Here is a 57,671-nt window from a genome sequence, read left to right as displayed (position 1 = left end):
GGAATGCCGAGAAGTGAGAGAAAAACGCGAAGCAAAGGCAATCGGATCCATAAAAATAGAGAAGGATTGGCGCTCTGGTATGATCCGCGATATGCATTTTGTTTACTGTCGCTATGTACTCCATAGCGACAGTAAACCATTTGCACACCTTGCGCCATACGATCACGGAGTGATGTTTCAATTGATCTGGCAAGGTTTTTCCCAAGCCGTGTCTCCGATACGTTTGTTCCACTTATTAAGACAGCACGATTAGCCTACCTTTTTCTCGCGCAAGATATTTCTCATCGCCTTGATTTGCTCTTCTACTTTAGAAATATCCATACTTCCTTTTCTCTCTTTCATAGCTGTACGGTCTTGGATATAAGCGGAAATCGACGTACCGCCTGAAGTCGTAAGTTTGAACACTTCAACATCGTGAATTTCTTGTTCTTTTGTTTTCTTATTGAAAACCGGGTTACCTTTGGAATCCGTAATTTGAACTTTCTCGGACAATGTCGCAACAGATACAATGTCACGATAGAAGTACTCATCCGTCGTTTCGGAGAAGGTATCGCCATTCGTAAAATCTACAATGCGAGTATAGCAATATACTTGATGTTCGGTAATGTAGAAGACCGTGACTTGGCCTAGAGAAAACCGCAATTTCCCATCAGCCCCCCGTTTGTACATCAGTTTCGTGTCTTTGTTCACATACTTGTAGTAAGCGCCTGTAATCAGGATGGGCTCTTTCAATTCCATCTCGGCAACGATGCCAACCTTGTCCCGTCCGCGTTCAATCGCGGCTTGGCAATCTATTCTGATCGCTTCATCGACTTGCTGATCCGTCGCGGCTGTCTTTCCGAAGTACTGAAAGTACATACCTGCGCCAGCGATGGCCAGCAGAATAATGCCGAATACCGGGCTACCCATAAGAACAAGAATCCCGACAATAGCCAAGAGAATAGCCCATTTCGGAAAAACTCTCGTGAAATAATTTTTAACCAGCTTGCGATCAACCGTTGCCATTTGTCTTTTCCCCCAAATATTTAGTTTATACCCGAACAGACATGTACCGTTCGATGATGTCGATATCTTCATCACTAATGACCGTCTGGGCTGCCTGTTGAAACAATTCATTCGAACTTGGCGAAGTATTGATAAACTTCTTGTGATAGTAATCCTGTTTAATAACCGCGTGGGTGTAATAAATCTTTCCATCGGTAGGGTTTAGACTAGCCGCCGCCTCAAGCAGTTCCTCCGCCCTTCGAATGACTGGGAGCGTAGCAACGAATGGCCGTTTTCCCTTCAAGAGGCTAATCGCTCCATAAAAGTAAACGTCGCTAACGTCTACCATTTGTTCAATCGCCTTCCCAAAAAACTTTTGCGCATAATCATAGAGTCCCAGCTTTAGATAACACATGCCCAAGGCCGTCGTGACCTCATTATTGCCTGGATCCGCTAATACCGCCCTCTTATAAACTGCAATATACTTGTCAATGCCAGTCCTATCCATAGCGTTTAGACTTCCAAATGTCCTAACTATAAATTCGGCTTTGCAGTAAAGACAGATATTGCTCTCCAAGGAAGCTGGAGCGCCGCATTGCGGACATTCGTTGATAATAACTATGTTTGCGCTAATCCTTATCACCTCCCCGTTATTGCTTCGTTCCGCAATTTCCGCAGAATGCGCTCGCTGTGGGAACCTCGCTTCCGCACCCTGTGCACATCCTATTTCCTACAGCAGTTCCGCAGGATCCACAAAATTTCATTCCCGCGGCAACAAGATGATTACAGCTAGGACATGGGGTGCCGAGTTCGAATTTCTCCCCGCAGCTTCCACAGAAACGCGATCCTTTCGGGCTATGTTCTCCACACTTGCGGCAACGTTCTTGTTGTACGCCTTGTTGGACTGACGCAAAGCCTGGTTGTCCCATAGGAACGGGATGGGATGGCATGAGATTGGCCCCCAACTGCGCGAAGGCGTCGCCTGCAGCAGCTCCAGCGCTAAACCCCATTCCTATACCCATCGCAGCATTGGCCATTCCACCGCTGCCAGGGTTGTCTGCCAGCTTTTCCATCACATCGAAGGATCTTCTACGGTAATAATCTTCGCCCAAGATATTCAGCTCGGCCCGCTTCTCCTTCAAGTCCTTTAGCTTAACCGTATCTTCTTTCGGTACATTGACAGATTCTATGTAGAAATTCAGCAGTTCCACGCCAAATCGCTCAAACTCTTCATTGATGGCAAGCGTGCAAACCTCGGACAGCTCGCCGATATAGGTCGTGATCTCTAGGAAAGAAATCCGCTTTCTAATCATATAGTTCGAAACTATTTCTTTAATTCTCGTATTGATGATTCCTTCAAAATATCGAGCGATAATACCATAGTCGGTCATACTGCCGCCTTTGGCCGCGCCAATCATGCGCGTCACAAACATTCGCGGATCGGAAATTGTAACGCCATATTGACCGAAAGCCCTGACAGACAATAAAACTCCATATTTCGGATCCTCTACAGGGAATGGAGTCATAGTGCCCCAACGCAGGTCAAGACGTGCCGTCTTGTTGATAAAGTAAACTTCTGCCGAGAATGGTGTATCTCCGCCGAAAGGTAAATTAACGAGTTTATCCAACAACGGCAAGTTGCCAGTCTTAAGCGTAAATGTACCAGGTCCAAACAGATCGAGCGCCTCTCCCCCTTTGAAAAAGAGGGCTTCTTGACTTTGATTTACAATCAACTGGGAACCAAGAGCAAAATCTTCACCAGGATATTTATAGACCAGCCAAGGTTCTCCATGTTCGGGCCCATCGAACTTAATACGATCGATTAGCGACATTATTGATCACCTTCTTGTATGTTCTCCTCAGATCCGAAGCGAAAGAAGCTGTCTAATTCCCTTGTATAAACTTTTACTACGGGTAGAAGCACTTTCGTCGATTCATTTCGAAGGAATAGTAATGTTAATGCAACGAAGGTCCCCCACGACATGGCCCTTTTTCCCATTTCAATCGAAATGATCGTCTGTCTGCTAACGCCGACTCTTGCCGCAAGCTCCGCTTGAGTTACTCCTAACTTCGCCCTTAATACAGGAAGGTTCTCGGTCAGATTTTTAATCAAGGCCGCTTTCGTTTCCGTATCAAGTTCCTTTGGCATAGTTATATCGACCTACCCCTTCCTTTATTTATAGTAAATATAGCCTACCGCTATATCAATATAGTAAAAAATAAGGAGATTGTAAAGGCTAATTTTGACAAAATGATTTTTAATTTAACATTTTTCGAGCGTTGCATCCTGTTTAGGATAGTTCCTATGACATAGTAGTGGGATCTTCAACTATTATCCTCAGTTAAGGTTAACACTAAAAATCCATTGCCATGTACGCAGCAGAAAATGTTGACTATAGGACTACTTTGAGCCTACTTCCAATTTCATGCAAAGACAACGAAAAGGGGGTGTCCCAAACGTCATCAATAAGATGATGTTGGCACCCCCCCCGTATTTTCATACTTTTGGTTGCTTCATCCACTACGCGGTCGCATGTTCTTCAGATAATAGGTGATTGGTTTTCGCACTTGCAAATATCCAACCCGATCAAATGACGAACGCAACCTTTTTATTGTTCATTCCAATAAGTAACGATCTGGAGCCTCGCACAACTCCCTATACGACTTGCTCGCTAGTTACTTCTTCTCGTTCTTGCCCTCCAGGGCGGCCTTCAGGGCATCGGCCAGCCCGCCGGTCAGCGTAACCTTGTCGCTGTACTGCTCGACGAGCCGCTTCTGCTGATGCTTGTTGATCCGTCCGCCGCCGGCTTTGTCCTCCAGCATCTCAATGACATTACACGGTCGGCACTGCGCGTATTTGCCCGCTTTGCCGGTGTGGATCTCCATCTTCTTATGGCATTGCGGACAACGCTTGTTCGACAGAACGGGCTCCGCCGCGCGGCGGTAACCGCATTCGCGATCTTGACACACGAACGTCTTGCCTCGCTTGCCGTTGACTTCCATCATTCGCTTGCCGCACTCCGGGCAGTGCGCATGGGACAGGTTGTGCGGTTTATATTCCTTCGCATCCTGCTTCACCTCGTTCACCCAAGCCGCAGCCTTCTGGCGGATGCCGGCCATGAACTTCTTCGCATCGCCCTGCCCTTTCGCAATGCGCTCCAGCTCCCGCTCCCACTCCGCGGTCAGCTCCGGACTGCGAAGCTCCTTCGAGGCCAGCTCGATGAGCTGCTTGCCTTTGCCGGTCGGCACCATCCGGTTGCCTTGACGATCGATCGTCTGCGAGGACAGCAGCTTCTCGATAATATCCGCGCGCGTGGCCGGGGTGCCCAGCCCGTATTTCTCCATCTTGGACAGCAATCCCGCTTCCGTATAACGTGCCGGCGGCTGCGTCTTGCCTTCGCGAAACCGGCTTTGCTTCAAGGTTAGCGACTGCCCGGAGGCGAGCGACGGCAGAAGCTGTCCGCTGCCGCCTGCCTCTCGTGGCGCTCCTTTGCTTCCGTCCGCTGCTGCATCGTCGCTGCCATCGTCCTCGCCATCCGACCAATCGGCCTCCTGCACGCCGCCGTATGCTTCCTTCCAGCCAGCTTCCTTCAGAACGTTACCTTTGGCATAGAAGCGGTCTTCGCCGACCCTTATGACCACGCTGGTCTCGTCATATCGGCAAGACGGGCTGAACATCGCAAGGAACCGTCTGACGATCAATTCATGCAGCTTTCTCTCTTCCGGGCTGAGCGCAGACAGGTTCACATATTGCTCCGTCGGAATAATCGCATGATGATCGCTCACCTTGCTGTCGTCGACGATGCGCTTCGTGACCGAAAGCGGCGTCCGCAGCAGCTTGCGCGCCAGCGTCGCATAAGGTCCCACTGCAATGCTCTCCATTCGACCCTTCAGCGTCGGCACCATGTCGGATGACAAATAACGCGAGTCCGTCCGCGGATACGTCACCAGCTTATGCTGCTCATACAGCCGCTGCAATACGTTCGACGTCTGTTTCGCCGAGAAACCAAGCCGTTTGTTCGCATCCCGCTGCAGCTCGGTCAGATCGTACGCCTGCGGATGAGGCTCGCTCCGCTCTACGGTTCGCAGCCGTTCGACGACCGCCGGCTTCCCCTTCGTGCGGGCAACGACCGCTTCCGCCTCCGCCTGCGTCCACAGCCTTCCGTCATGTCCTTCCTCGCTGCGCCAAGGGGCCTGGAAGCCTTCGCCGGCGAACTCCGCGGACACCGTCCAGTAGGGCTTCGGCACGAAGCCGTTAATCTCGCGCTCCCGCTCCATCAGCATCCCGAGCGTCGGCGTCTGCACCCGGCCTGCCGACAGCTGCGCATTGTACTTGCTGGTCAAGGCCCGCGTTACATTCAGGCCTACCAGCCAGTCGGCTTCCGCCCGGCATACGGCAGAAGCGTACAGCCGATCGTATTCGCGGCCCGGCTTCAGCGACGCGAAGCCGTCCTTGATCGCCTTATCCGTCTGCGACGAAATCCAAAGCCGCTTGAACGGCTTCTTCCAATGCGCCAGTTCCATAATCCAGCGGGCAACTAGCTCCCCTTCCCGTCCTGCGTCCGTGGCGATGATCAGCTCGCCGATATCGGGCCGCTTGCATAATTGGAGGACGGCCCTGAACTGGCCGGAGGTCTCCTTCAGCGGCTTAAGCGTCATACGGTCGGGCATGATCGGCAGATCCTCAAGGTTCCAGGTCTTGTACTTCGGGTCATAATCCTCCGGCTCGGCAAGACCGACGAGGTGACCGAGCGCCCACGTTACCACATAAGATGGGCCTTCTATGTAGCTTTTATTTTTATTCGTACAACCGAGCACACGCGCGAGTTCCCGGGCGACGCTGGGCTTTTCCGCCAATACGAGCGATTTCATTTACTTGTTCCCCCTGCACTTGTCATACTCCCATTATCGAATATTGGCCGGAATAATGTCAAAAAGCCGCGTCTTACGCCAGTTGACGGGAACGCAGCGGACCTTCGAGCGTAGCCGGCGTACTCCTTCGAGCTTGCAAGCACCGCCTACTCCTTCACGGCGCCAAACATGGTACCGTTCGCAATACACAACCCATCATCATGCAGAAAGACCACCCGTGAAGGCGGCCTTTCCGATCCTGCTATGGAGATCTTAGATCTAGTAGGCCAGCTGCATGTAATACAGATTGGCTACGCTATCTTTGGTAATCGTATGCGCGCCTGCAGCAAGAGATACACGCACAATGCCGTTTGTCATGGGATAACTTGTTCCGTCAATTTTGACTTTGGTCCCGTCTGGCGAGTTGAACACCAAGGTTAACGTCGAGGCTGCGCTCGTCGTAAATGCAATGCTGGTCGAACTCTCGAGTTTCAAACATTGCGTGAGCGTTAACCCGTTGTAGGACACGGTACCTTTGGAAGTCGACAGCGCGCCCTGAATGTTGAAGAAGTCGCTTGCGGTTCCACTCGATGTGAAGTTATGAACAACCTGTTGCTCGGTACCCGGATTTGGCGTAGGGTCTGGGGTCGGATCTGGTGTAGGGTTCGGCGTCGGATCTGTCGGATTCGAATTCCCGCCGACGGATACCAGCTTAGTTGTGTAACTTTTAATTTTGGCCATCAGTGCCTCGTTGACGGCATACGATGCATCATCTGCCGCGTCGTCGAATGCCCATTGAAAATCCCCGTTGTTCATGCGTCCAGCTTCTGTGGTCACAATCGTTTCGACTGAACTTGCCGGATCTATATCGGCTGCGGTCACGCCTATATCGACGCTCGTATCGAAATTGTTATACGCCGTTCCGCCGACCAACGCTTTATACGAGCTAGGCACGGTTTCCGTTCTTGAAGAAGCCAGGTAGGCATCGAAGGAAGTTGCATGGGCCGCGGCCGTCCCGGCATTGGAGTTCGCATAGATCAAGCTTTGCGCTTCTGCAACGATGTTGTTGAATGCTTTAATCACGCCTCCATTTTCACCCGAGAACGTTCCTTCTCCTAGCGCATCGGTTCCTTGCAACGAACTCAGCATCGGATTTTTGGCATGTCTGAAATAATTGGATTCGACGAAAGCCGAAGCCCCCGTTGTTACGCCTACCCCATACTTGGCGTTACCGTCGTAGAAGTTATTATAAATATGAACGGATGCGACTCGAATGCGCGGATGACGCGAATCCGAATGATCGAACCAGTTATGGTGGAAGGTCACATAAAATTGGGCCGACTCGCTCAAGCCTACCAACGATGCTTTGCCGGAATCCCAGTAGTGGTTGTACGAGATCGTATTATAGGTCGAGCCTTTCTTCATATCGGTAGATCCGTCGCCTTTCGCCTGGTCCGCATCCCCTCCCGCCGTTCCATAGAACAGATCGTTGTGATGCAGCCATACGTTTATATTGCCGGTATCCAACGAAATGCCGTCGTCAGGGAATAGCATCCATCCCAGATTGCGTACTTCCACATTGCCCACATACCGGAGCAGCAATCCCCAGCCATAAGCGTAAGCATCGTCTCCGATCCCTTCGAGCGTCATATTCATTTCGGCATAATTGCTCTTGCCTTTGACCTCAAGATAACCGCTGCTGTTGAGCTGTCCGCTCAAGTCATTAGCCGTCACTTGGCCAATGAATCGAATGGCAAGCGGCGTTTTATCATACCCTTTCTGCCTCAAACTCAAAATTTCGCCAAGGCCTACAGCCTTTTGCAGCCCGCCTGAACTGTTAATTTTCACATCGAGCGTAACCGTTTTTGCCGTATTAGAGGTGATATAGACAACTTGAGCACCGTTCCTAAGCGTTCCATTATCATTGTAGGCACCTGAACCGGTTCCATAGGTCGAAGCCGCCGAAAAAGCGAATCCGGACCGGTCATGGGCGGCCACAGCGATTGCCCCCGTAACCGCGCTAGCCGTCGAGCCGCCAGACAGCTTGGCTTCGACTTTCAGCACATAATTCCCCGCTGCCAGCCCTACAGCATCCGCTCTCCAATGAGAAGGGTACTTACGAATAAGCTCGTTATCGAGTTGCTTATACTGGGTATCCGCTGCGCTGGCAGGCTTCGCATAGACATTGTACCCGTCTGCATTGCTTACAGGCGTCCATTCCACATAGGCCGTTTCATTCCATCCTCCACTGTCCGTTATCGTAACGCCGGCGGCATGGGCTACTCCCGCATTGCCCACTCCGCAAACCATTAGGGCGACGACTAGTGACATCATGAGTACCGTGTGGATGAAGTTAACTGCTTTTTTCTTCAATTGGATCCCTCCTACAATGTGAGTTAATCAGCTCGACTGAGAACGCTTACAAAAAATTCGGACTGCTCCCCTCCTTTATCGTGCAATGTATGGCAGGTGAAACATCCAAAGCTTAACAGCCCCGTAACCGGTTCCGAAACAATCATTACCTCATCATTATCTGCGGAACTCCGCCATTCTGGGCTTATCTGAGGTAGTGATTATGACTGGAATGAATCAACGATTAGGAGATGGTGTGCTACCTTGCTTTATGGTGAAAGTGAGCTTTCAGGATGCGAAAACACAACTTCATCCTATACGGCGAGGAATATACCTTTTCTCTAAAATAGGAGAATGCCGGACGGCTTCCCCGCTTCGTGTTGCATTCCATGCAAGCCGCGAGTAAGTTGTAGGGGCGGTCCGAGCCGCCATGGCTTGCGGGGATAATGTGATCGACCGTCGTCCCGGGACGCCCGCACCACAAACAAGTGTAACGATCCCGTTTTAACGCGGCTTTCCGATAGTCACGAAATAAGAAGGGATTGTACAGTAATTGGATGGTCTGCTCGTCCACCCATACGGCACGCGATCGGTTCACTTCCCTCCAAGCCCGGTCAAGCACGCAAGGGGTAAGTTCTTGACCATCCACATTGAGCACGGTTATCATCTTCATCGCCTCCCGAGGCTAGCGTTTATTAATAACCACTGGCAGCAAGTATAGGAGATACATCGTTATGTATATCGAAGTGTTGGAGGCGCAGCACGATCGGAACTTTTTTTATAAAGCCAAACCCTGTGCTTAGATTTCCTTAGATCCAGTGCCGCTACTCTTCTTATGGTTGAGAAAAAAGCAAAAACCCAACCTCATGCGGTCGGGTTGATGATGGTGGAGGCGAGCCGTGGCTGTATATATCCACAATTCGCCGCAGTGTTATGCTGAGGATGTTTCGAATGGATCATCAAATACTCTTCCATGGTTTAGGTTATTTCCCAAATCATCATCCGGATTGGTCTGCATATACCCGCCTCCGTCTTCCACCTGGAGATCGACCGATGTATCGCCGTCACCATCACGCCAATACCCTTCCACATGAGTTCCATCATCGCGATCATAGCCGTTTACATAATTAGGATTAACAAAATGTTGTTCAGGGTTAATTTCTTGATGTTCCATGTCTTCGTTGTCAGCGAAGTATTCGCCAAACGGATTTCTGCTTTGTTCCACATCAGCCTCTTGATGCGATTGAAGATTGTCAAACGGATCGTTCGTTTCGGAGCCTCGGTCCCTCAGTTTGTTGTAAAACATGAACATTCACCTCTTGTTGAAAGAATTGGATATGCTGTTCGGATAGATATACAGCTTTCTGCACTGTATCCATAAGTTCCTTCTTTCGAAGGACAACAGTAGCATCGATAGGCAATTGTTTATACGTATATAATTGAGTAATTTCCCTAAACATATTTTCGATCACAACAGGGCTTTTCCATGCGGCTCTATATTCACCAGCCAATCGTTCAAAACAATTAACCATGTGGCGATTCACTTCCGCAACATAATAAGGAAGCAGCGTCAACATTAAATGATCAAATGTATCCAGCGCTTTCGTCATGTAAAAATCCAATCGGTGATTTTCCATCTCTGTTTTCATTTGTTCCAAGCGTTTCGCTTCTTTAGACGTTTGGGCCGTATTGAAACCTAAGAATGCGCCTCCAAGTAAAAACGGAATCGCTAATCCTCCTGTACTCAGAGCAATGGCCAATCCTACACCAGTAGTTGCGGCAGCCTGAGTGTAGCCTCTTTTAGCGCGATCGGCGATGATTTCATCCATGTCCCCTTTTGGGATAATGGTGCTAGAAACGGCAGATAATGCTGACTCTACTTCATTTAAAGCAGACTTGATTTGTACGCTCACATTCATGAAGCCACGTTGAAGCTGGCGGAACAATTCTTCGTCGTGCTTATTGCCTGACGGTTCAAAAATGTCTTTGACGTTCCGATCAAGCATCGCGGGCAGATAGATCGATACTTGGTCTAACCTGCGTTTCTGATTCTGAATGGCATAATACATGAAATTAATGAGTCGGTGATTTCGCTGATCGCGATCACTAACATTGTCATGAATTTCTCGAATTCCGGCTTGGATAGCCAGCAGCTGTCCAAACAAATGAAACAAAGCAAAGTCATTCACCTGACGAGTCCAGCTTAAATAAATTTGCTTAGCCTCAGTACGCTCAATTAATGGTGCCTTTGCGTGATAATACGTCGCATAGATGATTTTGTGTACTTCTGCGGCAGGTAGCATGAAGCGGTTGGTTCCACTGCCGTTAGCTCCTTCCCTAGCTGATATATTGCATGGAACCAGGAAGGAATCACCCTCAGGCTCGGCAATCGAAATATCCGATATGGCATGGTATTCAAAATCGTGAAGAACGGTATCTGGTGATTGCCGTAATTGGATGCCGCGCATCGTTTGTTCAATGAAGAATGGATGCTCCATTGAAGTGATACCGAAGCTAACATCATCGAGATTGTTCGGTGTTTTCGGATTGACATAAGCTGCCCATTTTTTATCCGGCCATGTAATCATAGAAATGCTAGAATCCTCGAAAATGAACATTCTGTGCTGATAGCCAACAATATCGCAAGATTGCAAAAATAGCGGAGCCGAAAGCTGCAACTCCTTCCAATGCAGAAGACGAATTTGATTTGAAGATTGAACTAACATGCTTACTTCATCTTTCGTATAGCGATTTTGCTGATATACACCGTAAAGATAACCGGTTTGGGGAACACAAACGCCACAGGAACTTCCCCAAGTCGCTTTTGCAAACGCGATCGCATCAGGACGCTGCATATTCACCACGAAAGCCTTATTATTATGGACGATAATGGTTCGATTCTCTTTTTTATCGTAATACCATTCGTCATTCTGCAAAGAGAATTGATGCAGCACTTTCCAATTGTCCTCATCTAGGAAAGATACGACACCGTGATCATGATAAACAAGAGATGCTGTTTTATTGGACATAAAACTATTGACGACTCCCAAAATTATAGCTGCTGCAGTTGCAGCCTTATTAGAAAGCTCAACTTTACTGTCAGAGCCGCCAAAACGATAAGTGATCGGATAAATACTTTTGAACGGTCCTACCAGCTGTGAAAGCCTGGGTGCATCCTGCAGCAGCGTCTTTACGGATTGAAGCTTCTCCTTCTGTGGGATAAACAACTGGATCGAAGAAATTGATTCGTTCTGGATATCAAAATGTCCTTTTAAGGTTAGGCTATGTGCACCGGAAGCCTCCCACGTTTCAATCCGATGTAGCGGAACCGTGAAGGTATTCGTGACAAAATCATCTTGGTGTATGATTTCAATGAATTTCGCTGCTAATTTCAACGACATATGTGTCTTAGACTGGCCTTGATATGAAATAAGAGTCGAAATTAATTCTTTTGCATCCGATGGAAAATCGAAACATTCATAGGGTATATTCGGGAATAAATCGATAAAATCCCATGAATTCAACGTAAAATCCAGTTTAAATGGATATGTTGCTGAGCTCTTCACATATACAGTAGAACCAGAAAAGGATATGAGAAGCTTAGTGGACTTCGCATCGAAATGCATAACCCGTTCAGTTCCAAATATCCCGCCGGTGTCATAGGCAATGACTCGCCCATAATTCGTGATAACGAGCGTATGGGTGCCTAATTGAGACATTCCGGAATAATCGAAGCCCTTCTGGCGGTTGTAAACATCGGTTTCACCCGAGTTATAGCAGTCACGTATTTTTTGTGGAATCACGGATGAACCTTCTTTCAGAAATCATTATTTAGGGAACAAAAAAACCATCCCGCCAATAGCAGGATAGTACACTATCACAATTTAGCGGTTTGGCAGCCATAGCTTTTCGCTTTAGGCCCATAACTTTGCGTCCTTATCTTTCAATAAGTTTGCCTATGAAATTCGTAGTCCGAAAGAACTATCTGAATTTATTATAGTTTCGTTTACGAGCTGTTTCAACATAAGTTTCTGCCAGCACTCTGCGAAACTAAATCGTCATCGGTAACTATGTAGAGAAGGTGATCGTCTATAAGGAACATGTGGGGCTAAGAGTGGATGAAATGCAAAATCCACAACCTCATGCGGTTGTGGATTTACATGGTGGAGGCGAGGGGATTTGAACCCCTGTCCGAAGACATCGCCACATAGGCATCTACGGGTGTAGTCACAGTTTTGATGTCACCTAGGCCGTCGCCCCGTAACCGGCTACGATCTAGGTCAGCCTGATTGTCTTCTTCAGCACACCCCAGGCGGAGATGTGACAGCGTATCCCACTAAGAGTGAGCCCCTACATCCGGCACATGGGCGATGCAGGAGAGGAGCTTAGCATACAGTTTCTTAGGCTGCTGCTAAAGTTGTACGTTGGTTGCCATTTAATAGGCTTTAGCGTTGATGAAGCGGACGCGTCCCCACTACCCGCAACCCATGCTCGAACTATCCCCGTCGAATCCATAAACGCCCCCATATCGCATAAACGGCGTCGTCTGAACCGTGCGGCTCATGTTCCGTTTAGCAGAGCGCTCGGCGTTCTCACGCGGCGAGCATAAGCTGTTCTTGCTTGCTGCTTCTTGTTTGTCTTGCGTTCGCAATGCCGTACTGCTTGGCTTGCTTAGTTAGTATAGCACATCGTCTACACGAATGTACCCCTGTGTTTCTGGAAGAGCTGCCTTCTAGCTGGCACGGCTGCCAGAGCATCTGCCGCACACTCGTTACCGCGCGACCTTCTGCTTCTCGCGCAGCGCACGCTGGATATCGCGCTGGGCATCCTTCTTCGCCGCGCTCTCGCGCTTGTCGTATTGCTTCTTGCCTTTGCCGAGGCCGATAAGCAGCTTCGCGTAGCCGTTGCGGACGTAAATCTTCAGCGGCACGATCGCGTAGCCTTCCTGCTTCGACTGGCCGAGCAGCTTGTGGATCTGCACCTTATGGAGCAGCAGCTTGCGCGCCCGCGTCGGATCGGTCGGATTGTGGCGGTTGCCTTGCTCGAACGGACTGATGTGCATGTTATGGATGAACATCTCGCCATTGCGGATCGTCGCGAACGCATCGTTAATGTTCGCCTTGCCGGCCCGCACCGACTTGATCTCCGTACCCATGAGCACCATGCCCGCTTCGAACGTCTCCTCGATGAAATAGTCATGGGAAGCTTTCTTATTCTGAGCTAGCTGCTTATTCTCATTCGTCTTCTTCGCCACGCCATCCACCTCGCATTCGTTCGCTTCTTGTATCTTACCCTGCCCGTCCCCGCCATAAAACAACGGACTCCCGCGCAGGTGCATCAGGAGTCCATTGTAACAACTTTACAGTTCGAAATCAAGGCGGCCGATACCGCCAAGATTCCGATACCCGCTCCGCTTTACTTCTTTTCTTTGCGGATAAAAGCCGCCGTCGCGTTGCCGCCGGACTTCTTCCGCTTCTTGCGCGGCTTACCGGCTCCGGCTGGTGCGCCCTCTGGCGCCGGAGTCGTCTCGACCGTGCCGCCTTCCGGACGCGCCGCGTTCGGATTGAACACCTCGCTCACGCCGCCGGACTTCTTCTTGCGCCGCGAGCGGCTTCCGCCGCTAGCGTTGCCGCCCTGGCCTTGGCTCGCATCCGCCCCGCCGCCGGCATAGCCGCCGCGAGCTCCGCCTTGCACAGCGCCGCCGCTGCGCGAACCGCCCGACGCGCCGCCGCTTCTGCCGGCTCCGCCGCTTCTGCCAGCCCCGCCGCGACCGCCGCCGGAACGATTACCGCCCGAGCGATTGCCGCCGGAGCGGCCCCGGCGATCGTTACCGCCCGGTCCGTTGAAGTGCTCATACTCGCCGTCGTCGATAACGCCGCCGGTGCCGAGAATCGGGAGCCCCCACATGTCGGTCCGTACGCCGCCTTTGCGCTTGCCGCCCGAACGGGCGCCGCCGCTGCGGTCGCCACCGGTTGCCGACTCTTCGCCACGAGTGCCCCCGGAGCGATCGCCGCCGTCCTCGGAGACGCCCAGGATCTTATCCAAGTTGAAATCATCTTCCGGCTTCCAGCCCGGCCGTTCCGCTCCTCCGCTAGGCTGTCGGCGGCCCGGTGCGACGAACACGCCGCCTTGAGCCGGACGCAAGCCTGCGCCTGCAGCGCCCGCTTCTCCGCCGCGACCGCCTTTGCGACGTCCGCCGCGCCCTTGCTCCGCAGCCGCCGGTGCCGGACGGTTATCCCCGCCTCGGCGTCCGCCGCGCTGCCCGCGATCGTCGCGCCCGCTTGCGCTGCGATCATCGCCGCGCTCGCGTCCGCGTCCTTGGCCTTCGCGTCCGCCGCGTTCTCGGCCGCCGCCTTGACCGCCGCGTCCGCGTCCGGCGCGAAGCGCCTTCTCCAGCTCGCGGTCGGTATTGCGGGAGCTCGAGTCGAGCAAGGCGAAATCGATCGTATGCTCGTCCATGTTGACGTTCTCCACGCGAACGCGCACTTCGTCGCCGATCCGGAAGATGCGCGACGTACGCTCTCCGATGAGCACCATGTGCTGCTCATGGAAGTGATAGTAGTCGTCATTCAGATCGCTAAGCCGAATGAGTCCTTCCACGGTGTTCTCCAACTCGATGAAGATACCGAAGCTCGTCACGCTGCTAATGATGCCGTCGAACTCCTCGCCGATCTTATCCAGCATGAACTCCGCTTTCTTCAATTTCTCCGTATCCCGCTCCGCCTCGACCGCCACGCGTTCGCGTTCGGACGACTGCTGCGCGATCTCCGGCATCCGCTGCGCCAGCGTGTCCATCCGATCGTCTGGCAGCATGCCGCCGTTCTCGAACACCTCGCGCATGACGCGGTGGATGACCAAGTCCGGATAACGGCGAATCGGGGATGTGAAGTGGGAATAGAATTCCGCCGCCAGGCCGAAGTGACCGAGGCTCTGCGCTTCGTAGCGCGCCTGCTTCATGGAGCGCAGCATCATCGTCGAGATGACCGTCTGCTCCTTGGCACCGCGAATCTCATCCAGCAGCGTCTGCAGCGAGCGAGGGTGAATCGTATTCCCCTTGCCCTTGATCTGATAGCCGAAATTCGCCGCGAACTGCACGAACGTCATCAGCTTCTCGGAGTCCGGGTTCTCGTGAATGCGGTACAGGAACGGTACTTTCAGCCAGAAGAAATGCTCCGCGACCGTCTCGTTCGCCGCCAGCATGAACTCTTCGATGATCTGTTCGGCTACCGAGCGCTCGCGCTTGATGATGTCGGTCGGCTTGCCCTCGGAGTCGACGAGCACCTTCGCTTCCACGAAGTCGAAGTCGATCGCGCCGCGCTTGATCCGCATATCCCGCAGGCGCATCGCGAGCTCTTCCATCAGCTTGAACGTATCGACCAGTTCGGCGTAACGCTCCGTCACTTCCGGATCTTCATTCTGCAAAATCTTGCGCACATTCGTATACGTCATGCGCTCCTTCGTCTTAATGACGCTCGTGAACACATCGTGGCGCACCCGCTTCAGCGTCTTCGCGTCGAACTCCATCTCGCATGACATCGTCAGCCGATCCACTTGCGGATTAAGCGAGCAGATTCCGTTAGAGAGACGGTGCGGCAGCATTGGAATGACGCGATCGACCAAATACACCGAGCAACCACGACGGTAAGCTTCCTGATCCAGCGCGGACTTCTCCGTGACGTAGTAACCAACGTCCGCAATATGTACGCCGAGCACGTAGTTGCCGTTCTCGAGCCGCTCCACGTTGACCGCATCGTCGAGGTCCTTCGCGTCTTCGCCGTCGATCGTCACGATGACCTTGCTGCGCAGATCGCGGCGTCCCTGGCTGATGATCTCCTCTTCGGTGATCGTTTCAGGCGCCGCTTCCGCTTCGGCCATGACGTCGTCCGGGAAGCTTTCCGGCAGGCCATGCTTGCGGATAATCGAAAGAATATCGACGCCCGGGTCGTCCTTATGCCCGAGAATCTCGATAATCTCGCCTTCCGCCGCCGAACGGCCTTCCGGATAGGAGACGATGCGCACGACGACCTTCTGCCCGGATACCGCCCCTTTGAACTCGCCCTTCGGGATGAAAATGTCGCGGTTAATCCGCTTGTCGTCCGGCATCACGAACCCGTACGCCTCGTGATTCTCGAACGTGCCGACGACTTGGGTCACGGCGCGTTGGACGATTCGCACCACTTCGCCCTCCATACGGCCGCCGCCGGTCTTCGCCGTAACGCGCACGAGCACCGTGTCGCCGTTCATGGCGCTCTTCAAGTCGTTCGCGTGCAAATACACGTCCGGATGGTCCTTCTCCTCCGGCAGCAAGAACGCGAACCCTTTGGCATGGGCCTGGATGCGCCCGCGCAGCAAATTCATCCGCTCCGGCACCCCATAACGGTCGTTCGAGGTACGGAGGATTTTGCCTTCGTCCTCAAGCGTGTTCAGGAGGACGAGGAACGACTTGAAGCTCTGCGCGTCCTCGCTGCCGAGCTGTTCCGCCAGCTCCTGATATGTCATCGGCTTATACGCCGATTCTTTCATGAATTCAAGCAGTTGCTGCTCTGTGATCATAATGCCTCCACTTAGCGGATGATAGATTTACATATAGATTTAGTATACACGAAATCATGCAGCGCCATCCGCTTCACCGAAAATATTTACCACCGCGCAAATAGCGGCCGCACGCTACTTCCGCTACCTCATCCTTCACACCAACCATCGTCCTTATAAACAAAATTTCCGAATTCCGCGATTCTCATGCACGAACGTACAGCGCTATCCCGCGAAAAGGCGAAAAGCGCCCGGTCGGCAACCTCTGCCGACCGAACGCCTCTCGTTCCCCCAATATCCGCCTTACTTCACGCCCGTCTTGTTGTAGTTCCCGCAATTGCCCGTAATCGCTTCAGCCGTCTCATCCAGCGCCGCATGCCGCTCCTTCTGACCGGGGAACGCTTCTTCAGCCGTCGTCGTCTCCACCTGCTGACGAGCCTCCGGGAACACGCCCACGACCATGCCTTGCGTCGGGCACATCCGTTCTCGTCTGGTGCAGCTGGTCGACCACCATTTGGAACTGCGGATATGGGGCCATGTTGTCCTTCACGATCTGCTTGTCGTACGCCTTCGTCGTAATCGGAAAGTAGCCGGTCTGGATATGCCATTCCGCCTGCGTCTTCGGCTCGACGAGATATTTGATGAATTCCCACGCCGCCTTCTGCTCGGCTGCTGGCTTGTTGTTCAGCACCCATAGGCTCTCCGCGCCTAACACGGCCACGTCTTCCTTCGTGCCCGCTTGCACCGGCAAGAGCACCGTTCCGACCTCGAACTTGCCTCCGACGCCGTCGACGATGCCGCGCAGCGAAGCCGAAGAGTCCAGCGTCATCGCGAATTGGCCGGCGATGAACGCCTTTCTCGCATCATTCGTCTTGCGACCCAGGCCGCGCGCATGCTCGCCGTCGACAAGCGTTGTCCACCAAGCGAGCGCCGGCACGGCCGCTTCGTCATTCACGGACGGTTCCCATCCGGGCGCCGTGCGTCCATTGCACTTATGCGCGTATTCCGTTCTTGGGTTCGCGGAGAGCTGTTCCAGGGACCCGCTATCGGTTGCGAACGATGCACGCGTCACGCTGCCCATACTCAACTGCTTGACCGCTTCCGCCACCTCAGCGAGGGTCGCAGGCGGATGCTCCGGATCCAATCCCGCTTCCTTGAACAGCGTCTTATTGTAGTAGAGAATCGGGCTGGATATATGGAAAGGCATCGCATTCAGCTGGCCATCGAACGTAGCGTACTGACGAATGTTCGGTTCGAGCGCAGACACGTCATACCCTTCAGCGTCGATGAACTGCTGCACAGGCTTAACCGCCCCGGAGTCAATCAAATGCCGCGAGCTTGCCCCATCCATCTGGATGAGCGTCGGACCGGGATTGGCGTCCATAGCGGCCTGCATATCGTTCAGGCTTGCGCCGAAGGTACCTTGGTATACCGCTTCGACCCGGATCCCAGGGTGCCACGCGTTGAAATTCGCCGCCAGCTGCTTCGCAGCTTGGCCGGGCTCCCCATCCATCGAATGCCACCATACGACTTTGACCGGCTCATCCCCCGCCTTCGCTTCGACCGAATGCACGCTGGTCGGAGTCACTTCCGCCGTTTGCATCGCATCCATCGTCGCTTTATCGACGTTAATGCTATCGCCGTCATTAACATTCCCGGTGCTTCCACAAGCCGTCGTCGCCAGAGACAGCACGATCAGGGCGATTACCCAATCGTTTCTCCGATAACGCACAGTCATGGTTACGCCCCCTCTCCCGCAGCAGCTACCATCGATCCTGTCAGGCATCCTTTTGCCTTTCCTTTCGCCAATACCTTGCACTTCCGCCAGTATAAATTCCAACTGTTCGGCGCGTATCATCCCCGTGCTAAGGAATTGTATATCGGGGACTTGCCTTCGCAATCCGTTCATATTCATTCTGTAAATGACACCGCGTCCGCCCGCTTGTAGGCAGCAAAAAAGAGACCTCTGCCGAGGTCTCTTCGCGAACATGCCTGTAGAGGGGCATCCCCCGTTTGTTCAACGCTGTCAGGTTAAGGAAAAACGTCCGGTGAAGCCATCAATGACCCACAGTTGACGGGCTTATGTCACTTAGGACTGACTTCAAAACCGACTGAAGCTTTGTCCGCGAGGACAAAAGCGTGCCCCGCTCAAGTCAACCCGCCGACCGAGAACAATGGTGGCAGCACGAAGAAGGGAGTCCAGAGGTAAACGTTTCCGGATGGAAAACGACATCGGAAGCATATGCTCAGTCCTTTGGTTCCCCTCAGCGGAGGGGGCAATGCTGTCAGGTTAAGGGAAAACGCCGGTTGAAGCACCAACGGCCTATAGTCGACAGACGACTTAGGCTTTCGAACTGACATCAAAACCAACTGAAGCCTTGTCCGCGAGGACAAAAGCGTGCCACGTTCGAACCCACCCGCCATCCGCGAACAAACGTGTCAGCACGAAAAAGGGAGTCCAGAGGGCGAAGTCCTCTGGTTCCCCTCTGCGGAGGGGGAAGGGGCGAGGGGCAACAAAAGCGGGGTCAAAGGGGCGGAGCCCTTCTTAACCTGACAGCATTGGCGGAGGGGGAAGGGGGAGGAAGCAACAAAAGTTGGGTCAAAGGGGCGGAGGCGCTCTTAACCTGACAGCATCCCCCTCGTTTGTTACCGGACACAGCCCGCTTCCGGGCAATAAAAAAAGCGGCAGCTTCCGCCCCGCCTTGGTACGACTTATTTCACGAGATACGCAACGATCAGCGCACAGATGAAAAATCCTGCCGCCACACCGATTGTCAACCGCTGAAGGAACAGATCCAAGCCGCGTGCTTTATTCTTGCCGAACAGATGCTCTGCACCGCCGGAGATGGCACCCGAAAGACCCGCGCTCTTGCCTTTCTGCAGAAGTACGACCGCGATCAAGGCCAGCGAGAAAATAATCAGCAACACTTTGAAGAAAATATCCACAGTTCCACCTCCAACGCCAAAAGCATCAGCATTTTGCCGTAGCTCCCATCGCAATGGACAAGAGCCTATAGACAGCAGACTTATTGTATCATAGCACGCAGGCGACTTCAACTCAGCAATAGGAAACTTTCGCTAATTATTTACAGCATCCCGTTCGAGCGGAAGAAATCGAGCGCCGCCTCCGCGCACGCTAGCGATGATGCGTTCTCGAACTCCTCCTGCTCCACGAACAGGTATTCGATTCCCGCCTGCTCCGCGATCGGCAGCACGCTCTTCAAATCGACGATGCCTTGTCCGATGACGACGTCCTTGCGTCCCTTGTCGAAATCCTTGCAATGCGCGAGCGGCACGCGGCCTGCGTATTTCTTCACATAGTCCGATATCTTGAAACCCGCCAGGTGCATCCAACCGAGATCAAACTCGGCCACCAGCAGCTCCGCCGGCACCGTCGACAGCAGATGGTCGATGATCGGCTTGTCATCCACGAGCTTGAATTCGAAATCATGGTTATGATAGCCCAATTGAAGTCCCGCCTGCGCCGCCTGTTTGCCCGCCAGCTCCAGCATGCCTGCCAAATGCTTCACGTCATCCGCCGTCGGCGTCTCCGGCAGCGGCGCCCACGGCACGATCAAGTATGTGATGCCAAGCATCTGCGCCGTCTTGATCTGCTTCGCTAGATCGGCCGCCATATTGGCGGGTTCGCCGAAGTTGAGCCCGACATGCGCGGAAGGCGCCTTCAGCTGCAGCTCGTCAACCAGCGCCTTGATTTCCGAAGCCGGCGTATTATAATACCCCGCGAACTCGACCGCCTGATAGCCCATCTCCGCTACCTTGCGGATCGTGCCTAGGAAATCCTTCTCCGTCTGATCGCGTACGGTGTACAACTGCAAGCCGATCAATGGTTTGGCGATATGCTCCACCTCGCTTTCGTTCGTATGCGTCCCCATCCTCGAACTCGAATGTTCGGGGCTGCCGTTACCACCGGGATTGCCCGATCGGCGCGTGCGACCGTGTTTCCCAAGCCCGAGATCAAATCAGTCTAATTCTTCACCCCGCTCATTGTGCCCTACGAGGAAGAGGTCCAACCGTCCGGTCCCATTACGAGAACTATCCGCCCCCGGAACACATGCCCGCCCTCCTGCTCTTTTCCGCACCGCGCGCGCCTCCCGGCGCGCGTGCCATCGCGGTACACAGTGCTCCGCCACACGTCGGCGGTCAAATCTCGGTATGGTGCTAACGCGGTCCCGCTTGCAGACTAACAAGCCGTCCGCATACCTCGCTTCTCTAGCCAAGACGCTTTGCTTCCTGACCTCTCCGCACAAAAAAAACGCGGCGGCTATCCGTTAGGATAACCGCCGCGCGGCGCGCGATTACTTGAAGTTTTTCAGGTTGTAGAACGCGCTTTTGCCTGCGTATTGCGCCGTGGAGCCGAGTTGGTCCTCGATGCGGAGCAATTGGTTGTATTTCGCTACGCGGTCCGTACGGGACGGAGCGCCTGTTTTGATTTGGCCTGCGTTCGTCGCAACAGCGATGTCGGCGATCGTGTTGTCTTCGGATTCGCCGGAACGGTGGGAGATAACCGCTGTGTAACCAGCGCGTTTCGCCATTTCGATCGCGTCGAACGTTTCCGTCAGGGAACCGATTTGGTTCACTTTAACGAGGATCGAGTTGCCGATGCCTTTCTCGATACCTGTGGACAGGCGCTCAGTGTTCGTTACGAACAGATCATCGCCAACGAGTTGAACTTTGCCGCCCAGTTTCTCGGTGAGCAATTTCCAACCTTCCCAGTCGTCTTCGGAGCAGCCGTCTTCGATCGTGATGATCGGGTATTTGTCTGCCCACGAAGCAAGCAGGTCTACGAACTCAGCTGGCGTGAAGGATTTGCCTTCGCCTTCGAGGTGGTATTTGCCGTCTTTGAAGAATTCCGTCGATGCAACGTCCATACCGAGGAATACGTCAACGCCTGGCTTGTAGCCTGCGCGCTCGATCGCGGAGATGATCGTCACGATTGCTTCTTCGTTGGAGCCCAGGTTCGGCGCGAAGCCGCCTTCGTCGCCAACTGCCGTGTTCAGGCCTTTTTCTTTCAGAACCGATTTCAGGTTGTGGAAGATTTCAGCGCCGATACGGAGCGCTTCACGGAAGCTCTCTGCGCCAACCGGCAGAACCATGAACTCTTGCACGTCGATGTTGTTGTCCGCGTGCTCGCCGCCGTTTACGATGTTCATCATCGGAACCGGCAGAACTTTAGCGTTGAATCCGCCCAGGTACGTGTACAGCGGAACGCTCAGTGCGTCAGCAGCTGCTTGAGCAACAGCCATCGATACCGCGAGGATGGCGTTAGCGCCCAGCTTGCCTTTGTTCGGCGTGCCGTCAAGTTCGATCATTTTACGGTCGATCAGCACTTGGTCCAGTGCATCCAGGCCGATGATTTCAGGCGCGATGATGGAGTTGACGTTGTCAACAGCTTTCAGAACGCCTTTGCCGAGGTAACGGCCTTTGTCGCCGTCGCGAAGCTCGACTGCTTCGTATGCGCCAGTGGATGCGCCGGATGGTACGATTGCACGGCCTTTGCCGCCGGATTCCAGATGAACTTCTACTTCTACCGTCGGGTTACCGCGGGAGTCAAGCACTTCGCGTGCATATACGTCAGTAATGATAGACATGGTACGGAAACACTCCTTCAAGGGTTATTGTCAAATTCCAATCTATAGTAAACCAAATTCCGGCGCCGGACAAGCGCCCGGCGCCGATCTTCATTTACTCTTTAATGAGCGCGTGGCCCGTCATCTCTTCCGGCTTGGCAAGACCGAGCAAGCTGAGAATCGTCGGGGCGATGTCCGCCAGAATGCCGTCTTCACGCAGCGTCGCGCCCTGCTTCGTCACGATGAACGGAACCGGGTTCGTCGTATGCGCCGTGAACGGACGGCCGTTATCGTCGATGACCATGTCCGCGTTGCCGTGGTCGGCCGTGATCAGCGCCACGCCGCCTTTGGCCAGCACCGCTTCCACGACTTTGCCGAGGCACTCGTCCGTCGCTTCGACCGCCTTGATCGTTGGCTCCAGCATGCCGGAGTGGCCAACCATGTCAGGGTTGGCGAAGTTCAGGATGATCGCGTCGTGCTTATCCGCTTCGATCTCGGCCACGGCCGCAGCCGCGACTTCATAAGCGCTCATCTCAGGCTGCAGGTCGTAAGTCGCGACCTTCGGCGAGTTGATGAGAATGCGCGTCTCGCCCGGCAGCTCGACGTCGCGGCCGCCGCTGAAGAAGAACGTCACGTGCGGGTATTTCTCCGTCTCGGCGATGCGCAGCTGCTTCTTACCGTTCTGAACGAGCACCTCGCCCAGCGTGTTGTCGAGATTCTTCGGCTTGTAAGCGACGAAGCCCCCTACGCTCTCCGCGAACAGCGTCAGCGCGACGAAGTACAGCTCGCTCGGCACGTTAGCGCCGCGGTCGAAGCCGCGGAAATCGCTGTTCGTGAACACTTGGGACAGCTGGATCGCGCGGTCCGGGCGGAAGTTGAAGAACACGACGGCATCGCCGGTCTCAACAAGCGCGACCGGCTTGTTGTCCGCGCCAATGATGACCGTCGGCATGACGAACTCGTCGAATACCGATTTCTCGTACGATTCGACGACCGCTTGGATCGGATCGGTGTATTGCGGACCTTCGCCGTACACCATGGCGCGGTACGATTTCTCCGTGCGCTCCCAGCGCTTATCGCGGTCCATCGCGTAGTAGCGGCCTTGCACGGTCGCGATTTGGCCTACGCCGATCTCTTCGATTTTCGCTTGGAGCTGCTCCAGATAGCCTTTCGCGCTGTCCGGCGCTACGTCGCGGCCGTCGAGGAACGCATGGATGTACACTTCATGCAGATCGCTCTTCTTCGCAAGTTCCAGCAGGGCGAACAGATGCGCGATATGGCTGTGCACGCCGCCATCCGAGAGGAGGCCGTACAGATGAAGCTTCTTGCCATTGTTCTTCGCGTGATCTACCGCGCCTTGCAGCGTCTCGTTCTCGAAGAATTCGCCTTCGCGGATCGATTTGCTGATCCGGGTCAGGTCTTGATACACGATGCGTCCGGCGCCGATGTTCAAGTGGCCAACTTCGGAGTTGCCCATTTGACCTTCCGGCAAACCTACCGCTTCGCCGCTTGCAGTCAGCGTCGTATGCGGATACGTATTCCAGTAGCGGTCGTAATTCGGCTTGTTCGCCTGCGCGACCGCGTTGCCTGTTACGTCATTCCGAAGGCCGAAGCCGTCGAGAATGATCAGCGCAACCGGTTTAGGTGCCGTCATCTTACTTCGCCCCCTCGACCAGCTGGATGTAGGAGGCCGCTTCCAAGCTTGCGCCGCCTACGAGTGCGCCGTCGATGTTCGGTTGAGCCATGTACTCCGCGATGTTGTTCGGCTTTACGCTGCCGCCGTACTGAATGCGTACCGCTGCCGCCGTAGCCGCATCGTACAGGCCTTCAACGACGCCGCGGATGTAAGCAATAACGTCCTCTGCATCTGCGGATGTCGACGATTTGCCGGTGCCGATCGCCCAGATTGGCTCGTACGCGATAACCACGTCAGCCGCTTGCGCCGCGGACAGACCTTGGAACGCCGCTTCGGTTTGCACTTTGCAGACGTCCTTCGTTTGGTTCGCTTCACGCTCTTCCAGCTTCTCGCCTACACAGACGATTGGCAGCAGGCTGTGCTTGAATGCCGCTTGGACTTTCTTGTTCACGATCTCGTCGGTCTCGCCGAAGTAAGCGCGGCGCTCCGAGTGGCCGATGATGACGTATTTCACGCCGAGGTCCTTCAGCATAACGCCGCTGATTTCGCCCGTGAACGCGCCGTTATCTTCGAAGTGAAGATTTTGGGCGCCGATCGCAATGCTCGTTCCTTTAGCCGCTTCAACAAGAGCCGGCAGCGTCGTGTAAGGTGCGCAGATGACGGATTCTACACCGTCAACTGCAGCGACGCCTTTCACGTCCGCAAAGAACGAGACCGCCTCGGACACGGTTTTGAACATTTTCCAGTTACCCGCAATAATCGGTTTACGCATGTTCGAATTCGCTCCTTAACCTATCTCGTACTCGCTTGTTTTAACCCTATTCTCAATAAATCTTATTTATCGTTAAGCGCTACAACGCCTGGGAGCGCTTTGCCTTCCATGAACTCCAGCGATGCGCCGCCGCCCGTGGAGATGAAGTCCATTTTGTCGGCCAGGTGGAATTTCTCCGCTGCCGCCGCCGAGTCGCCGCCGCCGATAACCGTGTAGCCGGACGTCTCTGCGCATGCGCGCGCAACGGCTTGCGTACCGTGGGAGAACGGCTCGATCTCGAATACGCCCATTGGTCCGTTCCACACGACCAGCTTCGAGTTCTTGATGACGTCCGCGTAGATCTCGCGCGTCTTCGGACCGATGTCGATGCCTTCCCATTCAGCCGGAATGCCGTCAATGTCGACGATTTGCGTATTGGCGTTCTTGCTGAAGTCGTCAGCTACGACGATATCAACCGGGATGAGGAAGTTTTTGCCGAGCGACTTGGCTTTCTCGATGAACTCGAGGGCCAGGTCCAGCTTGCTGTTGTCGACGAGCGATTTGCCGATCTCGTGGCCTTGCGCTTTGAAGAAGGTGTAGGACAGGCCGCCGCCGATGATGATGTTGTCCGCGATCTCGATCATTTTGTTGATGACGTCGATTTTGTCTTTAACCTTCGAACCGCCGACGATCGCCGTGAACGGACGCTCCGGGTTGTTCAGCGCTTTGCCGAGCACGTCCAGCTCGCGCTCCATCAGCAGGCCGGATACCGCCGGCAGGTGATGCGCGATGCCTTCCGTCGAAGCGTGCGCGCGGTGAGCCGCGCCGAAAGCGTCATTGACGAACAGATCCGCAAGCTCCGCGAATTGCTTCGCAAGTTCGGCGTCGTTCTTCTCTTCGCCCGGGTAGAAACGAACGTTCTCGAGCAGAAGCACGTCGCCTGCATTCAGAGCCGCGACTTGCGCTTTCACTTCTTCGCCAACCGCTTCGTTTGCTTTCGTCACCGGCTTGCCGAGCAGCTCGGACAGACGGGCTGCTTGCGCCGTAAGACGAAGCTCTTCTACGACTTGGCCTTGCGGACGGCCCATATGGCTCGCCAGGATCACTTTCGCGCCGTTCTCGATCAAGTAGTTGATGGTCGGCAGCGTCTCGCGGATCCGCTTGTCATCCGTGATTGCGCCGTTCTCTACAGGCACGTTGAAGTCCACACGCACAAAAACGCGTTTGCCGCTCAATTCGACGTCGCGTACACTCTTCTTGTTCATTGCGTTTCCCTCCCGGTATGTTGAACCCCTATCCCATGTCGGCTTCAGAGTCCGCTATCTATATCCACGCTCCACTGCTATCCTATGGCTGTCCCTCTTGACCGGGGACATGCTCGTTATGGTCTCGTTTAAGTATGACAAACTGTAGCGAAGGAGCTGCGGTCAGCAGCTCCTTCGTCTCTATTCAAAAGTCGGCTATTACAGACCTTTGGATGCGATATATGCAGCCAGGTCAACAACGCGGTTGGAGTAGCCCCACTCGTTGTCATACCAGGAAACGACTTTAACCATGTTGCCTTCTACAACCATCGTCGACAGCGCGTCGATCGTCGAGGAAGCTGGGTCGCCGTTGTAGTCGCTCGATACAAGCGGCTCTTCGGAGAAGTTAAGGATGCCTTTCAGCGGGCCTTCGGAAGCGGATTTCAGCGCAGCGTTGACTTCTTCAACCGTTACGTTGACTTTCAGCTCAGCAACGAGGTCCGTTACGGAAACGTTAGGCGTAGGAACGCGCATAGCCATGCCGTTCAGTTTGCCTTTCAGCTCAGGCAGTACCAGGGATACCGCTTTAGCAGCGCCCGTGGACGAAGGAATGATGTTCTCAGCAGCTGCGCGAGCACGGCGCAGGTCTTTGTGAGGAACGTCGAGAACGGATTGGTCGTTCGTGTACGAGTGAACAGTCGTCATCATGCCTTTAACGATGCCGAACTTGTCGTTCAGGACTTTCGCGAATGGCGCCAGGCAGTTCGTCGTGCAAGAAGCGTTGGAGATAACCGTGTGAGCGGATGGATCGTATTTGGCTTCGTTTACGCCCATAACAACGGTGATGTCTTCGTTCGTAGCTGGAGCGGAGATGATAACTTTCTTCGCGCCGCCTTTCAGGTGAAGCTCGGCTTTTTCTTTCGCCGTGAAGATACCCGTCGATTCAACGACGATCTCTGCGCCTACGGATGCCCAAGGAAGGTTCTCTGGGTTACGCTCAGCGAATACTTTGATTTCTTTGCCGTTTACGATCAAGGCGCCTTCTTTAGCTTCTACGGTGCCTTCGAATTTGCCGTGCGTCGTGTCATATTTGAGCAGGTGAGCCAGCGTGTTCGTGTCTGTCAGGTCGTTGACTGCAACGATCTCTACGTTCGGGTTGTTGAAAGATGCGCGGAATACGTTGCGGCCGATACGGCCAAATCCGTTAATACCTACTTTTACCATGTTAGTTCTGCCTCCTAAAGGTAATTTTCAATATATCTCAAGACCTCGTGCAAGCACTGCCTTGCGGCTTTGCTCGCGTCGGTCAAGATCACGTATTGCTATTCGAAGCTTCCCGGTCGAGCAGCGCGGCGATCTCTAGCGCGGCCGCCTCATCGGTGACGAGCACATCGTCGTGCCCGAATTGCATAATCGCGGCAATTGCTTCGCCCTTGCTGCGTCCGCCAGCGATCGCAATGACCACTTCGGTCGCCATGATGTCTTCGAGCCGCAGTCCAATAGTAGGCATGCGGTGTACGACGGTGCCGGTCCGGTCGAAATAATACCCGAACGCCTCGGCGTGCGCCCCTTCCGATTGCAAAGCCTCGAAGAAGGTCGCGTCCAGCCGTCGTCTGCGTGCCATGACCATAGCGTCCCCGATGCCGTGTACGACAATGCGGGCGCTTCGGATGACATCCACGATTTCTCGCACGTTCGGTTCCTGCATGAGCGTCGTGTACGCTTCTTCGCCCAGATGATCCGGTACGTGCAGCAGCCGGTATTGCGCTCCCGTCCGTTTGGCCATCGTAGAAGCCAGCGTATTCGCCTGATAGTCCATGCTTTCGCCGAGTCCGCCTCGTGCAGGCACGAACCAATTACCTTTCAGCGGCGTCTGCGTCGTCAGCTGATTGGCTACTTGCGCAAGTGTCGTGCCGCCAGTGATCGCGACGACGTCGTCTTTCTCCATATACTTGCGCAGCACGGCGCATCCGGCTAAGCCAAGCTCGCGTTTGGTATGCCGCGAAGTATCGGAATCGCCAGGCACAATCACGACCTGCTTCAATCCATACCGGGTGCGAATGCGTTCCTCCAGATCAGACAAGCCGAACATCTGCTGATAGTGCGGCTCCATCTCGTCCAGAAGTTTCTTACCCTCTTCTGTAATGCGCATACCGCCTGCCTCGATCTGAAGCAGTCCTTGCGATTTCAGAAAATCGGTCTCGGCCCGTAATACCCGCTCCGTCATCTCGAGCGAGGCTGCCAGCGTGCGGCGTCCGATCATATCAGAGAGCATCACCTGGCGGAGGATGAGATAACGCTTCTTCATCACAACGAGCAGATCCGGCAGGAGCTTCTGTTGTATTTCGATGAGAGACTGCATGCTGCTCACATCCACTCCATTATTGCCGAATTGGGCCCCAAACTAACAGGGACACGAAGCGTCCCACCTGTTCATTTTAAGTCCCACCTTTATTGTACTCCAATCCTCTAGGAGGAGCAAGTTGGGTTTTCCAAATGAAACCGGTTACCGGTGCCCTTTTGCATATTTTTTTCTTTTTGAAGCTACTTGCATTTTCGTTTTGTTTGGGTTACAATGAATCTCGCTATCGCTTATTGAATACGCGCCCGTGGTCCAATGGATATGACGTAGGCCTCCGGAGCCTGAGATCGAGGTTCGATCCCTCGCGGGCGCGCCATCTAACTTCACAACTGAACGAATAACGCAGCAACAACCGGCCATGGCCGGTTTTTTTGTTTTTATAGTCTGACCATTTTTGACTTTTGCGAAGCAATCCGGTATGATGAGCTTACGCTAACATAGCCTGCCCCGGATCGGGTTTTAAACCCGCGGGCCGAGGCAATACTTGATAACCATTAAGGAGGGACTTGGACATGAATTTCGTACCTATGGTCATTGAGCAAAGCAACCGCGGCGAACGCGCCTACGACATTTACTCCCGTCTGTTAAAGGATCGCATCGTCTTCCTCGGCACGCCGGTGAACGACGTCGTCGCCAACTCCATCATCGCGCAATTGCTTTTTCTGGCGGCGGATGATCCGGAGAAAGACATTTCGCTTTACATCAACAGTCCTGGCGGTTCAGTCTCCGCAGGTCTCGCCATATTCGATACGATGCAGTTCATCAAGCCGGATGTCTCCACGATCTGCGTCGGACTCGCTGCTTCCATGGGCGCATTCCTGCTGGCCGCTGGCGCCAAAGGTAAACGTTTTGCCCTTCCGAACAGCGAAGTCATGATTCACCAGCCGCTCGGCGGCGCGCAAGGACAGGCAAGCGATATCGAGATCCGCGCCAAACATATCCTCAAGACCCGCGACACGCTCAACCGGATCTTGTCCGAGCGTACGGGACAGCCGCTGGAGAAAATCGAGCGCGATACGGACCGCGACTATTTCATGAGCGCAGCAGAAGCAGCCAACTACGGCCTCGTCGATAAGGTCATCGAGAAACTGTAACACTCCTCATATTCATAAAGACCCGGCAGCTCGCATGCCGGGTCTTTATTTATTCTCCAGACACGAAATCCTCTTATTATCACAGAAGCTTCGCGTTGTCAAGAAATATTCAATGCTCCGAATTCATGACCACGCCAAGCCGCTTTCATGATACGATGTACTAAATCATTCCAATTACACCTTACGTTAGGGCATATCAAATTTTATTTTATGGAGTTGCTTTCGTTATGAATCGATCACAATCTGCCGCAAGTGTTCGCTCCTTTCTTCGTCACGAGAGTGAAGATCCTGCGTTTTATGAATCTTATCCTCCTGCGTTCGGCGTCTCCTTCATCCGGGAATCGGACAATTCGCCGTCCGAGCCGAATATTTATTTGCCCATGCAAGACAAATCGATGCTGCTTCGCCCGCTTAGCGATACGCACCTCTTAGAGGTCTATCACGAAGCCAAAGCGATGCGTCTGTCGCACGAATTCATCGCCCTCATCGAACAAGCGCTTGAACAGCGCGGCATCTCGCTTATCGACAACGACAACAATTAACCGCGCGACTTCACTTCCTACGAGAACCGGTCGTCATACAAGCCCAGAGAAAAAGGCAGCTGCCGTCACCGGCAGCTGCCTTTTTCTTATTGCATATCGTAGGAAACGGTCACGCTCGTGCCGATCGTGATCTCGCCGGTCTGCACGGAGCTTCCGCCCGCCATGTCGGCCGTGGATTCCGCCATGAGCTTCGCCGTTTGGAAGATCGGCACGCTCGCGACGTTCCCCTGCGTAATGTTGACCACTTGTTTCACCGCGCGGCCGCCGGCTTTCGCGAGCACGTCGGCTTTGCGCTTCGCCTGGGCCATCGCCTTCTCCATGGCCTGCAGTTCGTATTGCTCTTGATTCTCCACATCGAACCGGATCCCGTCAATGCGGTTGGCCCCAGCGGTCGATAAGTTATCCAGCAGCGCGCCGATGCCGTCGAGTTTGCGACTCGTAATCTCGATACTGTGCGTCGCGGTGTACCCGATAATTTTGCTCGTGCCGTCCTTCTCATTGTACTGATACTGCGGCTGAACATAGAAGCCCGTCGTCTTCACGTCTTTCTTATCCAACTTGTAGGTCGTGAAGAGCAGCTTCTCGATCGAAGCGAATTGGGCCGCGTTCTTCGCCTGCGCTTCCTTGGCCGTCGCCGCTTTCGTCTCCACCCCGACATTCATGTATGCCACATCCGGCGCGACCTTAATCTCGCCCTTACCCTCTACCGTAATCAGTCCCCGCTCTACGCTCACCGTCTCCGCCGCCTTTACGAAGGGGGTTGGACCGCCGGCCCCGATTATCGTTCCGAACCCGATCGCCACCGCGAGCGCGGGCACCAATAGCAGCATCGGCCGCTTTTTCCCTTTGCTTGTCTTACTCTGCTGCTCCGTCTGTCCGTCATGCGTGAATCGTGTCATCGCATCCCAACACCCTTCTTCTTGGTTTGTGACTACTAAACGTATTCGCTGCCCGAATTGTTGCACGTCCTTAAGCATTTCCGCTTCGACGGTGAATCAACAGCCTGCTTATGACGGATATGCCCGTTCCGCAGCCTCAAGAGGTGCGCCTCCCAGCACGCGCGAAACTAAAAAAAGCCCCCTTCCGGGAGCTCTTCCTTTGGTCCATTATTGGTTCTCCAGTTCTTCCTTGCTGACCAGGTTCACTAAAGCGGTTACAGCTTGATCGGCGTCCGATCCTTCCGCGCTGATTGTCACCTCGGTACCGGAGCTGATGGCCAGGCTCATAATACCCATAATCGATTTCGCGTTCACTTTCTTATCGTCCTTCTCTACGAAGACTTCGGACGAGAACTTGTTCGCTTCCTGAACGAAAAGCGCGGCCGGTCTTGCGTGGAGACCTGTTTTCAGACGAACGACAACCGGGTGCCTTGTCATCAAAACCTTACCCCCTATACGAAATTCAATCGTGCGATTCACGAGTGCAAAACGTCATTTTAATCAACATTATATCACTTTTGTTGCGCAAGCACTAGCCTTGCACTTAGCCATTCCGTAACTTTTCCGCAATCTCGTCGATTTTGCGCAGCCGATGGTTGACGCCGGACTTGCTCACCTTGCCCTTAAGCATCTCCCCGACTTCCTTCAAGTTCATGTCCGGATGCATGAGACGGATTTCGGCAACTTCTCGCAGCTTATCGGGCAGGCTATCGAGGCCGACTTGTTTCTGCAGCAGCTTTATATTATCGATTTGACGCACGGCGGCGCCGATCGTCTTATTCAAATTCGCCGTCTCGCAGTTGACGATGCGATTGACGGAATTGCGCATGTCGCGCATAATGCGGACGTCCTCGAACTTAAAGAGCGCCTGATGCGCGCCGATAATGTTCAAAAGCTCGATAATTTTCTCGCCCTCTTTCATGTAGAAGATAAAGCCTTTCTTCCGCTCGATGCATCTAGCGTTCAAGTCGAACTTGTTGGCCAGTTCTACGAGCGCCTGGCAATGCTCTTCATACATGCAGGCGATCTCCAGATGATAAGAGGAACCCTCCGGATTGTTGACCGATCCGCCAGCGAGGAACGCCCCGCGCAAATAAGATCGTTTGCAGCACGATTTGCGGAGCATCTCCTTGTCTATGCCCTGATTGAACATGAAACCTTCGGAGACGATACGCAGCTCGCTTAGAATCTCTTGCACGTTGACCGGGATGCGGACAATGTAGACATTGTTTTTCTTTAGCCGCATCTTCTTGCGCACGAGCAGTTCGGTATGTACCGCAAACTGTTTTTTGATCAGCGAATAGATTCGCCTTGCGATTGCGGCGTTCTCTGTCGAGATATCGAGTATGACTTTGCGATTGGAGAGTTGAACGGAGCCGTTCATTCGAATGAGCGCGGACAGTTCCGCCTTTTCGCAGCACGGATCGGCTTCAATCATCGTCAATTCTTTCTTCGTTTGCGCTGCAAAAGACATCGTTGTTCACCTCTTTCGATTCATCCAATCTTCGACAAGCTGATAAATATGGTGACTCAGCCGCGCCGCGTCGTGCCGCAAATACGTGCGGAACAGCACAAGCCGGTCGGCAATGACCTTGTAGCCTCGGCTCTGGACTTCCTCCAGATCCAAATGGACGGCCTTGGCGCCTTTCTCGGCGTAACGTTCTTGCACCTGCGGCGGAATTTCGCCGTTGTTCACGATGACATAGTCGAACAGATGCTTGCCGATATGGGCATGCACCGCGTCGAGATGATCCCCGACCGAATAATCGTCCGTCTCGCCCGGTTGCGTCATGACGTTGCAGACGAACATCTTGACCGCATCCGATTCGACGATCGCTTCAGCTAACTTCGGCACGAGCAGGTTCGGTATAATGCTCGTATATAGACTTCCCGGTCCAATCAGGATGGCATCCGCTTCCCGAATCGCTTCGACCGCTTCTTCCAGCGGCTCGACCTCTGCCGGCTCGATGAATACCCGCTTGATCGCTTGCCCCGCCTTCGGGATGTTCGATTCCCCCGTTACAATGGAGCCATCCTCCATCTCGGCGTGCAGCACGATCGCTTGCCCCGCCGCCGGAAGCACGCGCCCCCGAACGGCCAATACCCGGCTTAATTCCCGGACGCCCGTCACGAAATCGCCCGAGATTTCCGTCATCGCCGCCAGCATGAGATTGCCTAGACTATGTCCGGCAAGCCCCGCTCCTGTATTGAACCGGTATTGCAGCATCTGGGCGAGCAATGGTTCGACGTCCGCAAGGGCGATGAGCACGTTGCGGATATCGCCGGGCGGCGGCATTTGGAGCTCGCTGCGCAGGATGCCCGAGCTGCCCCCGTCGTCCGCCACCGTCACGATGGCGGTAATATCAAGCGGCTTCTCCTTCAATCCCCTCAGCATAACGGAGAGCCCCGTACCGCCGCCGATGACGACAATACGGGGAAGTCGTTCTTCTGGTGTCGTGCGTTTCTGCTTCATCCGTTCACCTCTAGTGCCGATCGCGTTCCGCATCGCGGTGGCTGACCCGGATCGTCTCGGTATCGCTTGCGCCCAGCATGCGGCCCAAGTATTCGGCGATCGCGACCGAGCGATGTTTGCCGCCCGTGCAGCCGATCCCGATGACGACCTGGCTCTTGCCTTCTTTGCGGTATTGCGGAATAAGGAATTGCAGCATATCGAGCAGCTTTGTCAGGAATGTTTGCGTCTCCGGCCACTTCATGACGTAGTCGTACACTTCAGGATCCTGGCCCGTGTTCGGGCGCAGCTGCTCGACGTAATGGGGATTCGGAAGAAAACGAACGTCGTAAATCAAGTCCGCGTCAATCGGGATGCCGTACTTGAACCCGAACGAGGTAACATTGACCGAAATCGAGCTTTGGTCCACGTTCGTGAATCGCGACATGATCCGGTCCTTCAACTGCAGCGGCTTCAAGCTGCTCGTGTCGATCACCTGCGTCGCCCAGCCCTTCAAATCTTCCAGCAGGCGGCGTTCATGCTGAATGCCTTCCAGCGGAAGCCCTTCGGGAGCAAGCGGGTGGCGCCGGCGGCTTTCCTTATAGCGCTGCACGAGCACGCTATCCGTCGCGTCGAGAAACAGAATCTCGTACCCGATCGTGTAGTGGTCCTTCAAATAATTCAGCGACTCCGATAACGCCGTGAAAAACTCCCGTCCACGCAGGTCGATGACCAGCGCGACCTTGCCGATTTTGCCGTTCGACTGCTCGATCAGCTCGGCGAATTTCGGGATCAGCACCGGAGGTAAATTGTCGACGCAGAAAAAACCGAGATCCTCGAGGCTCTGCACCGCGATCGTTTTGCCCGCGCCCGACATCCCTGTGATGATGACCAGTTTCGCCATCGCCGTTCCCGTTTCCATCGCCGGTTCCTCCTACCCAAATCGAAAATAACGCCGTCCGGCGCCGAAGCGCCGAACCGTAGGCGTCTTATGTGAAAGCAAGCTCTGCTCGTTGATCGTCAGACCTGCTTCAATTACGAACGAATAATAAGTCCTGCCGCGCCGACGACGCCTGCGTTGTTGCCCAGTACGGCCGGCACGATTTCCACGCCTTCTGCGACGATATCCGGCGTTGCCTTTTGGAAGGCCTCACGGATCTGCTCGAACAAGAACTCGCCTGCCTTGGAAACGCCGCCGCCCACAATGAAACGCTGAGGGTTCAGCACGACCGCGACTTGCGCCATGGACTTGCCCAAGTAGTACGCTGCGCGCGTCACGATGCGGGCTGCCACTTCGTCGCCTGCCTTCGCCGCGTCCACGACATCCTTGGCCATAATGTTCGGCACGAACGACAGGGACGTCCGGTCGCCGCGTTCTACCGCGTCCTTCGCCATGCGGATGATGCCCGTCGCGGACGATACGGTCTCCAAGCAGCCCATTTTGCCGCAGCCGCATTGAATCGCTTCCAGGTCCGGCACGATGGACATATGGCCGAGCTCGCCCGCCATGCCCGCGAAGCCCTCCACGATTTTGCCGCCGATGATGATGCCGCCGCCAACGCCCGTACCGAGCGTGTAGCAGACGCAGTGATCCACGCCGCGACCCGCGCCGGCCCAAGCTTCGCCAAGCGCCGCAACGTTCGCGTCATTGTTGACGAGCACCTTCTTGCCAAGCTTCTCTTCGAGAATCGCCTTCAGCGGTACGTTGCGGAAGCCGAGATTCGGGGAAAATTTAATGATGCCGTTCGGAATATCGAGAAAACCGGCGGTACCGACGCCGACGCCCTCCACTTGTTCCCAGCTGTACGGAGATTGCTCGACGATGAGCCGCGCGTAGGAAGCGATATTGTTGCACGCCACTTCCGTGCCTTTATCGGCCTCCGTCGGTCCTTCGTACGTATGAAGCAGTGCGCCGTTCAAATCGCAAATCCCTACTTTGACGGAAGTGCCGCCGATATCTACGCCAACAACAATTTTCTCAGACATGAATAAAGCCACCTCTACAATAATGGTTGGGTTGCTGCTGTTCCCACTATAAGTGACGCCAAAGGAGGCGGTCAAGACTCTCTAGCAGGAGCGGCGCGTTGACGCGAAACGACGCTGCCTGGATCAGATCCGGCAGCGTCCCTTCAGTTGGCGTCCGGCGATGCGGCCGCCTTAACCTTGCTTGAATTACAACGACTGACTCCAATCATGAACCGCGTGTCCTTCGAGGAACTTCTCGCAATCGAGCGCCGCCATACAGCCGCTGCCCGCCGCGGTGACCGCCTGTCTGTACTTGTTGTCTTGCACGTCGCCGCAGGCAAAGATGCCCGGGATACTCGTCTCGCTCGTGCCCGGCTTCGTGATCAGATAGCCGGTCTCGTCGACCTCCAGCTGGCCGCCAAGGAACTTCGTGTTCGGCGTGTGGCCGATCGCCACGAAGATGCCGTTCGTCTCCAGTACTTCCTCTTCGCCGCTCGCGTTGTTGCGAACCTTAAGTCCCGTGACGCCCATCGGGCCGGCCACGACTTCCAGCGGCGTGCGGTTAAGCGCCCAGCTGATCTTGCCGTTCTCGCGTGCCCGATCCTGCATGATCTTCGAGGCGCGCATCTCCTCGCGGCGGTGTACCAGAACCACTTCCGATGCGAATCGCGTCAGGAAATTCGCCTCCTCCATCGCCGAGTCGCCGCCCCCGACGACGATAATCTTCTTCCCTCGGAAGAAGAAACCATCGCACGTCGCGCAGGTGCTCACGCCGCGGCCGACATTCTCGCGCTCGTTCGGGATGCCCAGGTACTTCGCCGACGCCCCCGTCGAGATGATGAGCGTCTCTGCCTGCAATTCGCCTTGTCCTTCCACCTGCAGGGTGAATGGACGCTTCGACGTATCGACCGAGTTGACCCAGCCGGTGCGGAACTCCGCGCCGAAGCGCTCCGCTTGCTTGCGCATGTTCGCCATGAGATCAGGACCCATGATCCCTTCCGGGAACCCTGGGAAGTTCTCCACTTCCGTCGTCGTCGTCAATTGGCCGCCGGGCTCGGGACCTTCAATGACCAGCGGGTTCATGTTCGCCCGCGCCAAGTAGATCGCTGCCGTCAATCCGGCTGGACCAGTACCGATAATAATCGCCTTGTACATTCGAGAATGCCTCCTTTGCTATCCAACCTGCGCCCGCCATGGCCGGGGCCTGCACGCATGAACATCGCGAATGCCCAACGCGTTGCTTATGCTTCGCCTTTGGTGTCCAAGGCAGGGAAGATCATTTTCATTTTTTCCTTAATCCCGCAAATTTCATCAATACGCTTGGCGCATTTGCTTACCGTTGCGATCGACGTTCCGTAACGCTCCGACACTTCGTGGTACGAAATCGTCCGCCGGTGCATCTTCGCCGTCAAATATTCCAGCGCGGCCGCCCATCCTTCAACCTTACCCAGCTTGGGCGCATCCGGATACACGCGGGAGAGAAAATCGATCCACAGCGTCAGCAAGTCGTGCTGCTGAACCAGATCGTATTGCTTGTTCATCCGTCCGAGCGCGGCTTCGAGCACCTCCTGCCACTTCGGGTCCCACTCCGGCAGGCGCGAAGGCATGCGGCTGTGCTCAATCGTCGTCGCCTTGCCTTCCAAGTGAGCCTCCAGCGCCTCGTGCACGCCGATCGTACGAAGGACGAATACCGCAATACGCTTCAAGTAGTCGTCTTCCTGTTCCTCTTGGATAAACGCGCGCAGCGCGTCTTTCACTTCGTTGTCCGCGATCATGCCGAGCGCCTGAATGACCTGCAGCTTCGTGCCGCGGTCGCCATGGCGCAGCGCCCAGAAGAACGAGGAACGCACGAGCGGGTCGCGTTTCAAGTGGTCGGGCAGCGTCTCGCTCGATTTCTCCCACAACTTGAATTGCTCTTCGAACGGCAGATGATAGTGATAGCTCGCAATACCGGTTTCCCCACCGGCGCGAACGCGCGTCAGTTGCTCCAAATAATAGCCGGGCACGTTCGATTTCGGATCCATCTTCGCCGCTTGCTGCCAGAATCGTTCAGCCTCGTTCATACGCCCGATATTCCAAGCCGCTACGGCCGTGTAATGATACAGGCAGGCATCGTCGCGCAGTGCGCCGTCCTTCATCAGCCGGAGGAAATGGCGATACGCCTGGCCATGCTCGCCGAGTATCCCCATCGTCGTCGCCAGCTTGAACACATGCTCTTGATGGAACGGCACCGTCTTGCGCAGCAGTTCGACGAGCGGCCGGAGCGCTTCCGTGTCGCCGGCATGCTGATGGAAAATCGCCAGATTGCACAGCGCGTGCAAATTACCGGATTCCTGCGCGAGCACTTCCTGGATCGTTGTCATGGCTTTGTCGAACAGGCCCATGTAATAATACGCCAGTGCCAGGTTGTTGCGGGCCGCCAGGAACTCACCGTTCTTCTCGACGATCGTCTCCAGCAGGCGCACGGCCTCCGCGAACTTGCCTTCCTCCAGCATCGCGCGGGCTTGGTCATGCTCGAAATATCCTTCGCGCGCCTTGACCGACGCGATCTTCATCGGACGCTCCAGCTCGTAATGAAGCAGCTCCATCATCTCTTCCGCTTCGTCAAGGAACTGGCCCTCGGCGTCCTCCTCGAGATAGCGAATCAGCGCGTCTTCGGCTGCCTCGTATTGCTCCATGTTGGCGAAATTGTTCGCCATATAGAAGTGGCACTCCGTCATCGCGGGGTCGAGCGTGTCGACGATGCGGCGGAGCACGTTGTTGGATTCCTCATAGTTGCCCATCTCGGACAAGATCCCGGCCATGTTGCAATGGTTGACCGGATTGTCCGGCTCGTATTCGACCGCGCGGCGAAAATACTTCAGTGCCTTGTCATAATGATATCGATCCAGCGAGCGCACCGCCCGTTCGAAAAAGAAAGTGGCGTCCCAGTGAATCGGTATGATGTTTGTTTTATGACTTGGCGCGGCCGCACGCTTCTTCTCTTTCATTCGCAAGGCACCTCCCCGGTCCATCCTTAAAGTTGCTACGATTATACCATAGCGCAGCCTATCCATACACGAAAAGAATATGCAAGATGAAACAGTTAGCACCAGTTTGAAGTGGCAGCGCGCGTTTCATTACTGATCAGCTGAGTGGTTTGCGTTCACAATCCGAGGATTGTGAATGCAGCATTCAGCGATGGTGAAACACAGGATGCATAGCCATGAAAGTTATGCATTCTGCATGGGGACGAAATCGCGGACGTACCCGAAGCAAGGCGGCAGCCCGCTTCCTGCCCCAATACGAACGCGCTTCTCGCGCGCGGTTTCGTAAGGGAGGGGTGTACGGGAATTCTGCCGCCTTTGCCTCTGATTCGTCCGCGATTCGATTGTCGTGCTAATGGCGGGATCGGCTTAGATGCCCGCGTTTTTGAACAATGTGCTGATCGAACCGCCTTCGATGATGATCCGGACCGTCTCGGCCAGAATCGGCGCCACGGAGAGCACCTTGAACCGGTCGGAACGGTTATCCGGAAGCGCGATCGAGTCGGTTACGACGACTTCTTTAATATTCGGGTGGTCCAATCGCTGCAATGCAGGGCCGGAGAAGAGCGGATGCGTCGCGCACACGTAGACGTCATGCGCCCCGCGTTCCTTCAGTCCCTCTACGACGTTGACAATGGTCGTGCCCGTATCGATCAGGTCTTCGATAATGATCGGCGTCTGGCCTTCGACGTCGCCGATGACGTGCGTAATGACCGATTCATTATGAGCCGGACGCTTCTTGATCATGATGGCGAACGGCGCATCCAGGTAATTGGCGAGTTTCTCGGCCGTGGAAGCGCGTCCCGCGTCCGGTGAAACCACGATCGGATTCGGAATGTCTTTCGATTTCAAATAGTCGCTGATCAAGTCCAGGCCAGTCAAATGATCGACCGGAATGTTGAAGAACCCTTGGATCGCCGGCGCATGCAGATCGATCGTCACGACGCGCGTCGCGCCGACCGTGCTGAGCACATCCGCCAGCATTTTCGCCGAAATCGGCTCGCGCGGTGCGGCTTTCCGCTCCTGGCGCGCATAACCGTAATACGGCACGACAATATTCACCGTGCGTGCGGAAGCGCGTTTCGCGGCGTCAATCATGACGAGTAGTTCGACAAAATGATCGTTGATCGGATGCGAGAACGACTGCACCAGGAAGACGTCGCAGTTGCGGATCGTCTCCTCGTAGTGGACGTAGATCTCGCCGCTTTTGAAACGGGACACTTTGATTTTGCCAAGCGGCAGGCCGAGTTCGGCGCTGATCTGCTCGGCAAGCTTCGGGTTCGAGGAACCCGAAAAAATACGCACCTTGTCGCTAAACATGATACCCTCCTGAGCGATTAGACCACTAAATTTGCATAACGTAGCTTGTTTCGACAACTTCCATTATACATAACTTTAAAAATAATTCAAAAATCAATCATAATGCGTCTGCGACTTTCGAACGTGGCCAGCTGCGTGAAACCAGCTTCTTTCAAGAGCGCGCGGGCTTCCTCTAAATATTGCCCAAGCCGTTCCGGCTGATGCGCGTCGGAGCCAATCGTGAGCGGAATTCCCAATTCGAGCGCCTTCGACAGCATTCTGCGGCTCGGGAACATCTCCGCGACCGGCATCCGAAGACCGGAGGCGTTCAGCTCAATTGCCAGCCCGTGCGCACGGACCGCTTCCAGCGCGGCGTCCTCCAGCGGGGTTACGTCTCCCTCCGGCTTGAAGCCGAACCGCTTGATGACGTCGATATGGCCGATATAGTCGTAAAATCCGGTCGCGCACGCCTTCTGGACCGCGTCGTAATACTGCGCGTACACCGCCATCCGGTCGCGCCCCTCCCACTCGTGGGTCTGCCGGAAGTCTGAGATGTCCCACGTCCCGAGAAAATGCACCGATCCGATCACGTAATCCCACGGGTAAGCACGGATAATGCGCTCGATCTGCTCCTCGCAGCCTTCGATATAATCGCCCTCGAGCCCGACGCGAACGTCGATCTGGCCTTTATACTTCTCTTTAAGCCCGAACGCTTCTTCCACGTAACGCGGGAGCTCTTCCATCGGCATAGCCATCTCCGGGTAATACGTCGCGGGGTCAACATGCAGCAGCGGCATATGGTCGGATAAGCCGAGCTGATCCAGCCCGATCTCGATGCCGCGCTTAACGTACTCTTCCAGCGTGCCAACCGCGTGTCCGCAGCGGACGTGGTGCGTATGGTAATCGATTTTCATGTTCGTCTGACGCCGCCTTTCTACTCTCTGGTCGCGGAGCAGCACGAAACCGAGCTTCCGCGTACTGCGGGCTCGGCTTCGGTGTTCCGTCCTATTCGCTAAGCTGATAAGCCGATTTCGGTTTGTTGTAGCGGCGTCCGAGCTCGTACATCAGATCATCTAGCGGCAGGCCGCGCTCGCGGAGCAGCACCATCAGATGGAAGAGCAGGTCGCTCGCTTCGTAACGAAGCTCGGTATTGTCGTTGTTCTTGGCCGCAATGATCACTTCGCCGGCTTCCTCGCCGATCTTCTTGAGGATCTTGTCGACGCCCTTATCGAACAGATACGTCGTGTAGGCGCCTTCCGGACGCTCCGCATGGCGGGAAGCGATAACGCTCTCGAGCTGGCTCAGCATCGCGAAGCGATCTGCCGCGCCTTCCGCCGCTTGTCCTTCCGCATCTTGACGCGCGAATCCTTCGACTTCGTTAAAGAAGCAGCTGTACTTGCCCGTATGGCAGGCAGGACCCTGCTGCTCCACCCGCGCCAGCACCGTGTCGCCGTCGCAGTCATAGTGCATGGAGACGATGCGCTGCGTATGGCCGCTCGTCGCGCCTTTGTTCCATAGCTCGCCGCGGGAACGGCTCCAGAACCACGTCGAGCCGGTCTCGAGCGACTTCGCGAGCGACTCGCGGTTCATGTACGCCAGCATGAGCACTTCTTTGCTGCTGTAATCCTGCACGATCGTCGGCACGAGGCCGCTTTCGTCCCATTTGATCCTCTCCGCCAGCGCGGCGCCTTCGTTGTGGCTCATCGAACCTCGACTCCTTTGCTGCGCAGGTCGTTCTTCACGTCTGCGATCGTCAATTCTTTATAGTGAAATATCGTCGCTGCAAGTCCCGCATCGGCCCGCCCCGCTTCGAACACGTCGGCAAAATGCGAGGCGCGTCCCGCGCCGCCCGACGCGATTACCGGAATACCGACCAAGTCGGACACCGCGCGCGTCAGCTTCACGTCGAAGCCGTCCTTCGTGCCATCGGCGTCCATGCTCGTGAGCAGAATCTCTCCCGCTCCAAGCTGTTCGACCCGCTTCACCCATTCGAGCGCCCGGATGCCGGTCGTCTTGCGTCCGCCGTGCGTGTACACTTCCCATTCGCCCCACTCCGGGTTGAACTTCGCGTCGACCGCAACGACGATGCACTGCGAGCCGAACTTACGCGCGCCGTCCTCCACGAGCTGCGGGTTCACCACGGCCGCCGTGTTAATGCCGATCTTGTCCGCGCCGGCGCGCAGCAGCCGCTTCATGTCGTCGACATGGGCTATGCCTCCGCCAACGGTGAACGGGATCGTAATCTCGCCCGCCGTCTTGCGCACCACCTCGATCATCGTCGCCCGCCCTTCGTGAGAAGCCGAGATATCCAGGAAGACGAGCTCATCCGCGCCTTCTTTATCATAGATCGCCGCAAGCTCCACCGGGTCGCCTGCATCGCGCAAGTTCACGAAATTCACGCCTTTGACGACGCGCCCGTCCTTCACGTCCAGACAGGGTATAATCCGTTTGGCCAGCATAACGCCGCCTCCTCTTCCATCCGATCATCTGCGCGGGATACCCGCTCCCGCGATATCAACTTATTCGTTCACGCGCTGCGTCTGTTTCGCGCCCGTCAAGGTCAAGAAATTCCGCAGCAGCTGCATGCCGAGCTCGCCGCTCTTCTCCGGGTGGAACTGCATGCCGTACACATTGCCACTGCCGACGATGGCCGTTACCGGCTGATAATAGTCGGTCGTAGCCAACAGGTCGCCCTGCCGGGCAGGCTTCACGTGATAGGAGTGCACGAAGTACACATGACCTTCGGACAATCCCGCGAAGAGCGGGCTATCCTGGACGAAGCTCAGCTTATTCCAGCCCATGTGCGGCACCTTGTAATCCCCTTGGAACCGGATGACTTGGCCGGGCAGCAGCGCCAGACCATCGTTCAGTCCGTGCTCCTCGCTCTGGTCGAACAGCAGCTGCATCCCTAAGCAAATGCCGAGCAGCGGCTTACCGGAGGCTGCATACCGCTTAGCTAGGCTATCCATCCCGGTCGCGCGCAGATTGTCCATCGCGTCGCCGAACGCGCCGACACCCGGCAGAATCGCGCCCTCCGCGCTCATGATCACCGCCTCGTCATCGGTCACGACAGCTTCGAAGCCGAGTCGTTCGACCGCCTTGCTGACGCTGTGCAAATTACCCATGCCGTAATCGATGATGGCGATCATCCTACAGCACCCCTTTCGTCGAAGGCACTCCTTGCACGCGTGGATCAATGCTCGTCGCTTCGTCCAAGGCGCGGCCGAGCGCTTTGAACACCGCCTCAATCATGTGGTGGGTATTCTGTCCGTAGTGTACGATCACGTGCAGCGTCATCCGCGCTTCCAGCGCCAGCTTCCACAGGAACTCTTGCACGAGCTCGACCTGGAAGGAACCGACCTGCTGGGACGGGTACTGCGCCCGATATTCGAAATGCGGACGGTTCGACAGGTCGACGACGACCTGCGCCAGCGCCTCGTCCATCGGTACGAACACGGAGGCGTACCGCTTGATGCCGCGTTTATCGCCCAGCGCCTGCTGGATCGTCTGACCGAGACAGATGCCGATATCCTCTACCGTGTGATGATCGTCGATTTCCACGTCGCCGCGCGCATCGACCGTCAGGTCGAATTGGCCGTGCTTCGTGAACAGGTCTAGCATATGGTTCAGAAACGGAACATCCGTCTCGAGCTTCGCCGTGCCGCCGCCGTCAATTGCGAAGGCCAGCTTAATATCCGTCTCGTTCGTCTTGCGCGCCACTTCGGCCGCGCGAATCGTGTTCTCCGCCATCTTAGATCCCCTGCTTTCCTTCGATTACTGTTCGCCTTCCCGCTCCAACCGAATGCCGATCGCGCGTGCGTGCGCCTCCAAGCCCTCGTGACGGGCGAGCGTCATGATTTTCTCGCCGTTCTTGAGCAGCGCGTCCTTGCTATAGTAGATCAAGCTCGATTTCTTCAGGAAATCGTCCACGTTCACTGGCGACGAGAATCTCGCCGTGCCATTCGTCGGGAGAATGTGGTTCGGTCCCGCGAAATAATCGCCCACAGGCTCGGAGCTGTACGGCCCAAGGAAAATCGCGCCCGCGTTCTCGATGCGCCCAAGCAGCGCCATTGGCTCGGCGACCATTACTTCCAAGTGTTCCGGCGCCATCCGGTTCACCGCCGCGATCGCCTCATCCATCGTGTCCGCCAGCAAAATCGCGCCGTTCGCGTCGATCGACTTGCGCGCGATGTCCGCCTTCGGCAGCGTCGCCAGCTGCCGTTCCACTTCCGCTGCAACCGCATCGCCCAGCTTCGCCGAGGTCGTCACTAGAATCGCGGACGCCATCTCGTCATGCTCCGCTTGCGAGAGCAGGTCAGCCGCGACATAAGCCGCATCAGCTGTGTCGTCCGCAAGCACGACGATCTCGCTCGGTCCCGCGATGCTGTCGATGTCCACGGCGCCGAAGACGGCCCGCTTCGCAAGCGCCACATAGATGTTGCCCGGCCCGCAAATTTTATCGACCGGCGCGATCGATGCCGTGCCGTATGCCAGCGCCGCCACCGCCTGCGCCCCGCCGACGCGGTACATTTCCTTCACGCCAGCCTCCGCCGCCGCGACGAGAATGTACGGATCGATGCCGGCTTTGCCGCCCGTGGCCGGAGGGGTCACCATCACGATCTCCGGCACGCCTGCCACTTGCGCCGGAATGACGTTCATGAGCACCGAAGACGGGTACGCCGCCTTGCCGCCGGGCACGTAGACGCCGACACGCTTCAGCGGACGCAGAATTTGCCCCAGCATCGTGCCGTCCGGCTGAACATCGACCCACGACTGTCTCAACTGCTTCTCGTGGAAGGCGCGGATATTGGCAGCCGCCTCGCGGATCGCCTCCAAGAAGGGCGCCTCCACCTTGCCGTAGGCTTGTTGGATTTCTTCCGCCGTCACTCGCAGCTCGGCGGCCGCAAGCCGGACTCCGTCGAATTTCTCCGTGTACGCCAGCAGCGCCGCATCGCCTTCCGTGCGTACGTTCTCCACAATCTGGCGAACCGTCTCGTTCTGTTCTGGCGTCCCGTATTCGACTTCCCGGGTTAGCCCGAATTGCTCTGCGCGCAGCACTCGCATGCGCACTCTCCCCTTCCAGCTCCCTCACATGCCGGGAGTATAGTGAAAGGCAGGAATCATCCTGCCCGTGAATCTATCATCTAGCTTTCATTATAGCTTAGAATGCGGCAACAAACTGCTATTATAGAACGGGCGCCGCCCCACTCTCTCTACCGGCGCTTGATCGCTGGCGGATCGAGCGCCTCTGTGCGAGTTGCCCCCGCACCGAACGGCACATGCGATACCGAGACCGACGAGCCCGTGCGAGTTGCCCCCGCCAAGCGGCGCACACGATACCGCTTATAGCTCTCATTGGATCGCCAAGCGGCGCTCTCAAGGAAACCCTACCTTCTCGTTGGCCTCTAATACGCCGGGCGACGCCGACACTTTCGCAGCATCGCTTATACGCTCGCTCCGCTGCCGATAACCGACTGCAGACGGTCGCAAAGCCCTTGAATCGCTTCATTCTTCATTCGGTAACTGACGCGGTTGGCGATCAGCCGGCTCGTAATGCCGAAGATCTGCTCCATCTCGACCAACCCGTTCTCCCGCAGCGTTTGGCCCGTCTCCACCATATCGACGATCCGGTCAGCGAGCCCGATGAGCGGCGCAAGCTCGATGGAACCGTTCAGCTTGATGACCTCAACCTGCTGGCCCTGCTCCCGAAAATATTGCGAAGCAACGTTGGGGTATTTGGTGGCCACGCGCGGATGGATGTTCGGCTTCCAGTTCGGAAGACCGATCACCGACATGCGGCACTTGGCGATGCCCAGATCCAGCAGCTCGTAGACGTCCTTGTTCTCTTCCATTAGCACGTCTTTGCCGACGATGCCGATGTCCGCGACGCCGTATTCGACGAAGGTCGGTACGTCTACGGGTTTCACCATGATAAAGGACATACCCGCCTCAGGCACCTCGATGACGAGCTTGCGCGTCTCCTCCAGATCTGGAATGGACAGCCCCGCTTCCTGGAACAGCTTGATGACCTGCTTATAGATACGGCCCTTCGGCATGGCGACCATGAGAAGATCGCCGCCCTGTTGAATATCAGTCTGGCTCATCGCGCCACGCCTCCTCCGACATACGACTTGAACACATTGAATACCGCGCCCTGCAGCGCTCTCCGATCAAACGACGCATGCAGCTCGGCCGCCCGCTCAGCCGTCATTTTCTCCGTTGCGACAATCGAACCCCGTTCGCGCAGCCGCTGCGCTTCCGCAATTGCCTCGGTCCGGCCCTCGGCGTCGTAACCGATGAGCACCCGTTCCGTCTCCGCTTCGCCGCGGTCGCCGATCAGCTCGAGAATTCGCGTCGTTTTGAGCGCGAACCCCGTCGCCGGCGCCGATCGGCCGAATTGCGTCAGCAGGTTGTCGTAACGTCCGCCGCTCACGACCGGGAAGCCGAGATCTGCTGCATAACCTTCGAACGTCATGCCCGTGTAATAAGAGAAATCACCGATCATCGTCAGATCGATCAGCACATAGTCGCTTACGCCGTAAGCCTTGAGCGCATCCCACATCTCGCACAAATGGGTGATGGAAGCCTGCGCCGTCGTATTCGCGCTGACGTCGAGCGCCTGATTACAAATCTCCTGCCCGCCGCGAAGTCGAAGGATGCCTTCGAGGACCCGCTGAACAGGCTCGGCAAGCTGAAGCGACTTCACCTTCTCGCGGTAACCGACATAATCGCGGCCGAGGAGGCAAGCCTTCAGCTCTTCCTGCTCCTCTTTCCGTCCCGGAAGCGTCTCTTCGAATAAGCCGTTCAAGAAACCCACATGGCCGATTGCGATTTTGAATCGTTCGACGCCGGCCGCGCGAAGCGACGCGATCGCGAGCGCCACGACCTCGGCATCCGCTTCAGGCGAAGGATCGCCGACCAATTCTACACCCGTTTGATAGAATTCCGCCTCGCGGCCGGACTCTTCTTCGATCGAACGGAAGACGTTCGCGTGATAGGAGAGACGCAGCGGGAATGCCGCATCCTTCAGCAGCGATGAGACGACGCGAGCGATCGGCGCCGTCATGTCCGAGCGCAGCACGAGCGTCGTTCCGCGTTTATTTAGCAGCTTGAACAGCTTCTCGTCGGACGTTGCGCTCGCAACCCCGACCGTATCGTAATATTCCATCGTAGGCGTCAAAATTTGCTCGTAACCCCAAGATGCCATGCAGGCAAGGGCTTGATGTTCGACCTGGCGCAGGCGCGCGACCGCATGCGGCAAATAGTCTTTCACGCCGATCGGCTTCTCGAACACTTTCGGTTTCGCCATATTTATCACCATCACTTTAGTGAGTTAATGTGCTACCATGTTACCATGCTGCCAAAATAAAGGATTAGTCGCTATCGTATCATGCCTTACATTATCCGTCAAGATTGCCCATATGCCTGGTACCTGTGCAGTCCTCATCTGCCGACGCCCATGCCATCAGGATAAGAGGGGGGGCTTCGCCCCTTTGACCCCACTTTTGTTTGCTCCCTCCCCCTTCCCCCTCCGCCGAAGGGAACCATAGGACTTCGCCCTCTGGACTCCCTTATTCGTGTTGCCACAATTGTACGCGGTCGGCGGGTCGGCTAGAGCTGGGCACGCTTTTGTCCTCGCGGACAAAGCTTCATTGGGCTTGAAGTCAGCCCTACGACAGGAGCCTTAACCTCACAGCATTGCCCCGCATGAGACCGTCCATCTGCGCTCTCACGACAGTCGCCGCCTTCTCCACCGCAAAAGAAAAAGCGAACCGGGACTCATGCCCTGTTCGCTTCCGGATTGGACGTATCGATTCGACCGCGGTTTCGCGGAGACTGAACCGGCGGCTCCGATTGAATCGACGCCGGGGACGGATGCTGTCTTCCGACGAACCTCGCCGGCACCTTGCCCAGTACAACGGATGCTCCGGGCACGAACCGGTAAATCAGCAATAGCGCAACGACCGATCCAACTAAGGCGAAGATGAACCCGCCCGCAATCCACGCATGGTAGATACCCGTGAGCGGGATGCCCGGCGACAGTTTGCGGTACAACAGCAGCATGCCCGGATGGATCAAATAGATCCCGAATGACAGCGTCCCGATCAAATCAAGCGCTTGATACGCTCGGCTGAATCGTCCCCGTCCCGCCCAAGCATAGATCGCCTGCAGCAGCACCAGCACGCTCGTAAAGGTAAAGACGTTGTAGCCCGCTTCATACCATAACGGGTGCATCGCTTTGTTATTAATCCGCGTGATATGCCACACCGCGATATAGGTCAGCGCGGAAGCGGCCCAAATCGCCCAGAGCAACAGCGTTCCTGCCCGGAACCTTGTATTCAGCCATCCTTCCCGCACATCCACCCATGCTTTGAAGCGTGGATAGTACCTCCCCGCGAATGCGCCCAGCAAGAACGGTGCGAAATAAGTGAACGCGAACGTCCCTTTATTCGACAGATGGAGCTCAAACCGGTGCAAGCCAAAAAATAGCCATTGCACGGCGAAGCCCACCGCCACCAGACCCACTCCCATCCGCGGCCACTTCCGGGCCATGGAATAGAGAATCGGAAACATCGCATACAGCTGGATCGCAACCAAAATATAGTACAAATGCGGATAAGCCGTCCCGTCGCGCAGATTCATGCCAAACCTGCCGACATATTGCGCAATCAAGGTATGGTCGAACGTCATACCCGACGCGATCACATACTTGGCGAGTTGATAGAGCACCGAGAATACCACGTACGGGATGATGAGCTGTGGCAGTTTGCGAAGATAAAACGCGCCCCAATCGCCTGCCTTCATATCCCGATCGGGACCGTAATGATAGAAGAGCGTAAAGCCCGTCAGAAAGACGAATGCCGGCACGCAGAATAGCGCCAACGTGTTGATCATGTTATACATGACGAACGAATCGTGCTTGACTAATTTAAGCGTAGAGGCGGATGTGGCATGTACGGTCAGCACGCCGAGAATGGCGATCGCGCGCAGCACGTTCAACTCGTTCACGTTCTCGTTTTTGGACACTGGGTTTCCTCCCCACTCTGAGGCCGCGGCCCAAAGGCCGCGGTGCAGCTGGTCAAACCGGGAAATGAAAAAACGTACTGTCCCTAATTTGTCCCCGCTGCATCTCCTTTATGTCCTTTACCCAAAAACGTGCCGCCTTTCATCAATCCGCCGCTCTATTGCTCGTTCTTTCTTCGAATGACTTGTATCGGGTTGCCCCCGACAAAGTCGCCCGGCGCCACGTCTTTATGGACGACTGAGCCGGCCGAGACGACAGCCCCGTCCCCAATGGTCACGCCGGGGAGGATCGTCGTATTCGCGCCAATCATGACGCCCGAGCCGATATGAACGTCGCCGAGCCGATATTCCCCGATTAAATACTCATGCGTCAAAATTGTCGTATTGTACCCAATGATCGAATTGTCTCCTACGCGAATTCGCTCCGGGAAGAAGACATCGACCATCACCATGAGCGCGAACGCGGTGTGCTGCCCGACCTTCATTCCGAGGACGTGCCGATAGATCCAGTTCTTCACGGGCAGGGAAGGGCAATATCTTGAAATTTGGATGAAAATGAAGTTGCGTACCGCCTTCACCCGGCTTACCGTCCGATACACCTGCCACAGCGCATTCGGCCCTTGTACCGGATAACGCTCGACGTTACGCAATCGGCTCCCGCTCCATTCCGAGCAGCTCGAACAGATCCCGCATGTCATGGATAATATGCTTCGCGCCGCTCTCCCGCAGAATCGCTTCGCCTTTCAGCGACCAGGCCACGCCGACCGGTATGCAGCCAGCCGCTTCCGCCGCGATCATATCGACCGTGCTGTCGCCAACCATAATCGTCGTCGCCGGATCGGCGCCGAGCGCTTCGATTGCTTTGAGAATCGGCTCCGGGTGCGGCTTCGCCTGCTCCACATCATCGATCGTCACAATCGCCCCCGGCGTCACATAATCGTAGATCTCGGTGAAGCGCAAGCCTTTCTCCGTCGTAAGCCGGATCTTCGTCGTTACAATCCCTTGCTGCAGCCCGCTTTGCTGCAGTCGTGCCATGACTTCAGCCACGTGGGGGAACGGCTTTACATACTCGTCATGCTGGCGGAGATTGAACTCGCGGTACCGGGATATCAGCTGCGATACTTCCTCCAAGTTGGAGAACAGCTGCATCTGATTCAGCAGCGGCTGCCCCATGCTCGGAATAATTTGCTCTCGCCCGAAGCCTTCGGGCACGACGTCCTGCAGCGCGTGCAGGAACGATTGGATGATCAGCTCGTTCGTATCTAGTATGGTGCCGTCTAGGTCGTAAAGTACGGTTCGTATGGCGGATGTCATGCGTTTATTGCTCCTTTGTACGTGTATCGGCGCTATCGACGGACTCTGTTGTCGGCGCTGCCGTGGAAATGCTGTCCGCTGCGCTACCAGCCGGAAGTCCGGTTTTGTAATTAATAATCGGGTCGAGGTAACGCTCCTTCGCCATGCCGTTCTTGCGGCGCACGATGATGAGAATGATAGCGGCTACGACCAACAGCACGGAGATGAGCTGGGAAATGCGCACGTTGCCATAAGTCGGATCAAGGTCTCCATGCTCGAAGACGATAGCCATTGGCGACCAAAGCCCGTTCATGAGCGACGCCAGCCAGCTAGCGCCCTCGAAGGCCAAGCTATCGGTACGGAGTCCTTCCACGAAGAAGCGGCCGATCGAGTACCAGATGAAATACGACAGCAGCAGCTCGCCCGCGCGAAGGAACGATTGGCGGCGAAGCACCAGCAGCAGCGCAAGCCCCACCAGGTTCCATAGCGATTCGTATAAGAACGTCGGGTGATGAAACACGCCGTTAATGTTCATCTGATTGACGATCCAGTCGGGCAAATGCAGCGTATTGCGAAGGAAACTCTCCTTCACCTCGCCACCGTACGCCTCCTGGTTGACGAAGTTGCCCCAGCGGCCGATCATTTGACCCGCGATGAGCGAAGGGGCGCAAATATCGGCGATTCGCCAGAAGCTGTACCCTTTGATGCGAAAATAAATAAATCCGCACGCGAAGGCGCCAATCAGCGCGCCGTAGATCGCAATGCCGCCGTTCCACACCGCGAAAATTTGCAGCGGGTTATCCTTGTATTCATCGAGCTTGAACGCCACGTAATACAACCGCGCGCCAATAATGGCCGACGGCACGCCGAAGAGCAGCAGATCCATGAAGAAATCCGCCGACAGTCCGAACCGTTTGCCCTCTTGCACGGCCAACAGCAGCCCGACTAGCGCTGCAGTGCCCAAAATAATGCCATACCAGTGCACGTCGATCGGCCCCAAGGAGAAGGCGATCGGATTTAATTGAAGAGTCAACATGCGTCAGTAGCTCCTTTTATCAATCGAAATCGTCCGTATCGTCCGCGATCGTTTCCGTCAATTTATTCGTAAACTGCAAGGCGGCATTATAACCCATCCGTTTCAGACGGAAATTCATCGCGGCCACCTCGATAATGACCGCCAAGTTGCGGCCAGGGCGAACCGGGACCGTGACGATCGGCACATCCGTATCGATAATGCGCGTCGTTTCCTCATCCAAGCCGAGCCTGTCGTATTGCTTGTCTGCCTGCCAGTTCTCCAGCCGAATGACGACGCTAATTCGTTTGTTGTTGCGGACCGCACCCGCACCGAACAGCGTCATAACATTGATAATGCCCAAGCCCCGGATTTCCAGGAGATGCCGGATCAATTCCGGAGCGGTGCCATGCAGCTGACCATCCGACGTCTGCCGAATTTCGACCGCATCGTCCGCTACGAGTCGATGGCTGCGTTTCACAAGCTCGAGCGCCGTCTCACTCTTACCGATACCGCTGCCACCGGTAATTAGCATCCCTACCCCGTACACGTCCACGAGAACCCCGTGAATCGTCGCCGAAGGCGCCAGTTTGCGTTCCAGGAAGTTCGTAATGCGGCTGGAAATAATCGTGGTAGCCACATTGCTTCGCAGCACCGGGATTTGCTTCTTGTTGGACTCTGTTACGAGTTCAACCGGCACCTCTAATCCCCGTGTCACGATGAAGCATGGCGTCTCATCATGGCACAACCGCTCAATGCGGTCGGTCCGCTCATCGCTGCTGAGCGTCTCCATGAACGCCAGCTCCGTTTTCCCGAGTATCTGAACCCGCTCACTTGGGAAATAGTGAAAATACCCGGCCATCTCCAGTCCCGGGCGATACAAATCATCTACCGTAATGCTGCGGCGCAGTCCGTCTTCCCCGCTCACGATTTCAAGCTGAAACTGCTGGACAAGATCGGACACTTTCACTTTCTTCGGCATCAATCGGCCTCCTCACGCTAGTGCTGCTGCATCCTGCCCACAGTGCATGTATGATGTTTACCAATGTCTTCATCGTAACGAAAATAAGCGCTGAAAGCAACGTTTCCGTTCGCTTCCAGCGCAGAGCGGCCCCGCCGTTCACAGCCCGAGGTCAATCTCGAAATGCTGCTGAATATGGCCCGGATAATTCGTAAACTCGAACGTTAGCGGTTGCGGCAAGTCACCCAGCGGAATCGGAATAAATTCCTGTACCATCCGGTTATCGCGCATCGCTCTCATCTGTTCGCTGCCCGTGATAAGCAGGCTATGCTTGACGCCAGCGCCATCCATATAGGAGCCGGGTACATAGGTGGTGTTCCGATTACGTTCTACAGCAGGCAAACCTAAGAATGAGAAAGTAACAAGCTGGTAGTCCTTCTTCCGCTCCACCGACGAAAGTCCAATTAACGAATCCGGCGCCTCGATGATTTTCTTCTGCACAACGTCGACGACCATTTTGGCCTTTTTATCGCTCGCGTAGATGCCGGTCCCTTTTAGAATAAGCTTCTCCGGCCGTTCAAAATAATTACTTTGAAATGTGTATACCGCGCCCTCTGTGCTAATCCCGTTCGCACCGGTCGACCGCCATTCCCGGCCCTTTTCATCGGCAATAACGACGTTCAGAAATCCATTGATATACTTCGTATTCGCATGATCGTAGCTTACTTCTACACTGAGCGTCAGCGGACTTATCCTAGCACGCTTCAGCAGGATTTTCTGACCGCCAATATCCACAGTCTGGCCGATTTCCACTGACCTGGCCATCCCCGCGATCCGGCTCGTATCGATCGGGAACGTCGCTTTGAGCTGCTCGCCGTTCATCTTCATTTCCATCGTCAGGGAAGTTGGCGGATTTGCTGATTCCTCCAGTGAGATATCCGCCATCATGTGGCTATCGCGCCGCTCCTGTTTCTCCAAGAATTGAATGCTCGGGAGAAGACGCCGGCCTGCTTGATCCGTAATCTGAATGTTGCTAATATCTCCGACATCTTCTCTCCTGTCATCCATTACCGTATAGAGCACGATTAACCGCTGCTCATCGATCAGTACACCGTCTACTGTCATCGCCATATGACCGCTTTTCACCGTCGTCCCGATCGGCTGCATCAGATCGTTGTCGATGGCGGCGCTTAATCCCGGATCTTGCTCCACCATAGCAACGAAGGCGCCCAGACCGGGGATCTGCCTAAGCGTATTCGCAAAGACGGGAGACACTCGTACCGATATGGCCAGCAGGAGGAGAAGACAGATTGCCGTCCCGCTCATCACGATCAGTCGGCTTCTGCTCCTGCGTCTTCTGCGCTCCGTATCCTTCCCCTTCTCGAGGCCGACTCTAATGGCGGTGTCTAATGTGGATGATTCCGTTCCATTCCAATGTCCCCGTATTCGCTGCCCCTCATCAACCAACTGCTCTTCGATTTTTCTCATAACATAAGCCCCCTGTTACCCCGAACTTATTTCAGACCACTACCCGCTGTCATTAAGATATCTGGTATTTCGCCTCTATGCAGTTCCTATGCAGTTCCCATCAAGTTAAACTGTCTATTGCTGCTTATTTCCGCCTCCAAGTGCTGTCCGCATCTGCTTGAGCGCCTTATGAATCCATGTCCTGATCGTGCCGTCCGGTTTACCGAGCACGGCCGCAATATCGTGGATCGTCATGTCCTCATAATATTTCAGCCGGACCACGTGCCTGTATGGCTCATCCAGTGATTCAACGATCTCATCCAGCATGAGCCGCTCCACAACACCTGACTCTTGATTATTCACTCCATCAGCGCCGATCTGTGAATCATGGAGGTGGTGATCCGTTTCAGGGTTTCCCCGATTCATCTTCTTTCTTCGCCTTAATTCATCGGTGCAAACATGAATAAGGATACGAACGATCCAGGTACGCATAAAATGTGGATTTCTCAAGCTCCTCCTCTTCAACCATGCCCTGCAGACCGTCTCCTGTATCGCTTCAAGCGCATCCGCTTCCTGGTGTAGATACGCCATCGCAATCCGCATCAACTTCTCCTTCTCACGCTCGATCAGAATGAGGAAAGCTTCTTCATTTCCTCCAGCAGCAGCAGCAATCAACTCTTCTTCATCTATCATTCCGCCGACCGTTTCCCCTCGAATGGATTCATTGCAACATGTATGTATTAGACGCACGTTACCACAAAACGGTTTTCCTAGTTAGCGAAATTATCGGCGCATCTCCATCACCGCGCAAATGATGGGTTCACCCCATACGCCTCCGCAGCCGCAACGAAGACGATGAACTCACCTCATACCCCTCCGCAGCCGCAACGCAAACGTGCATTCACCTCATACCTCCGCAGCCGCAACGCAAAAAGCAGCCGCCCATTACAGGACGGCTGCTTAAGATCGGCCGAAGCCGATTATAATTAGTTTTCGAACACGTTCAGTTCGGTTGCTTTGTCGAACACGTGAACTTTGTTCATATCGAGTGCAAGTTTAACAGTCGTGCCTTCTTTCAGGCCGGAACGACCGTCAACGCGAGCGATAACCGTGTCCGTACCGAGACCATTCAGGTACAGGTACATTTCGTGACCAAGGTTCTCGGAAACCTCAACGTGAGCGGATACATGCGTGTTCGGCGAAGCTTCCAGGAATACTGGTTCTTCATGGATATCTTCTGGACGAACGCCAAGGATAATTTCCTTGCCGATGTAGCCTTTCTCGCGAAGCAGTTGTGCTTTACCTTCTGGAACAACAACGTCTACGCCGTTCGATTTGAAACGAGTAGCCCCGCCTTGCTCTGTCAGCGTACCGGTAATGAAGTTCATTGTAGGCGATCCGATGAAGCCTGCAACGAAGATATTAACCGGATGGTTGTAAAGCTCTTCTGGAGATGCAGCTTGTTGAATGATACCGTCTTTCATAACGACGATACGGTCCCCCATCGTCATAGCTTCGATCTGGTCATGCGTTACGTAGATAACGGTTGTTTCCAGACGTTTTGCCAGTTTGGAGATTTCCGCGCGCATTTGACCGCGAAGTTTCGCGTCCAAGTTGGAGAGCGGTTCGTCCATCAAGAATACTTGCGGCTCACGGACGATTGCACGGCCGAGGGCGACACGTTGGCGCTGACCGCCGGAAAGCGCTTTAGGCTTACGGTCAAGCAGGTGTTCGATATCGAGAATTTTAGCGGCTTCACGAACGCGCTTGTCGATTTCCGCTTTTTTGAATTTACGAAGTTTAAGGCCGAAGGCCATGTTTTGGTACACGTTCATGTGCGGGTACAGAGCGTAGGATTGGAATACCATCGCGATGTCGCGGTCTTTCGGCGCTACGTCGTTAACGAGACGGTCGCCAATGAACAATTTACCTTCGGAAATCTCCTCGAGGCCAGCGATCATACGCAGCGTCGTAGATTTACCGCAGCCGGATGGACCGACAAGAACGAGAAACTCCTTGTCTTTGATATCAAGGTTAACGTCTTTAACCGAAGCGTTGTCCGAACCAGCATATTTTTTGTAAATATGTTCTAAGCGTACACCTGCCATTTGTATTTCCCCCTAACAGATAGTTGTTCTTCACTACAACTATCTTATCTCACAGGGTCATATGTGACTATGCACAAACTTTACAAAAATACTAATTCCTTTTCGTCACTTTATACAATAGCAGCACGATCTTCACCAAAACCGCATCCCGAAACTGTCTCACGTCGAGTTCGGTTTCCTGCTTCAGCTTATCGAGCCGGTATAGCAGCGTATTGCGATGAATGTACAATTTCTTAGCTGTCTCGCTCACATTGCAATCGAGCGCGAAGAACGTTTCCAGCGTCGATAATATCTCCGGTTCCAGAAATACATCCGTCCGCTTTAGCGCCTGTTCGACAAAACGCTGCCGCTGAAGCTCCGGAATTGCGCTAAGTAACCATTCCAGCTGAAGCAACCATGGCAAATGAATATTCGAGCCCACGTGGAACGTGCGTCCTAAGTGAACGGTTTCCCTTAATTGCGAGGCAGAGGACACGATGTCCTTAGCCGGATGGATCGGCTGAAGTACGGCCAAGTGACACTCCCCCAGCCATTCGCTGGCCAACATATCATGAAGTCCGGAAGCGATGGAAGCCAGACTATCCTCTATCGATTCCTCATCTTCATCCGCCCGATCTTCGTTCTGTGCCTCACGAATCAGGGAAACGGGACCCAGAATAAGCCACTCTTGTTCTTTCAGCGGGATCAAAAGAATATCGTCGGATAGGAAGCTACGGAGCAGCTTCTCCAGCTCCCCATAACTAGCTTGTCCGGGTTCGAGCTGGTCCGCAACGAGCAGGAACGGGATCATCGTGCTATAGAGACGGATACGGCTGATAAGCCGATCCGGAACCGTGAGCGGTTGGTTGTCGTGATCCAACTGATTGACGATCCAATTGCCCAGTTCCCTTACGACTCGCTCGCCCTCAGGCAAACCCGAGAACAGCGTTTGTTCCGCAACCTTCATATTCTGAATCGACCAAGCCAACAAGCGCACTTCCGTATCGCTCATCGTGCTATCCAGCGCTTGTATAACTTGTACCTGTTCTTCGACCAGTCCCATTGCGATCTGTACTTCACCGGAAGAGAGTCGAACCCAGTCGCCTCTAGTGACCGTATTCTGGTATTGCACGTATTTATGCTCAGAGTCCATAGCCGAAATCTGATCAGTCCATGCGAGATTTGCTACATGACATTGTCGTATCGGCCTTGTAAGGATTTGTTCCAGCTGCCCGATCCAGTTCGCTTCGCTCATCCTCTAACCTCTATTCGCGAGTAAGGTACTCTTTGTTTTTAGGACATTGTACCATACATTGCCATGCTTTTCAGGTCGTTACGCGAATGTACACATATAATGAAAACAACAAAAAACCTGCGGTCATTGACCACAGGTTGAGCTTTCGAAATGGTGAGCCATGTAGGACTCGAACCTACGACACCCTGATTAAAAGTCAGGTGCTCTACCAACTGAGCTAATGGCTCTCAACATGCTAGGAAATGGTGGAGGATGATGGATTCGAACCACCGAACTCGTCAGAGAACAGATTTACAGTCTGCTGCGTTTGGCCACTTCGCTAATCCTCCGCATAACACGTGAGAAAAAACAAATGGTGGCTCGGGACGGAATCGAACCGCCGACACGAGGATTTTCAGTCCTCTGCTCTACCAACTGAGCTACCGAGCCACATTACTATGCAATTATATAAATGGCGGAGCCGACGGGATTCGAACCCGCGGTCTCCTGCGTGACAGGCAGGCATGTTAGGCCTCTACACCACGGCTCCGCATTATATATGGTGGAGGCTGACGGGATCGAACCGCCGACCCTCTGCTTGTAAGGCAGATGCTCTCCCAGCTGAGCTAAGCCTCCGAAATAAATATGGTAGCGGCGGAGGGACTCGAACCCCCGACCCTCCGGGTATGAACCGAATGCTCTAGCCAGCTGAGCTACGCCGCCACATGATCCCTTGCTTGTCTACATTATATACCGTCAGGGAAGTCGATATATATCAGGTGAATAACGTCGCCAAACGCTATTGTAAGTTCAAAAGCTTCACTGAACTTGTCAGTTGGCTTTATCCGTTACACCCTGAAAACTGGATACGAAACTCAACACTTTAGCTGTGTTTGTTCAAGCTCTTGCGAACCTAAACGTTTAGGATAAGCCCTCGACCGATTAGTATTCGTCAGCTGCACGCATTGCTGCGCTTCCAC

Annotated in this window: 49 protein-coding genes, 7 tRNA genes, 1 other RNA gene and 1 riboswitch; of the genes, 3 read left to right on the top strand and 54 right to left on the bottom strand. The window is 54.9% G+C overall.

Going from position 1 to position 57,671, the window contains the following annotated elements; translation table 11 throughout:
- Window positions 1-249: 249 nt before the first annotated feature.
- From ACFFSY_RS03500 to ACFFSY_RS03395, 22 genes are all read right to left on the bottom strand, one after another.
- Window positions 250-1,005 (bottom strand): hypothetical protein, encoded by a 756-nt coding sequence (locus tag ACFFSY_RS03500; RefSeq protein WP_377489953.1) that lies wholly within the window; start codon window positions 1,003-1,005, stop codon window positions 250-252.
- Window positions 1,006-1,030: 25 nt separating this feature from the next.
- On the bottom strand, window positions 1,031-1,492 hold the full coding sequence (locus ACFFSY_RS03495) for a tetratricopeptide repeat protein (protein ID WP_377489951.1): 462 nt from the start codon (window positions 1,490-1,492) through the stop codon (window positions 1,031-1,033).
- A gap of 142 nt (window positions 1,493-1,634) precedes the next feature.
- Window positions 1,635-2,816 carry an SPFH domain-containing protein gene (locus tag ACFFSY_RS03490; RefSeq protein ID WP_377489948.1) on the bottom strand — a complete coding sequence of 394 codons (1,182 nt, stop codon included), beginning with the start codon at window positions 2,814-2,816 and terminating at the stop codon, window positions 1,635-1,637.
- A complete protein-coding gene (locus tag ACFFSY_RS03485; RefSeq protein ID WP_377489945.1) occupies window positions 2,816-3,133 on the bottom strand; it encodes a helix-turn-helix transcriptional regulator in 318 nt (105 codons plus the stop codon). Before ACFFSY_RS03485 ends, ACFFSY_RS03490 begins: the two co-directional genes overlap by 1 nt.
- Before the next feature lie 527 nt (window positions 3,134-3,660).
- The gene (locus tag ACFFSY_RS03480) at window positions 3,661-5,856 is read right to left on the bottom strand and encodes a DNA topoisomerase III (protein WP_377489942.1); all 2,196 of its coding nucleotides are present in this window, start codon (window positions 5,854-5,856) and stop codon (window positions 3,661-3,663) included.
- A 258-nt stretch (window positions 5,857-6,114) separates the two neighbouring features.
- A complete protein-coding gene (locus ACFFSY_RS03475) occupies window positions 6,115-8,169 on the bottom strand; it encodes a pectate lyase family protein (protein ID WP_377490361.1) in 2,055 nt (684 codons plus the stop codon).
- 277 nt (window positions 8,170-8,446) lie between these two features.
- Window positions 8,447-8,854: an HNH endonuclease gene (locus ACFFSY_RS03470; RefSeq protein WP_377489939.1), complete on the bottom strand. Its 408-nt coding sequence runs from the start codon at window positions 8,852-8,854 to the stop codon at window positions 8,447-8,449.
- A 264-nt stretch (window positions 8,855-9,118) separates the two neighbouring features.
- Window positions 9,119-9,493: a hypothetical protein gene (locus ACFFSY_RS03465; RefSeq protein WP_377489935.1), complete on the bottom strand. Its 375-nt coding sequence runs from the start codon at window positions 9,491-9,493 to the stop codon at window positions 9,119-9,121.
- Window positions 9,441-11,990, bottom strand: coding sequence for a hypothetical protein (locus ACFFSY_RS03460; protein WP_377489932.1), 2,550 nt, complete (start codon window positions 11,988-11,990; stop codon window positions 9,441-9,443). Before ACFFSY_RS03460 ends, ACFFSY_RS03465 begins: the two co-directional genes overlap by 53 nt.
- Before the next feature lie 80 nt (window positions 11,991-12,070).
- Window positions 12,071-12,154: riboswitch (cyclic di-GMP riboswitch) on the bottom strand.
- A gap of 194 nt (window positions 12,155-12,348) precedes the next feature.
- Window positions 12,349-12,712: a transfer-messenger RNA gene (ssrA, locus tag ACFFSY_RS03455) on the bottom strand.
- 246 nt (window positions 12,713-12,958) lie between these two features.
- Window positions 12,959-13,441 (bottom strand): SsrA-binding protein SmpB, encoded by a 483-nt coding sequence (smpB, locus tag ACFFSY_RS03450; RefSeq protein WP_377489929.1) that lies wholly within the window; start codon window positions 13,439-13,441, stop codon window positions 12,959-12,961.
- Between the two features lie 161 nt (window positions 13,442-13,602).
- Entirely contained in the window at window positions 13,603-16,740 is a 3,138-nt protein-coding gene (gene rnr, locus ACFFSY_RS03445) for a ribonuclease R (RefSeq protein WP_377489926.1), read from the bottom strand.
- 282 nt (window positions 16,741-17,022) lie between these two features.
- A complete protein-coding gene (locus ACFFSY_RS03440) occupies window positions 17,023-17,145 on the bottom strand; it encodes a hypothetical protein (RefSeq protein WP_377489923.1) in 123 nt (40 codons plus the stop codon).
- The gene (locus ACFFSY_RS03435; protein WP_377489920.1) at window positions 17,126-18,457 is read right to left on the bottom strand and encodes an ABC transporter substrate-binding protein; all 1,332 of its coding nucleotides are present in this window, start codon (window positions 18,455-18,457) and stop codon (window positions 17,126-17,128) included. Before ACFFSY_RS03435 ends, ACFFSY_RS03440 begins: the two co-directional genes overlap by 20 nt.
- 974 nt (window positions 18,458-19,431) lie before the next feature.
- Entirely contained in the window at window positions 19,432-19,665 is a 234-nt protein-coding gene (gene secG, locus ACFFSY_RS03430; protein WP_377489917.1) for a preprotein translocase subunit SecG, read from the bottom strand.
- A 140-nt stretch (window positions 19,666-19,805) separates the two neighbouring features.
- Window positions 19,806-20,612, bottom strand: coding sequence for a sugar phosphate isomerase/epimerase family protein (locus ACFFSY_RS03425; RefSeq protein ID WP_377489914.1), 807 nt, complete (start codon window positions 20,610-20,612; stop codon window positions 19,806-19,808).
- Between the two features lie 423 nt (window positions 20,613-21,035).
- Complete coding sequence (gene eno, locus ACFFSY_RS03420; protein ID WP_377489911.1) at window positions 21,036-22,328, bottom strand: phosphopyruvate hydratase; 1,293 nt, start codon at window positions 22,326-22,328, stop codon at window positions 21,036-21,038.
- A 94-nt stretch (window positions 22,329-22,422) separates the two neighbouring features.
- Window positions 22,423-23,961, bottom strand: coding sequence for a 2,3-bisphosphoglycerate-independent phosphoglycerate mutase (gpmI, locus tag ACFFSY_RS03415; protein WP_377489908.1), 1,539 nt, complete (start codon window positions 23,959-23,961; stop codon window positions 22,423-22,425).
- Window position 23,962: 1 nt separating this feature from the next.
- Window positions 23,963-24,715 carry a triose-phosphate isomerase gene (gene tpiA / locus ACFFSY_RS03410; RefSeq protein WP_377489905.1) on the bottom strand — a complete coding sequence of 251 codons (753 nt, stop codon included), beginning with the start codon at window positions 24,713-24,715 and terminating at the stop codon, window positions 23,963-23,965.
- 62 nt (window positions 24,716-24,777) lie between these two features.
- Window positions 24,778-25,959 carry a phosphoglycerate kinase gene (locus tag ACFFSY_RS03405; protein WP_377489902.1) on the bottom strand — a complete coding sequence of 394 codons (1,182 nt, stop codon included), beginning with the start codon at window positions 25,957-25,959 and terminating at the stop codon, window positions 24,778-24,780.
- 198 nt (window positions 25,960-26,157) lie between these two features.
- Window positions 26,158-27,162, bottom strand: coding sequence for a type I glyceraldehyde-3-phosphate dehydrogenase (gene gap, locus ACFFSY_RS03400; RefSeq protein WP_377489899.1), 1,005 nt, complete (start codon window positions 27,160-27,162; stop codon window positions 26,158-26,160).
- An 88-nt stretch (window positions 27,163-27,250) separates the two neighbouring features.
- Complete coding sequence (locus ACFFSY_RS03395) at window positions 27,251-28,300, bottom strand: sugar-binding transcriptional regulator (protein WP_377489896.1); 1,050 nt, start codon at window positions 28,298-28,300, stop codon at window positions 27,251-27,253.
- Between the two features lie 241 nt (window positions 28,301-28,541).
- On the opposite strand from ACFFSY_RS03395, the gene ACFFSY_RS03390 reads away from it, so the two are divergent.
- From ACFFSY_RS03390 to ACFFSY_RS03380, 3 genes are all read left to right on the top strand, one after another.
- Window positions 28,542-28,616 (top strand) — tRNA-Arg (locus tag ACFFSY_RS03390).
- Between the two features lie 196 nt (window positions 28,617-28,812).
- The gene (gene clpP / locus ACFFSY_RS03385; RefSeq protein WP_377489893.1) at window positions 28,813-29,394 is read left to right on the top strand and encodes an ATP-dependent Clp endopeptidase proteolytic subunit ClpP; all 582 of its coding nucleotides are present in this window, start codon (window positions 28,813-28,815) and stop codon (window positions 29,392-29,394) included.
- A gap of 227 nt (window positions 29,395-29,621) precedes the next feature.
- Window positions 29,622-29,936, top strand: coding sequence for a sporulation histidine kinase inhibitor Sda (locus ACFFSY_RS03380; protein ID WP_377489890.1), 315 nt, complete (start codon window positions 29,622-29,624; stop codon window positions 29,934-29,936).
- A gap of 86 nt (window positions 29,937-30,022) precedes the next feature.
- On the opposite strand, the gene ACFFSY_RS03375 is transcribed toward ACFFSY_RS03380, so the two are convergent.
- The 32 genes from ACFFSY_RS03375 to ACFFSY_RS03220 all read right to left on the bottom strand — a co-directional run bounded on the left by ACFFSY_RS03375 (window position 30,023) and on the right by ACFFSY_RS03220 (window position 57,414).
- Window positions 30,023-30,835 carry an SIMPL domain-containing protein gene (locus tag ACFFSY_RS03375; protein ID WP_377489887.1) on the bottom strand — a complete coding sequence of 271 codons (813 nt, stop codon included), beginning with the start codon at window positions 30,833-30,835 and terminating at the stop codon, window positions 30,023-30,025.
- 207 nt (window positions 30,836-31,042) lie between these two features.
- Window positions 31,043-31,312: an HPr family phosphocarrier protein gene (locus ACFFSY_RS03370; RefSeq protein WP_090583454.1), complete on the bottom strand. Its 270-nt coding sequence runs from the start codon at window positions 31,310-31,312 to the stop codon at window positions 31,043-31,045.
- 106 nt (window positions 31,313-31,418) lie between these two features.
- Window positions 31,419-32,348: a DNA-binding protein WhiA gene (whiA, locus tag ACFFSY_RS03365; protein ID WP_377489884.1), complete on the bottom strand. Its 930-nt coding sequence runs from the start codon at window positions 32,346-32,348 to the stop codon at window positions 31,419-31,421.
- 6 nt (window positions 32,349-32,354) lie between these two features.
- The gene (mgfK, locus tag ACFFSY_RS03360; RefSeq protein WP_377489881.1) at window positions 32,355-33,347 is read right to left on the bottom strand and encodes a gluconeogenesis morphogenetic factor MgfK; all 993 of its coding nucleotides are present in this window, start codon (window positions 33,345-33,347) and stop codon (window positions 32,355-32,357) included.
- Between the two features lie 10 nt (window positions 33,348-33,357).
- Window positions 33,358-34,245, bottom strand: coding sequence for an RNase adapter RapZ (gene rapZ / locus ACFFSY_RS03355; RefSeq protein WP_377489878.1), 888 nt, complete (start codon window positions 34,243-34,245; stop codon window positions 33,358-33,360).
- A 113-nt stretch (window positions 34,246-34,358) separates the two neighbouring features.
- Entirely contained in the window at window positions 34,359-35,309 is a 951-nt protein-coding gene (locus ACFFSY_RS03350; RefSeq protein WP_377489875.1) for an ROK family glucokinase, read from the bottom strand.
- A 186-nt stretch (window positions 35,310-35,495) separates the two neighbouring features.
- The gene (gene trxB, locus ACFFSY_RS03345; RefSeq protein WP_377489872.1) at window positions 35,496-36,443 is read right to left on the bottom strand and encodes a thioredoxin-disulfide reductase; all 948 of its coding nucleotides are present in this window, start codon (window positions 36,441-36,443) and stop codon (window positions 35,496-35,498) included.
- Window positions 36,444-36,529: 86 nt separating this feature from the next.
- Window positions 36,530-38,278, bottom strand: coding sequence for a tetratricopeptide repeat protein (locus ACFFSY_RS03340; RefSeq protein WP_377489869.1), 1,749 nt, complete (start codon window positions 38,276-38,278; stop codon window positions 36,530-36,532).
- Between the two features lie 405 nt (window positions 38,279-38,683).
- The gene (locus ACFFSY_RS03335) at window positions 38,684-39,634 is read right to left on the bottom strand and encodes a ribose-phosphate diphosphokinase (protein WP_148933208.1); all 951 of its coding nucleotides are present in this window, start codon (window positions 39,632-39,634) and stop codon (window positions 38,684-38,686) included.
- Between the two features lie 86 nt (window positions 39,635-39,720).
- Window positions 39,721-40,527 (bottom strand): histidinol-phosphatase HisJ, encoded by an 807-nt coding sequence (gene hisJ, locus ACFFSY_RS03330; protein ID WP_377489866.1) that lies wholly within the window; start codon window positions 40,525-40,527, stop codon window positions 39,721-39,723.
- 91 nt (window positions 40,528-40,618) lie between these two features.
- A complete protein-coding gene (hisIE, locus tag ACFFSY_RS03325) occupies window positions 40,619-41,317 on the bottom strand; it encodes a bifunctional phosphoribosyl-AMP cyclohydrolase/phosphoribosyl-ATP diphosphatase HisIE (RefSeq protein WP_377489862.1) in 699 nt (232 codons plus the stop codon).
- The gene (gene hisF, locus ACFFSY_RS03320; RefSeq protein WP_377489859.1) at window positions 41,314-42,072 is read right to left on the bottom strand and encodes an imidazole glycerol phosphate synthase subunit HisF; all 759 of its coding nucleotides are present in this window, start codon (window positions 42,070-42,072) and stop codon (window positions 41,314-41,316) included. Before hisF ends, hisIE begins: the two co-directional genes overlap by 4 nt.
- A 60-nt stretch (window positions 42,073-42,132) precedes the next feature.
- Window positions 42,133-42,762, bottom strand: a complete 630-nt coding sequence (gene hisH / locus ACFFSY_RS03315) for an imidazole glycerol phosphate synthase subunit HisH (RefSeq protein ID WP_377489856.1) — start codon at window positions 42,760-42,762, stop codon at window positions 42,133-42,135.
- A 1-nt stretch (window position 42,763) separates the two neighbouring features.
- On the bottom strand, window positions 42,764-43,363 hold the full coding sequence (gene hisB / locus ACFFSY_RS03310) for an imidazoleglycerol-phosphate dehydratase HisB (protein WP_377489853.1): 600 nt from the start codon (window positions 43,361-43,363) through the stop codon (window positions 42,764-42,766).
- 24 nt (window positions 43,364-43,387) lie between these two features.
- A complete protein-coding gene (gene hisD, locus ACFFSY_RS03305) occupies window positions 43,388-44,677 on the bottom strand; it encodes a histidinol dehydrogenase (RefSeq protein ID WP_377489850.1) in 1,290 nt (429 codons plus the stop codon).
- A 380-nt stretch (window positions 44,678-45,057) separates the two neighbouring features.
- On the bottom strand, window positions 45,058-45,717 hold the full coding sequence (hisG, locus tag ACFFSY_RS03300) for an ATP phosphoribosyltransferase (protein WP_377489847.1): 660 nt from the start codon (window positions 45,715-45,717) through the stop codon (window positions 45,058-45,060).
- Complete coding sequence (locus ACFFSY_RS03295) at window positions 45,714-46,922, bottom strand: ATP phosphoribosyltransferase regulatory subunit (protein ID WP_377489844.1); 1,209 nt, start codon at window positions 46,920-46,922, stop codon at window positions 45,714-45,716. The genes hisG and ACFFSY_RS03295 overlap by 4 nt, the downstream gene beginning before the upstream one ends.
- A 470-nt stretch (window positions 46,923-47,392) precedes the next feature.
- On the bottom strand, window positions 47,393-48,640 hold the full coding sequence (locus tag ACFFSY_RS03290; RefSeq protein WP_377489841.1) for an acyltransferase: 1,248 nt from the start codon (window positions 48,638-48,640) through the stop codon (window positions 47,393-47,395).
- A gap of 155 nt (window positions 48,641-48,795) precedes the next feature.
- A complete protein-coding gene (locus ACFFSY_RS03285) occupies window positions 48,796-49,287 on the bottom strand; it encodes an acyltransferase (RefSeq protein WP_377489838.1) in 492 nt (163 codons plus the stop codon).
- Window positions 49,280-49,951: a pyrophosphatase PpaX gene (ppaX, locus tag ACFFSY_RS03280; RefSeq protein WP_377489835.1), complete on the bottom strand. Its 672-nt coding sequence runs from the start codon at window positions 49,949-49,951 to the stop codon at window positions 49,280-49,282. The genes ACFFSY_RS03285 and ppaX overlap by 8 nt, the downstream gene beginning before the upstream one ends.
- A gap of 4 nt (window positions 49,952-49,955) precedes the next feature.
- Window positions 49,956-50,966, bottom strand: coding sequence for a prolipoprotein diacylglyceryl transferase (lgt, locus tag ACFFSY_RS03275; RefSeq protein WP_377489832.1), 1,011 nt, complete (start codon window positions 50,964-50,966; stop codon window positions 49,956-49,958).
- 19 nt (window positions 50,967-50,985) lie between these two features.
- Window positions 50,986-51,924, bottom strand: coding sequence for an HPr(Ser) kinase/phosphatase (gene hprK / locus ACFFSY_RS03270; protein WP_377489829.1), 939 nt, complete (start codon window positions 51,922-51,924; stop codon window positions 50,986-50,988).
- Between the two features lie 138 nt (window positions 51,925-52,062).
- Complete coding sequence (locus ACFFSY_RS03265) at window positions 52,063-53,391, bottom strand: DUF4179 domain-containing protein (RefSeq protein WP_377489826.1); 1,329 nt, start codon at window positions 53,389-53,391, stop codon at window positions 52,063-52,065.
- Between the two features lie 114 nt (window positions 53,392-53,505).
- Window positions 53,506-54,063 carry a sigma-70 family RNA polymerase sigma factor gene (locus tag ACFFSY_RS03260; RefSeq protein WP_377489823.1) on the bottom strand — a complete coding sequence of 186 codons (558 nt, stop codon included), beginning with the start codon at window positions 54,061-54,063 and terminating at the stop codon, window positions 53,506-53,508.
- A 293-nt stretch (window positions 54,064-54,356) separates the two neighbouring features.
- Window positions 54,357-55,478: an ABC transporter ATP-binding protein gene (locus ACFFSY_RS03255; RefSeq protein ID WP_377489820.1), complete on the bottom strand. Its 1,122-nt coding sequence runs from the start codon at window positions 55,476-55,478 to the stop codon at window positions 54,357-54,359.
- A gap of 91 nt (window positions 55,479-55,569) precedes the next feature.
- Window positions 55,570-56,589 (bottom strand): PucR family transcriptional regulator, encoded by a 1,020-nt coding sequence (locus ACFFSY_RS03250; protein WP_377489817.1) that lies wholly within the window; start codon window positions 56,587-56,589, stop codon window positions 55,570-55,572.
- Between the two features lie 274 nt (window positions 56,590-56,863).
- A tRNA-Lys gene (locus ACFFSY_RS03245) sits at window positions 56,864-56,939 on the bottom strand.
- Window positions 56,940-56,955: 16 nt separating this feature from the next.
- Window positions 56,956-57,041 (bottom strand) — tRNA-Tyr (locus ACFFSY_RS03240).
- A 24-nt stretch (window positions 57,042-57,065) separates the two neighbouring features.
- Window positions 57,066-57,141: transfer RNA gene (locus ACFFSY_RS03235), tRNA-Phe, on the bottom strand.
- A gap of 23 nt (window positions 57,142-57,164) precedes the next feature.
- Window positions 57,165-57,241 (bottom strand) — tRNA-Asp (locus tag ACFFSY_RS03230).
- A 10-nt stretch (window positions 57,242-57,251) separates the two neighbouring features.
- Window positions 57,252-57,327, bottom strand: a tRNA-Val gene (locus ACFFSY_RS03225).
- 10 nt (window positions 57,328-57,337) lie between these two features.
- Window positions 57,338-57,414, bottom strand: a tRNA-Met gene (locus tag ACFFSY_RS03220).
- Window positions 57,415-57,671 lie beyond the last annotated feature (257 nt).

Origin of the sequence: Paenibacillus aurantiacus, from assembly GCF_042431225.1 — a bacterium.
Classification (GTDB): Bacteria; Bacillota; Bacilli; order Paenibacillales; family Paenibacillaceae; genus Paenibacillus_Z; species Paenibacillus_Z aurantiacus.
Note: the sequence above shows the minus strand (reverse complement) of the source record. Positions and strands in the feature narration are given on the sequence as shown.

Bases quoted from the DNA above. Each gene is read 5' to 3' on its own strand.
- gap (WP_377489899.1), bottom strand. From the start codon at position 27,162: ATGGTAAAAGTAGGTATTAACGGATTTGGCCGTATCGGCCGCAACGTA.
- hisJ (WP_377489866.1), bottom strand. From the start codon at position 40,527: ATGAAAATCGATTACCATACGCACCACGTCCGCTGCGGACACGCGGTT.
- trxB (WP_377489872.1), bottom strand. From the start codon at position 36,443: ATGTACAAGGCGATTATTATCGGTACTGGTCCAGCCGGATTGACGGCA.
- hisH (WP_377489856.1), bottom strand. From the start codon at position 42,762: ATGATCGCCATCATCGATTACGGCATGGGTAATTTGCACAGCGTCAGC.
- ACFFSY_RS03335 (WP_148933208.1), bottom strand. From the start codon at position 39,634: ATGTTTAGCGACAAGGTGCGTATTTTTTCGGGTTCCTCGAACCCGAAG.
- clpP (WP_377489893.1), top strand. From the start codon at position 28,813: ATGAATTTCGTACCTATGGTCATTGAGCAAAGCAACCGCGGCGAACGC.
- lgt (WP_377489832.1), bottom strand. From the start codon at position 50,966: ATGTTGACTCTTCAATTAAATCCGATCGCCTTCTCCTTGGGGCCGATC.
- hisIE (WP_377489862.1), bottom strand. From the start codon at position 41,317: ATGAGCCACAACGAAGGCGCCGCGCTGGCGGAGAGGATCAAATGGGAC.
- rapZ (WP_377489878.1), bottom strand. From the start codon at position 34,245: ATGGAAACGGGAACGGCGATGGCGAAACTGGTCATCATCACAGGGATG.
- ACFFSY_RS03475 (WP_377490361.1), bottom strand. From the start codon at position 8,169: ATGATGTCACTAGTCGTCGCCCTAATGGTTTGCGGAGTGGGCAATGCG.
- ACFFSY_RS03295 (WP_377489844.1), bottom strand. From the start codon at position 46,922: ATGGCGAAACCGAAAGTGTTCGAGAAGCCGATCGGCGTGAAAGACTAT.
- ACFFSY_RS03255 (WP_377489820.1), bottom strand. From the start codon at position 55,478: ATGGCAGGTGTACGCTTAGAACATATTTACAAAAAATATGCTGGTTCG.
- whiA (WP_377489884.1), bottom strand. From the start codon at position 32,348: ATGTCTTTTGCAGCGCAAACGAAGAAAGAATTGACGATGATTGAAGCC.
- ACFFSY_RS03265 (WP_377489826.1), bottom strand. From the start codon at position 53,391: ATGAGAAAAATCGAAGAGCAGTTGGTTGATGAGGGGCAGCGAATACGG.
- ppaX (WP_377489835.1), bottom strand. From the start codon at position 49,951: ATGACATCCGCCATACGAACCGTACTTTACGACCTAGACGGCACCATA.
- gpmI (WP_377489908.1), bottom strand. From the start codon at position 23,961: ATGACGGCACCTAAACCGGTTGCGCTGATCATTCTCGACGGCTTCGGC.
- ACFFSY_RS03340 (WP_377489869.1), bottom strand. From the start codon at position 38,278: ATGAAAGAGAAGAAGCGTGCGGCCGCGCCAAGTCATAAAACAAACATC.
- ACFFSY_RS03490 (WP_377489948.1), bottom strand. From the start codon at position 2,816: ATGTCGCTAATCGATCGTATTAAGTTCGATGGGCCCGAACATGGAGAA.
- ACFFSY_RS03380 (WP_377489890.1), top strand. From the start codon at position 29,622: ATGAATCGATCACAATCTGCCGCAAGTGTTCGCTCCTTTCTTCGTCAC.
- hisB (WP_377489853.1), bottom strand. From the start codon at position 43,363: ATGGCGGAGAACACGATTCGCGCGGCCGAAGTGGCGCGCAAGACGAAC.
- ACFFSY_RS03495 (WP_377489951.1), bottom strand. From the start codon at position 1,492: ATGGATAGGACTGGCATTGACAAGTATATTGCAGTTTATAAGAGGGCG.
- hprK (WP_377489829.1), bottom strand. From the start codon at position 51,924: ATGCCGAAGAAAGTGAAAGTGTCCGATCTTGTCCAGCAGTTTCAGCTT.
- ACFFSY_RS03405 (WP_377489902.1), bottom strand. From the start codon at position 25,959: ATGAACAAGAAGAGTGTACGCGACGTCGAATTGAGCGGCAAACGCGTT.
- hisD (WP_377489850.1), bottom strand. From the start codon at position 44,677: ATGCGAGTGCTGCGCGCAGAGCAATTCGGGCTAACCCGGGAAGTCGAA.
- ACFFSY_RS03500 (WP_377489953.1), bottom strand. From the start codon at position 1,005: ATGGCAACGGTTGATCGCAAGCTGGTTAAAAATTATTTCACGAGAGTT.
- ACFFSY_RS03260 (WP_377489823.1), bottom strand. From the start codon at position 54,063: ATGATAGATGAAGAAGAGTTGATTGCTGCTGCTGCTGGAGGAAATGAA.
- eno (WP_377489911.1), bottom strand. From the start codon at position 22,328: ATGTCTATCATTACTGACGTATATGCACGCGAAGTGCTTGACTCCCGC.
- mgfK (WP_377489881.1), bottom strand. From the start codon at position 33,347: ATGAAGCAGAAACGCACGACACCAGAAGAACGACTTCCCCGTATTGTC.
- ACFFSY_RS03375 (WP_377489887.1), bottom strand. From the start codon at position 30,835: ATGACACGATTCACGCATGACGGACAGACGGAGCAGCAGAGTAAGACA.
- ACFFSY_RS03480 (WP_377489942.1), bottom strand. From the start codon at position 5,856: ATGAAATCGCTCGTATTGGCGGAAAAGCCCAGCGTCGCCCGGGAACTC.
- ACFFSY_RS03465 (WP_377489935.1), bottom strand. From the start codon at position 9,493: ATGTTTTACAACAAACTGAGGGACCGAGGCTCCGAAACGAACGATCCG.
- ACFFSY_RS03370 (WP_090583454.1), bottom strand. From the start codon at position 31,312: ATGACAAGGCACCCGGTTGTCGTTCGTCTGAAAACAGGTCTCCACGCA.
- tpiA (WP_377489905.1), bottom strand. From the start codon at position 24,715: ATGCGTAAACCGATTATTGCGGGTAACTGGAAAATGTTCAAAACCGTG.
- ACFFSY_RS03395 (WP_377489896.1), bottom strand. From the start codon at position 28,300: ATGCAGTCTCTCATCGAAATACAACAGAAGCTCCTGCCGGATCTGCTC.
- ACFFSY_RS03485 (WP_377489945.1), bottom strand. From the start codon at position 3,133: ATGCCAAAGGAACTTGATACGGAAACGAAAGCGGCCTTGATTAAAAAT.
- ACFFSY_RS03350 (WP_377489875.1), bottom strand. From the start codon at position 35,309: ATGTCTGAGAAAATTGTTGTTGGCGTAGATATCGGCGGCACTTCCGTC.
- ACFFSY_RS03435 (WP_377489920.1), bottom strand. From the start codon at position 18,457: ATGACTGTGCGTTATCGGAGAAACGATTGGGTAATCGCCCTGATCGTG.
- ACFFSY_RS03470 (WP_377489939.1), bottom strand. From the start codon at position 8,854: ATGATAACCGTGCTCAATGTGGATGGTCAAGAACTTACCCCTTGCGTG.
- hisG (WP_377489847.1), bottom strand. From the start codon at position 45,717: ATGAGCCAGACTGATATTCAACAGGGCGGCGATCTTCTCATGGTCGCC.
- hisF (WP_377489859.1), bottom strand. From the start codon at position 42,072: ATGCTGGCCAAACGGATTATACCCTGTCTGGACGTGAAGGACGGGCGC.
- rnr (WP_377489926.1), bottom strand. From the start codon at position 16,740: ATGATCACAGAGCAGCAACTGCTTGAATTCATGAAAGAATCGGCGTAT.
- ACFFSY_RS03425 (WP_377489914.1), bottom strand. From the start codon at position 20,612: ATGGGGACGCATACGAACGAAAGCGAGGTGGAGCATATCGCCAAACCA.